This window comes from Amycolatopsis sp. NPDC054798 (assembly GCF_053611505.1).
In genome coordinates, this window is the sequence record NZ_JBSHAM010000057.1 from 1 (window position 1) to 57,671 (window position 57,671).

Genomic DNA, 57,671 nt, shown 5'->3' on the forward strand with positions numbered 1-57,671 from the left:
TGTCAAGGCATCTTTCCCGCCTTGACAAGCACCCTCCTCCCGTCATCACAATCGGCTTCGGGGTGCCCCCACGAGAGCCCGGCGCAATGTCGCCGCCAGGCGACGAGCCGCCCCCTCACAACCCCCTCAAGGCCTCCACCGCTCGCTGTAATCCGGATGATCCGCGTAAGGCAACGCCAGCAACCGCAACGTCAAACACCAATTCGACCCAGCCTCATCCGCAGGCACATGGCACGTCTCGCACCAATACTCGCTCCCGTACAACGGAAACCCCGGCACCTTCTCCGACACCGTCGTCCGATGCGCAAGCATGATCCGCCGGGTCGCCTCGATCTCGTTGATCATCTGGTTGACCACGTCGAGCTCGAGATCGCCGAGCGAACGGACCCGCTCCTCCAGCCCGACCTTGGCCTCGCCGCGGCTGAGCGGTTCTCCGGCCTTGCCCTTCTGCACCGCCTGCATGATCAGCGCCTGCCGCTGTCCGACGCGCGCGGCGAGGAACGCGATCAGGTCGTCCACGACGTCTCCCTCCTCCGGTCCCGGCTCCCCTCCGGCCCGGCAATAGTCGCACCTCGACCCCGTCGCGTTACCGCCTAGCGGCACACCTCATGGTAATCGGCCTCGGAAAACTCACTGCGACCTGCGGAAACATTCGTAAAATTCCCCGCGATGTTGATCACCGAGAGTGATCACACCTGGCGATCGGACGATCACGCCTGGTCCGATCGGGCCTTGCTCGGCTGCACCCGCTTCGGTTCGCCAGGCATTTTCGGGTAGTCCGGCGGGTACGGCAGTTCCGCACCGCCGAGGTCGCGGTCGTCGCGCTCGTACCACTCCAGCAGCGTCTCCAGGCCGAACGTCTTTTCGTCCATCGGCGCGTGCAGGTCGCCGTGCTCGGCGAGGAAGCCGGGGACAGTCAGCACGTCGAAGTCGTCCGGGTCGACGTCCGCGAGCAAATCCCAGGTCAGCGGCGTCGACACGGTCGCGCGCGGGGTGCCGCGCACCGACCACGACGACGCGACCGTCCGGTCCCGCGCCGCCTGGTTGTAGTCGAGGAAGACGCGGCCGCCGCGTTCCTCCTTCCACCAGGAGACCGTGGCCTTGTCCGGGATCCGCCGTTCGACCTCGCGGCCGAGCGCGATCACCGCGTGCCGCACCGCGATGAAGTCCCATTCCGGGCGGATCCGCACGAGGACGTGCACGCCGCGGCCGCCGGAGGTCTTCGGGTAGCCGGTGAGCCCGGCGTCAGCGAGCACCTCGCGGACCACGCCGGCGACCTCGACCGCGTCGGCGAATCCGGCGCGTTCCGGCGGGTCGACGTCGATCCGCAGTTCGTCCGGGTGGTCCACGTCGGAACGGCGCACCGGCCACGGGTGGAAGTCGAAGGTGCCGAGGTTGGCCGCCCAGGCGAACACCGCGGGTTCGGTCGGGCAGACCTCGTCGGCGGTGCGGCCGGACGGGAACGTGATCCGCGCGGTTTCGACCCAGTCCGGCGCGCCCTTGGGCACGCGCTTGGCGTAGAACCACTCCCCGGCGACGCCGTCGACGTAACGCTTCAGCGTGGTCGGCCGCTCGCCGATCGCCCGCAGGAGCGGGGCGGCCACGGCGAGGTAGTACTCGACTACTTGCCGCTTCGTGATGCCGCGCTCGGGGAAATAGACCTTGTCCGGGCTCGTCACCCGGACAGTGCGCTCCCCCACCTGGTACTCGACCGGATCGCCGTTTTTGGCCATGCGGCCACCGTAGCCGCGAGTGCCGTACCGTGGCGGGGTGTCCGGGAGAACCAAGCTGATCGTCGCTTTGGCCGTGCTGGCTCTTCTCGGGGCCGCCGCGCTGTGGCTGCCGATCCCGGGACCGGCGCAGCTGCGCACCTGGGCCGCGGCGACCGGATCGATGACTCCGCTGGTACTCCTGGTGGCCTACTCGTTGCTCACCGTCGCGCCGATTCCGCGCACGGTGTTCAATCTGGCCGCCGGGTTGCTCGTCGGCAGCGTCGCGGGGGTGTTCATCGCCTTGACGGCCACCACGATCGCCGCCGGGCTGGCGTACGGGCTGGCGCGGCTGCTCGGCCGGGACCTGATCCTGCGGCACCTGCACCGCGCGCCGGTGCGGGCCGTCAACGACCGGCTCGCCGACGGCGGAGTGCTCGCCATCACGTCGCTGCGGCTGATCCCGGTCGTCCCGTTTTCGGTGATGAACTACCTGTGCGGCGTTTCGTCCGTGAAACTCGTTCCGTACCTTGCCGGAACGGCGCTCGGGAGCATCCCCGGAACCATCGCGGTGGTAGTTTTCGCGGACGCGCTGACCGGCGACACGCCGCCCGCTTTGCTGGCTTGCTACGCGGTCTTCGCGGCGCTCGGGGCGGCAGGATTGGTGCGAGTGCTGAGGAAGCGCGTCCCCGCCGCCGAACCGGAGGCTCCTGTGCCGTCGGCACCGGCTGGCTGACGGCGGGCAGGTACTTCCGACCGCTACACTCGTTCGGGTGCGCGAGGGGCATCCGTGCTGCGCACGACCACGATCACGGGACTTTCGTCAGGAGCGGGCGTCATCGACACCGGGCAGCTGATCGCGGGGCATTACCGCCTCGTCGAGCACATTGGTAGCGGTGCCATGGGCGTGGTGTGGCGTGCCGTGGACGTGCGCCTGGAGCGGTCCGTGGCGATCAAGCAGATCCTGCCGCAGCCGGGCGTCTCCGAGGCCGAACGCGACAACATGCGCCAGCGCGCCATGCGCGAGGCGAAGAACGCCGCCCGCTTCCAGCACCCCAACGCGATCGTCGTGTTCGACGTCGCCGAGCACGGCGGCGACCCGTGCCTGGTGATGGAGTACCTCAACGGCCCGAGCCTGTCCGCGGTGCTGGCCGAACAGGGCACGCTGCCGGTCGGCCAGGTCGCGCGGATCGGCGAGCAGGTCGCCGCGGCGCTCGTGGCCGCGCACCGCGCCGGGATCGTGCACCGGGACGTCAAGCCCGGCAACATCCTCATCGACGAAACCGGCACCGCGAAGATCACCGACTTCGGCATCTCGCGCGCGGCCGGCGACATGACGCTCACCCAGACCGGCCTCATCGGCGGCACCCCGGCCTACCTCGCACCCGAACTGGCCCGCGGCGCCGACCCGGTCCCCAGCTCGGACGTCTTCGCCCTCGGCGCGACGCTGTACCAGGCGATCGAGGGACAGACGCCGTACGGCAACACCACCAACCAGCTCGCGCTGCTGTACGCGGCGGCGAACGGGCAGGTCAACCCGCCGACGCAGGCCGGTCCGGCCACCGCGTTGCTGATGAGTCTGCTGCGCAGCGAGGCTTCCGAGCGGCCGAGCATGGCCGAGGCACGGGAGCGGCTGGCTCAGCTGGCGACCGGGGAACCCGCTGCGCCGCAGCAGTTGCTGTCGGGCAATCGCGGTCCGGGGAGCAACGGGTCTCGCCCGCCGTGGGCGCGCGCAGGTGCTCCGGCGGCGGCTGCCGCGGCTGCACCGAAGGCTCCGTCGAACCCGCCGCGGACGCCTACTGCGGCGTTCATGCCGATGGGGGCGCCTTCGCGTCCTGCTCCTCCGCCGAACACTCCGCCGCGTCCGCAGCCTGCGGTGCGGCCGACGCCTACTGCTGCTGCGCCGAACTACTCCGGCTCCGGGACCGGAGAGCGGGTTTCGCCCGCGGCGGCGCGGAAGAAGAAGATGGCGTTCCTCGCTGGCGGGGCCGTGGCGGTTGTCGCGGTGGCGTTGGTGGTGTTCCTGGTGTTGAGCAGCAGCCGGGACAAGGGCGGAGCTACGAATGCGCAGCCGCCTGCCCAGCCGTCCAACAGCGTGTCCCAATCAGCGTCCCCGCCAAGCAGCTCGCAAAACGCGGTTCCAGGGCTAGGCCAGACCAAGACCGACGGCAAGATCGAGTTCACCCCAGCCGGTCTGCAGGTGGTCAATTTCTACAGCTTCCCCCAGGGTGCGGCTGCGTCATGGGGCATGCTCACCCCGGCCGCGCAAAGCACTTACGGCAGCCAGTCTGACTTTAATCAGTACTGGTCCCAGTTCACGTCTGTCAGCGCCAAGAACGCGCGAGGTGCGTACAACGCGGACGGCTCCGTCACGATCACGGCTACGGTCGTGTTCCCGGATCACACTGAGGTGCGGACTTTTCGTGTCATCAGCTCGTCAGGCCAGTTGCTGATCGATTCAGCGACCAAGAGCGACCAGAACTCCCAGTAATCGTCGCGAAGCGGACTGCCGACCAGACGACCGTCCGGTCGGCAGTCCGTTCCCAACAAGATCATCGACGGAAAGCGTTTGGTTCGCAGTGTGCACCCGGCACCCCGCGATTCAGGGACAAGTCCCCCCGACGTGCAACATCACCAACCAGCGTGCACAGCTCTGCGCCTCAGATCCACGAGCAGAATAACTTCCCTCGCGATCGAACTCGGCCACTCTGCTCCTGGCGCGCCGCTGCGCAGTGAAGCTGCCGGGCGGCCAGGGTCATGAAAACTACAACGTCGACCCGCCGTAAGCGCCGGTGAGATATGAACGAAGAAAATGCACTAGACGCACTAGCCCCAGCGCTCACCCATTAACACAGGTGCCGATACCAGAAATCAACACGTGCCTATGAAATCGGATCGTATCCACACGCTCGCCCTCCCGCCCCATAGATCACCCTGATCCCAGAGGTACCCGTCGGGAGCCCGAATCGCCTGCTCGAAATTGAACCCTTGTCCCCGATTCACTGTTCCAAGCCATTGGAAGTTCACACCAGGACCACTCCGATAGTTAACATTATCGGCGATTACACAAGTGTAACTTGCCACGCGATCCGGTGCCGCATTAGCCGTTTGAACCCCTAGAAAACCGACAAAAGCAGCCGAAGTCACTACAGCTGCAATCATTCTTTGTGAAAATAAATTCATGCCACCCCTAAGTTACAACATCTTGAATCCAAGAAAATGTTACCGCCAGAAACTCTCCAAGACCAAGAAGGCATTCGAAGACCACCCGATTGCCGCATACGTGCGTTTCGTTGGTCGCGTCAAGTCAACCTGACAGGCCCGTCGCACGTTGCTCCTCAACAGCGACCCCCCTCTCGCAAGCGGTACTCCCGCCCAGTGACACTCGCCGCAGAGGTGGGTCCCCCGGGGCGAATAGCCTACCGTTGAGGCATGGCCGAGAACGGAGCTCTGCCGCCGGGCTGGAATCCTCGGTTCCACGAGGATCTGGTCGGGCTGGATCCGTACGACCCGGAGGCCCGTGCGTTCGCCGCCCATCTCGACCGGATGGAGCGCACCGGGCCGACCTTCACCGTCGAGGCGTGCCTGGACCAGGTCGCCGACTTCGCCGATTCCAGCACCCGCACCGGCGGGCTCCGCTACTGGGTGTCCGCGCTGGTCGTGGTGTTGATCGTGCTCGGGCTGCTGGTCACCGCCTGGGACATCGCGCTGCACACGGTCGCTTTTTTGTCCAGGTAGCCTGGGAAGGGTGAAAGGTATGAAACCCGTCGTCGGCACCACTCCCCGCGTGGTGAAGTCCGACCAGGAATGGCGGGAGCAACTGTCTTCCGAGGAGTACGCGGTGCTCCGGCAGGCGGGCACCGAGCGGCCGTTCACCGGCGAGTACACCGACACCAAGACCACCGGTGTGTACGAATGCCGGGCCTGCGGCGCGGAGCTGTTCCGCAGCGACACGAAGTTCGAAAGCCACTGCGGCTGGCCGTCGTTCTACGACCCGGCGGACTCCGACGCGGTGCTGCTGCGCGAGGACCGCACCATGGGCATGCGGCGCATCGAGGTGCTGTGCGCCTCGTGCCACAGCCACCTCGGGCACGTGTTCGAGGGCGAGGGCTACGCGACCCCCACGGACCAGCGGTACTGCATCAACTCGATTTCCCTGAAGCTCGTCGAGGAACCCCGCGACTGACGCCCGGGTCCCTCGAAACCGCCCTTCCCGCCCTGGGGAGGGCGGTTTTTTCATCCGGCGGCAACCCCGGCCGAGCAGGTAGCGTGGAGTCTTCATCCGGAGGGGGACCGTGATGGAGTGGACGATCGAACGCGCGCTGCCGGCCGCGCTGATCCTGGTGCTGGCGCTGGTCTGCTGGTGGCTCGGGCGGCGGACAGCCGTCCGGTTGCACCGTGGCAGGCATCCCGAAACCCGGCTGACGTCCGCGGCGCAGGTCGCGTTGCTGACGAACGGCCCGATCCGCGTCGCCGAAACGACAGTCGCCTCGATGCTGGAGCGGGAGCAGCTGCGGGCGGACTCCGTGGGCCGGCTGTACCGCACGCCGACCGAACCGTCCGACGAGCTGGGCCGGGAAGCCGCCGAGCTGGCCGGTACCGGGATCGGCATCGCGACGGTGCTGCGCGGTCTCGTCTGGGGCGACACCGTCCGCGAGATGGTCGACGACCTGACCAAGCGCGGCCTGCTCGTCGACAGCCAGGCGCTGCGGCGGGCGTGGAAGTGGACCGCGATCGGAGAAGCGGTGCTGGTGGCGGCTGGAGTAGCGGCGTTCGTCGGCGGGCTCAACGGTTTTGTGCTGATTTCGCTCCTGCTGCCGGGGTGGTTCGTGTTCAGCGCGCTGTCCCGTAACCGGGCCGCCCGGCGGATCCGGCCGACTGACGCCGGACGTGCGGCGGCCGAAGCCGCGTGGCCGGACCAGAGCCTGATCAGCGGCATGGCGGGCAGTGTCGCGGTAGGCGGGCTTTCGAATCATCCGGATCGAGAGCTGCGGGTCGCGCTGCTCCGCGGGCTCCCGGCGACCCGGCAGGCGCGGGCCGCGATCGCGGGCACCGGCGTCGCGGGCGGGTTCGCCGGAGCGGCGGGTTACTGGGGCTCCGGGGCGGGCTGCGGGTCTGGCTGCGGCGGCGGAGCGGGCTGCGGATCCGGCTGCGGCGGGTCGGGATGCGGCTCCGGATGCGGCAGCGGGTGCGGAGGCGGCGGCTGTGGCGGCGGGAACAGCTGAGCCGGGAACGAATCGGACATCCGCTGCGTCAGTTGTGCCGTCAACCTCCGGCGACCGGGCCGGTTAAGGTTCCGGCAACGCGGAAAAGAGGGGGAAACCGTGGGCGAACCGTGGGGCATTTCCGGCCCGCAATTCCTGCTGGTCTACGGGCTGGCGCTGGCCCTCGTGCTGCTGGTGCAGCTGAGCTGGCCGTCGATCGCGCGGTCCCGGCGGCGGGACGCGCCGGTCACCGTCGAGCCGTCGCTGCGGCCGGACGTCTACCAGCTCGCCTACCTCGCCGGAGGCCGGGATCGCGCGGTCGACACCGCGATCGCGACGCTGCTGGAGCAGGAACTGCTGCGGGTGAGCAGCAAGGGCAAGCTGAGCGCGATCGGCAAGCGACCGTCTCGCAAGAGGCTCGAACGCGCTGTGCACGACGCCGCACAGGGCGGCACGGCGACCGTGGCCAAGGTACGCGTGTCGCCCATGGTCCAGCCGGAAGTGGCCAAGATCCGCGAGGACCTCGAACGGCGCGGCCTGATCACCGTCGACGAAACTCTGGACAACTTCCGCACCGGCATCGTGACCGCGTACGCGGCGCTGCTGCTGATCGGCATCGTCCGCGCGGTCAACGGAGCGCAACTGGACCGGCCGATCGGCGGGCTGGTCGCGCTGCTCGTCCTGACCGGGATCCTGACCTTGATCGCGTTCGCGTCCCGGAAGCGCCCGAAGACGTCCCGGACGTCCGACGCGGGCCACGCGGTCGTCGCGCGGGCCCGTGAAGAAGCGAAAGCTGCACAGGAACGTCCTGAGGAGTTCGCCGGCACGAGCCGGAACGGCAACGGAGCGTTGTACGTCGGGGCCGCGGCGGTGGTCGCGCTCGGCGGGATCGCGTTGTACCCGGACGACGAGATGAGCGCGGCCCTGCTCAGCGGCGGAGGCAGTACCTGGGCCGGGGGCGGCGGTTCGAGCGGCGGATCGTCGTGCAGCAGCGGTGGTTCCTCGTGCAGCAGCGGGTCTTCGTGCGGCGGGGGCAGCAGTTGCGGCGGCGGGGGCGGCTGCGGCGGATAGCCGGTCGGGTTCGCGCAGCATCCGGACTGTGCGACAAGCTTGGTGCGGAAGAACGTCGTCCGGCGGCGGATACGGAGGTGAGTTCGGTGGCTGACCGGCTGGGAATCGGCATCGGCTGGCGACCCGAACTGGACCTGTCGATCGCTCGGCTGCCGGGCGTCGACTGGGTCGAGGTGGTCGCGGAGAATCTGCACGCCCCGCACCTGCCGGAAAGCCTGCTGGCGCTGAAGGACCGCGGGATGCCGGTGCTGCCGCACGCGGTGTCGCTGTCGCTGGGCGGGGCCGAACCGCTGGACACCGCGCGAGTGGAGCATCTGGCCGAACTGGCGAGGGTCCTCGACGCGCCGCTGGCCAGCGACCACGTGTGCTTCGTCCGCGCGGGCGGGCTCGACTCCGGGCACCTGATGCCGCTGCCGCGCACGCGCGAGGCGCTGGACGTGCTGGTGGTCAACGTCCGGCTCGCTCAGTCCATTGTGGACGTACCGCTCGCGCTGGAGAACATCGCCGCGCTGCTGGAGTGGCCGGAAAGCGAGCTGACCGAGGAACAGTTCCTCACCGAGCTGACCGAACGGACCGGCTGCCTGCTGATCGTCGACGTCGCGAATCTGTACGCGAACGCGCGCAACGTCGGCACCGATCCGGTGGCGTTCCTGGACGGGATTCCGTGGGAACGCCTGGCGTACGTGCACATGGCGGGCGGCGTGGAACGCGATGGGGTTTATCACGACACACACGCGCATCCGGTGCTGCCCGAGGTGCTCGATCTGCTGGCAGAACTGCGCCGGCGCACGGATCCGCCAGGCGTCCTCCTGGAGCGCGACGACGACTACCCCACCGATTCCGAACTCGCGGCCGAGCTGGTCGCATTGCGGACCGCGGTGACGCTGTGAGCCGCGAAGAGCTGGCTGCTCGGCAGGCTGCGCTGCTGGACAGCTTGCTGACCGGTGCCGAGGCTCCGTCCGGCTTCGACGCCTCTCGGTTGCGCATCGAGGCTGACGTGCTGCTCGCCAAGCGGCGCCGGCTGGTCGCGTACCTGCGGCCGGACCTTCCCGAGACGCTGGGCTCGCGGTACCGCCCGCTGTTCGACACCTACGCTGCCGAACGTCCTAAGACGACTTCGATTCGGGCGCGGGAGTATGCCGACGCGTTCGCGGAGTGGCTCGTCGCCCGCGGTGACCTGCCCAAACCCCGGCGCAGGTGGTTCCGGCGCTGAGCCTGTTCCGGTTTTGTCGGTGGTGCTGGCTACGCTGACGACATGTCTGGTTACGGCGGTGTTATCCGATCTCTGCCGGGCCGGGAGGGAGGAAACCTGTCGTGAGCGGATTCTGGGCTGCATTGAGCCCGATCTTTCTCGTCTACGTGGCCACGGCCGCGGGCGTGGTGAGCATTTTGGCCACTGGCAAGGACAAGCTGGCCAAGCAGGCGTCCGCGCCGGAGTCGGCCGCTGTGCCGCGCGATGTCTACGACGTCGCGTACTTGGCGGGCGGACGGCCTCGGGCGGTCGAGACCGCGATCGCGGCGTTGCTCGCGCGCGGTCAGTTGCAAGTCGGGCAACGGGGCGAGGTCGTCTCGACCGGTCCGCCGCCCGCGTCGCCGCCGATTGAGCAAGCGGTGCATCAGGCGGCCGGTCGCGGTCTGCTCGCGTCTTGGGTCGCGCGTTCGCCGGTGCTCAAGCCCGCGCTGCGGACACTCGAAACTGATCTGGTTCAGCGGCAGCTGGTCAGCCGGCGCAGGCCGTTGACGGGCCTCGGATACACGTTGGTCGCGGTGGGTGTGGTCGTGCTGGCGCTTGGGGTGGCTCGGCTGGTGTATGACGTCGGCCGGTCTCACCTGAACGTCATGGTGCTGCTTGTCTTCGTCGAGATCGGGCTGACGCTCTGGCTCTGCCTCGTCGGGAGCCAGCGGATCACCAAGAAGTTCGGCGAACGGAAGGTCGATTCGCTGCCGCCGACGACTGCGGGGACGACAGTGCTCGCGCAGGCCGGACAGCAGGCCGCCGGGGATCGTGGCGTGGGACCGGCCGAACTCGTCTCGCTGGGCGGGTTGGCGGCTTATCCGGACAAGCGGATCACGGGAGGGCTTATGCCGATCTAGCCGCTGCGTCGCGAGTGGCGCTTACGAGGCTGAGTGGGGTTCACGCGACCGGCGCGGCACTGCGGCATCCGTGGGGCCGGCGGAGCTTCCGGGCCCGGCACGGGCGCGGGTGAACTGGCTGTGCTCACAGGCTCGGTGGCACACGCGAAACCGACGCGGGACTTGCGGGGCTGGCGGTGCCCACGAGACCGGCTCAGGACAGCGACCTCCGCGCGACCGATGCAGGACTCGCGAGGCGGGCGGTGCCGACGAGGTCCGGACGGGGCCGTGGCATCCGCGCGGCTCGGCGCGGCACCCGCAGGACTGGCCACGCTCACGACCGGCACGGCACCTGCAGGACTAGCCACACTCGCAAAACCCGCAGCACTGCAGCACTCACACGACCCCGGCAAGGTGCCCGCGGGACTGGCGGCGCTTACGAGACTGGCTGGGGCACGACCGGCGACCACACCGCGGTGTCCGAGCCGGGCTGGTGCGACGGGTGGTCCCAGTGCGGCGGCGCGCCCGGCAGTTCTCCGGCCATCCGCACGCGGGTCATCCGGCCGAAGTCGCTGTCGACCGTCTCCGTCACGTCCGTGTAGTCCACTTCGGACGGTTCGGGATCCTTGCGGCCCAAGGAATCCAGCCACCGTCCGGTGCCGGCGAGGGAAAGCCGCGCGTGCCAGGTGCCGCCGTCGGTGACGGTGCGGCGGATCGCCGTCATGATCGCGGCGGCGGTCAGCCAGCCGGTGGCGTGGTCCAGCGCTTGCGCGGGCAGCGGAGCCGGAGCGTCGGTGGCGTACTCCTCGGCGATGCCGGACGACATCTGCACGAGGCTGTCGAAGCCGCGGCGGCGGGCCCACGGGCCGGTCCAGCCGTACGCCGACACGTCGGCCACCACGAGGCCCGGCCGCAGCTCGGCGAGCTGTTCCGGGCCGAAGCCGATCCGGGCGAGCGCGCCGGGGCGGAACGACTGGACCAGGACGTCCGCGCGGGCGATGAGCTTCTTCAGCTTCGCGCGGCCGCCTTCGGTGTCGAGCGCGACGAAGGCGGAGCGTTTGCCTTGGCCGGTATCCATGGTCAGCACCGGAATCCGGGGCAGGTGCGCGGCGCCGACGTGTAGCACGTTCGCGCCGTGCGCGGCCAGTACGCGGCCCGCGACGGGTCCGGCGAGCACGTGCGTCAGTTCCAGCACGCGGACGCCGCCCATCGGACGGTCCGAGTCGAACAGGGTGCGCTTCGGCGCGTCCCCGATCCGGTTCAGCTCCACGAGCGGCAGTTCCGCGACGGCCTGGCCTTGCGGATGCGCCAGCCAGTCCTCGCGCGAGCGCATCAACGCCGCCGCGCCGCCCGCGGTCACCACAGCGGATTCGACCTCTGCCACGGATTTCCCGGCCACGGTCTTGGTCACCGCTTCGCGGGTCGCCGGGACGCCGAGCGCCCAGCAGACCGCCGCCTCGTGCCGCGGGGTGTTGCAGTGCAGCTTGATCCAGCCGTCGGCGGCGCGGTAGTCGCCCGCGATGGGGCCCCAGGGGCTCGGCCCGGGCTCGCCGTCGATGCGCAGCAGGTGCTCGCTGCGGAACGCGGCAGCAGCGTGCCGGGTGTCGACCGACACCGTTCCGGGATCGATGCCGCGCAGCCGCAGCAGTTCGCCGGCCGACAGCGTGGCCGCGGCGATGCTGGCGGTCGCCATGGCGGGGACCCGGAAGTGCCCGGGCAGCACGGATTCGTCGCCGGTCAAGGACACGGCGGGCAACGGTTCCCCGGCGAGCGACTGCCAGGCCCCGGCGAGTACGTCCTGCACCGGCGGTTACGGCAGAGCCGCGACGAGTTCGGCGGGCGGCACCTTCGTGCCGGTGTAGAACGGGATCTCGACGCGCACGTGGCGACGGGCCTCGGTGTTGCGCAGGTGGCGCATCAGGTCGACGATCCGGTGCAGTTCGTCGGCCTCGAAGGCGAGGATCCACTCGTAGTCGCCAAGCGCGAACGACGCGACGGTGTTGGCGCGCACGTCCGGGTAGTCCCGCGCTTCCTTGCCGTGGTCGGCCAGCATCTTGCGGCGTTCCTCGTCGGGCAGCAGGTACCAGTCGTAGGACCGGACGAACGGGTACACGCAGACGTACTTGCGTGCCTCCTCGCCGGCCAGGAACGCGGGCACATGGCTCTTGTTGAACTCGGCGGGCCGGTGCAGCGCGGTCTGGCTCCAGACCGGCGTGGACGCGCGGCCGAGCGGCGTGCTCCGGAACCCGGTGTAGGCGGCCTGGACCTGTTCGATCTCCTCGGCGTGCCACCAGATCATGTAGTCCGCGTCGGCGCGGAGGCCAGACACGTCGTACACGCCCCGAACGACGACGCCCTTGGCTTCGAGCCCGTCGAGGTACTCGGCCGTCTCTCGGCCCGCGGCACCGCGGTCCTCCCCCAACTTCCCCGGTTCGATCCGGAAGACCGACCACATCGTGTAGCGGATCGTGTCGTTGAGTTCGTTGTAATTCAGCCGCGCCATGACTCCATCCTGGCACTCCTCGCGCGGCGATCGCCACGGGGCTCCGTCACACGAAGAGCTGCTCCGCGATCCGGCGAGCCGCGGCGTCTGCCGTGGCCACGCAGGCGGGCAGGCCGACTCCGTGCAGCGTGGCGCCCGCCACGGCCAAGCGCGGGACGTCCGCCACGGCCGTCTCGATCCGCGCCACCCGCTCCAGGTGCCCGGGGCCGTATTGCGGGAGGCCGCCGCCCCAGCGCGTCACCAGGGTGTCGATCGGCGTCGCGGTGACGCCGGCGAGCCGGGCCAGATCCGTGCGGACCGCGGCGACCAGCGAATCGTCGTCGCCGTTCAACGCGCCGGGCTCGCCGAACCGGCCGACCGAACCGCGCACGAGCACCGGTCCGGCCTCGCCCAGGTGCGCCCATTTGTTTGACGAAAACGTGAACGCCTTGGACGCGTACGGCACGCCTTCCTCGTCCTGCTCCCCCGCGCCGATGAGGATTCCGGACGCGTCGGGCAGCTCCGTGCCCGGCGGGAACGCGAAGGCGACCACCGCCATCGACGCCAGTTCGACCTCGCCGAACGCGGTCGACGCCACCGGGGCCACGCCGTCGAGCAGTTTCCGCGCCGCCGGGGCGGGCACCGCGAGCAGCACTGCATCCGCGTCTACTGGACTGTCGGCAGGCGCGTGCGATGGCGCGGCCGCACCGAATTCGAGACGCCAGCCGGACGGCGTCCGCGTCAGCGCGCGGACCGTCGACGAAGTGCGCAGCTCAGCACCGGACAGCTCCAGCAAGCGGTCGAGCAATCCCCGCAAGCCGCCGATGAGACTGCCGAAAACCGGTGCGGTGCCCGGCGTTTTCGGCAGAAGCGAGGAGGCGGCCTCGGTGAGCGAAGCCGCTCCGCCCTCGATCGCGTTGGCCAAGCCGGGCATCGTCGCGCGGAGGCCCAGACCGTCGGCACCGCCCGCGTACACGCCGCCCAGCAGCGGGTCGACCAGGCGGTCCACCAGCTCGTCCCCGAACCGCGTGCGCAGCAGCGGGCCGAGCGGCACGTCGCCGGAGCCCAGCTCGACCGGGCCGAGCGAAGTTTCTTTCTCGACCGCGCGCCGTCCGTCCTCGGACAGCACGCCCGCGACCGAGTCCGCCGACGCCGGCACTCCCATCACGGTGCCGGGCGGCAAGCTCTGCACCGAACCGCCAGCATGGATTTTCGCGCGCGCCTTCGTCGGATGCACCAGGCGATCGGCGAGGCCGACCTCCTCGACCAGCGAGACCAGCTCGGGCCGCCGAGCTAGGAACGCTTCGGCTCCGACGTCGTAGCTGACTCCGCCGACCTCTGCCGTGCGCAGCTTCCCGCCGATCGCCGCCGTGCTCTCGAAAACGGTGATCGTCACCCGGTCGCCGAGCAGCCGGCGCAGCCGGTACGCCGCGGCCAGCCCGGAGATCCCGCCGCCGACGACCGCGACGTGTTTCACAGCGAGTGCACCAGGTCGACGACGCGCTTGAGCACCTCCGGGTCCACGCCCGGCAGCACGCCGTGGCCGAGGTTGAACACGTGCCCGCGGGCGGCGCGGCCCTCCTCGACGATCCGGCGCACCTCGGCCTCCAGGACCGGCCACGACGCGTACAGCAGCGCCGGGTCGAGGTTGCCCTGCACCGACACCTTGCCGCCGAGCCGGCGGACCGCGACGTCGAGCGGAATCCGCCAATCGACGCCGACCACGTCCGCGCCCGCCTCGCGCATCGCGCCGAGCAGCTCGCCGGTCCCGACGCCGAAGTGGATCCGCGGCACGCCGTACTCCCCGGCCGCGGCCAGCACGCGAGCCGAATGCGGCAGCACGAACTCGCGGTAGTCGCGCTCGGACAGCGCTCCGGCCCACGAGTCGAACAGCTGCACCGCGTCGACGCCCGCGTCGAGCTGGGCGCGCAGGAACGTGGCAGCGATGTCGGCGAGGCGCGCGGCGAGGTCGTGCCAGACCTCGGGCTGCGAGTGCATCAGGGCTTTGGTGTGCTCGTGGTTGCGGCTCGGGCCGCCCTCGATCAGGTAGCTGGCCAGCGTGAACGGCGCGCCCGCGAACCCGATCAGCGGCGTTTCGCCGAGCCGCTCCACCAGCAGCCGGACCCCCTCGGCGACCTTCCCGACCTGTTCCGGTTCGAGCTTCGGCAGCGCGCGCACCGCGTCCGCGTCGCGCACCGGCGAGGCGACGACCGGGCCGGTGCCGGGGACGATGTCGATGTCGACGCCGGCCGCCTTGAGCGGGACGACGATGTCGCTGAACAGGATCGCCGCGTCGACGCCGTGCCTGCGGACCGGCTGCAGCGTGATCTCGGCGAGCATCTCCGGGTCGAAGCACGCGTCGAGCATCGGCACGCCCTCGCGCAGCGCGCGGTACTCCGGCAGCGAACGGCCGGCCTGGCGCATGAACCACACCGGGACGTGCGCGGGCCGCTCCCCGCGCGCGGCGGCGAGGAAAGCCGAGCCGGGCAGGGCGCGACGGGGCGAGACGGACGGGGCGCCGACGGGCGCGGACGAAACCTGAGGCACGAACCCCATGGTCCCACGCGGGTCCGACAGTCTCGGGCCGCCCCGTGCCCAACTGGCCCGGCACCGCCTTTCGCGGCGGTTGCGCTTGCGGCGGGGTCCCGCCCCATCGAGCCTGGTCCCTGCGGCCGCGGTGGCATTCCGCACCCGACGCGCCTGGCCTCGCAGCCGCAGCGGCATCCCGCGCCCATCGAACCCAGTCTCCCGCAGTCGCGGCGGCATTCCGCTCCGAATTCGGGATCTCGCGCTCAGTTCTACTGTCGGTTTCGCTGCGCACGACGCCCTCAGCCGCGCGAGATGCACCCAGCACCTGATCCGGCGCGGCCCCGAGGACATCGCCAGCCCGGCATCACGGCCCGCCAAGACCGGCACGGAACCCCCGCACCCGAGGGCGGCCGGAGCGTTCCCCGGGTCGCGGCTGGGTCTCGCTCGGCGCGCCTGCGTCCGCAACGGGGCGTCGCCGCCCTACAGTCGGTGCGTGACCGCGATGACGCCAGTGCCCGATCTTTTCCGCGAAGCCGTCGCGGCGCTGCAAGCCGTCCGGCCGCGCCCGGAGATCCGCCTGGAGACGATGCGCGCGCCGCAGCGGCTCGCGCCGTGGTCCTACGCGTTGAGCTGCGAGGTCTCCGGACCCGCCGACGTGCTGGCGTCCGGCAGGCTGGTGCTGCTGCACGACCCGGACGGCCAGGAGGGCTGGGACGGCGTGCTGCGGCTGGTCATGTACGTGCGCGCCGAACTCGACCGCGAACTGGCCACGGACCCGTTCCTGCCCGCGGTCGGCTGGTCCTGGCTGACCGACGCGCTGGAAGCCTCCGGGGCGTCGTGGAAGGCGCTCGGCGGCACGGTCACCGAAACGTCCTCGGCCCGGTTCGGCGACATCTCCGGCCCGGCCCGCACCGACGACCTCGAACTGCGGGCGTCCTGGACCCCGACCGACGCCGCGCTCGGCCCGCACGGGCTCGCGTTCTGCCAGGTGATGGCGAGCGTCGTGGGGCTGCCGCCGGTCGGCGTCACGCTGTTCGAGCAGCGGCAGAGCTCCTGATTTCCTAAGTTCACCCGGTCGGGCAGCGCCTTGGCGGCGTTTGCACGCGCACGAACGCGCCTTCGCGGGCGGCTTCGCGCCCCCGGACCGCTCCGCGGCGATCTTCGGCGGGGCTTCCGCACGACTCCGGCCGACCATCCATTGTGGACCGCAGAGGGCACTGCTCCGGATGCCGCACGTTCGTGGCCGGGCGTGATCACAGCCAGTGAACCCCCGGTCACCAGCCTCGACGCGGTTCCGGAGCCCAATTCAACGCCTCCGCCGCCGCATCGACGGACAGGCGGAGTGCGCGGCGAAACGTGAAAGAAAATGATCTTGCCCCGGCGGGGGCGCATTTCCGGCTCCGGACCGCCGGGGCGGCGGCCCCGCTCCGGCAGCACCCGCAGGTGCACGGGTCATCTGCACGCCCGTTTCAATGCCGGTAACTCAGGTGCATCGCGGCCCGGTCGCCAGTCGTTAACAAGACTCCGAGCGTTAGTCCGATCGTGTTACAACGACCTCGCTGAGTGACGAACTGTTTCGGATAGATACCCATTCGATCCCCCCGCAACGGCGTCGGGGCGGCTACAGTGCCTGGGACGACACCACTTTCGGTCTAAAGCTGGCGCGGCTGAACGGCCGAAGGTCCCGGTGCCGGTCGGGGGGCACGACCGACTCCAGGGAGGTAGTGACGTGGCTACCGTCGGCTTATCTCAGGCCGTCCGATCCACGCCAGCCGGTGCTTTGCCGGCGAGCATGGTTCCGCACCCGCGGGAAGAGCTTTTTTCCGTGTTGGTGGTCGATGACCACCCGCTGTTGAGGGAGGCAATCGCAGCACGACTCGCACAGATGGGTGCGGGCACCGTCCACGAAGCCGCCACGGTGGCCGAGGCGAGGGCGCGAGCACAGGCCACCGGCCCGTGCGACCTGGCGATCCTCGATCTCGGACTGCCGGACGGCAGCGGCATCGAACTGGTTACGGAACTCCGTAGCCACGGCTGGCCGCGCGTGGTGGTCCTGGCATCCTCCGACGACCCGTACGCGGTGCGCTCCGCGTTCCAGGCCGGAGCTCAGGCGTACCTGCTGAAGTCAGCGTCGCCGGTGGTGGTCACCGACGGCGTGCGCCGGGTTCTCGAAGGCGGCGTCTACGCCGACCCGAGCGTGGCCCCGGTCCTGGCGACCGGCACGCGAGTGGCGGGCACCGACAACACCCCGCGCGAGCTGTCGGCTCGCGAGGTGGAGGTGCTCCAGCTCGTCGCGGACGGGCAGTCGAACAAGGAGATCGGGGAGGAGCTTTCCCTCTCCGCGCTCACCGTCAAGTCCCACCTGTCCCGCATCGGGCGCAAGCTCGGCACGGGCGACCGGGCGCAGATGGTCGCGCTGGCGATGCGAGCCGGCGTGATCCGCTGACGACGACGAACCACGTCCCTGCGGGGCGGGCGGACCAGGCGCGGTCCACCCGTCCCGTAGGGTCGTCGGACATGGGAACTGCACAGGCGGACGGAGCCCGGACCGGAGACGAGACCACCGAGAACTCCGGAACGCCGGTGCTGCTCCGCGAACCCGCCGAAGGCACCCCGCCGGTGGTGGCCGATCCGACCGCGCTCGCGCAGGCGTGCGCGCGGCTCGCCGCGGGCACGGGCGCTGTCGCCGTCGACACCGAACGGGCGTCGGGCTACCGGTACTGGCCCAAGGCCTATCTCGTCCAGCTGCGCCGCGAAGGTTCCGGCACGGTGCTGATCGATCCGATCGCGCTCGCCGACGACCTCGCCCCGCTGCGGGACGTCCTCAACGACACCGAGTGGGTGCTGCACGCCGCTTCCCAGGATCTGCCGTGCCTGGCGGAACTGGACCTGCGCCCGCGGTCGCTGTTCGACACCGAACTGGCCGGACGGCTGGCCGGGTACGAACGCGTCGCGCTGGGCACGCTCGTGGAGCTGCTGCTCGGGTACACGCTCGAAAAGGGGCACAGCGCCGCGGACTGGTCGAAGCGGCCGCTGCCGGTCGACTGGCTCAACTACGCCGCTCTCGACGTCGAGCTGCTCAACGAACTGCGCGCGAAGCTCGAAGCCGAGCTGGCGGCGCAGGGCAAGCTGGAGTGGGCGCAGCAGGAGTTCGAGGCTGTTCGCACCGCTCCCCCGCCCGCGCCGCGCGCGGAGCCGTGGCGCCGGACGTCCGGCGTGCACAAGATCCGCAGCCCGCGCGGCCTCGCCGCGGTGCGGGAGATGTGGCAGGCACGCGACGAACTGGCCCGCAAGCGCGACCGCGCGCCGAGCCGCATCCTGCCCGACAGCGCGATCGTCAACGCGGTGACCTCGGACCCGAAGACGGTCGAGGAGCTGCAGGCGCTGCCGGTGTTCAGCGGACGGGTGCAGCGCAAGTACACGGCGAGCTGGCTGCGGCATCTGCAGGCGGCGAAAGCGCTGCCCGCGAGCGAACTGCCGAGCCCGAGCCAGCCCTCCGACGGTCCGCCTCCGGTGAACCGGTGGGCCGACAAGGACCCCGACGCCGCCGCCCGGCTCGCCGCCGCGCGGGCCGCACTGGCCACGATCGCGGAGGACCGCAAGCTGCCGGTCGAGAACCTTCTGCTGCCGGACCTGGTCCGGCGCACCTGCTGGCGGCCGCCGGCCGACCTCTCGGAGGATTCGGTCGCGGAGACGCTGCGGGCAGGCGGAGCGCGGCCGTGGCAGGTGGAGCTGACCGCGGCGGCGCTGAGCAAGGCGTTGCACAGCACGGCTTCCTGACGCGCCGCCGGGTGGTTCAGACCTCTAGTTGAGGTTTAGACCTTCGCACGCGCGTCCTGAGGTTCGCACCTCAGGAGCGGCGACGCGTCGGCCGGCGATACCCGAGCGACCGCGCCACGCCGGTCGCCGTCGTGACCACCGCGGGCACCAGATGCGCCACCGACGTGGTTTCCCGGCGGCCCACGACCGCGACGGCGGCGGTGACCCGGGCGGAAGCGTCCCGGATCGGGGCGGCGACCGCGACCGCGTCGTCGGCGAGCTGGCGGTCGGCGACGCAGTAGCCGGTGCGGGCGATGTCGGCGAGCTCGGCGCGCAGGGTGCCCGGATCGGTCGTGGTGTGCTGGGTTTCCGCCGCGATCGGGCTGGTCAGCGCGGATTCGCGGGTCTCGGCGGCGGCGTGCGCGAGCAGCACCCGGCCGGTGGCGGTGGTGGTCGCGGGCAGGCGGCTGCCGGTCGTGGTCAGGATGCCGACCGAGCGGTGCCCGGCCAGCCGGGCCAGGAACACGACATCGGTTCCGTCCAGTACGGCCAGGTGCACGTTTTCGCCGGTCGCGTCGAACAAATCGCCCAGGTACGGCAGGGCGATCTCGCGCATCGACGCCCGGGCCAGCGACAGCGAGCCCAGCTCCCACAGTTTCAGGCCGAGGTGGTAGCCGCCGTCCTCGTCGCGGGTCAGCGCTCCCCATTCGGCCAGCTCGCCGACCAGCCGGTGCGCCGTGCTCAACGGCAGGCCCGCGGCTTGGGCGATCTCGGTCAGGGAAAGCACCGGTGTCTGAGCGCTGAAGCAGTCCAGCACCGACAGCAGCCGCGCCGCCGCGGTGGGTCTGGCTTCCATGTGGCGGAAGTCTGATTGAGGCCGGGCCGCGACGCAAGCGACACTGCGGGCGTGGGTCGGCCAAGCGAGAAACACAGCGAGTCGGTTTTGATCACGGGGGCGGGATCGGGTCTCGGGCTGGGAGCGGGACTGACGCTCGCGGCGCGCGGGCACCGGGTGTTCGCCACTGTCGAACGGGACGACCAGGTGGAGCCGACGCGGGCGGCGTTCGCCGAGCGCGGGCTCGCCGCGGAAGTCTCCCGGCTTGACCTGCTCGACCCGGCTGATCGCGAAGCGGCCGCAGCGATCGACGCGTCGGTTTTGCTCAACAACGCCGGATTCGGCGCGGAAGGTCCGCTGCTGCGCACGGATTCCGCAGTGGTCCGGAAAACGTTCGAGGTCAACGTCTTCGGCACGCTCGAGCTGACCCGGCTGGTCGCCGACCGGCTCGTCGCGGCCGGGCGCGGCGGGCGGATCGTGTTCGTGACGTCGGTGGCCGGGCTGTTCGTCGCGCCCGGCGCGGGTGCGTACGGGGCCAGCAAGTTCGCCCTCGAAGCCATGGCACAGGCGGTCCGCCAGGAACTGCGGCCGCACGGAATCGAAGTCCGGGTTGTCGAACCCGGACCGTTTTCCACTGGGTTCAACGAAAAACTCGTGGAGAACGCGCCCGCGTCCGACCACGACTTTTCGGATTTCCTCGCCATGCAGCGCGATCCGGCTTCGGCGATCGAGACGATCGCGAGGGTGGCGGTCGAATCCGGGCCGTACCGGACGATCGTGCCGGCGGAGTTCGGGGCGATCGTGCGCGAGCAGCAAGATCGGCTTTGGGAGCAGACCGACCTGGTCGGCCCGTGAGAAGGTGCGACAGCACACCAGCACGAGACAGGAGCACATGAAAGTGAAGATCGCGGTTCTCGGGGGCGGACACGGTTCCTGGGCCACGGTGGCGGAACTCGCCGAGCACGGCCACGAAGTGCGCTGGTGGCGGCGGAACGCCGAGGCGCTGGAAGCGGTTCGCACGGCCGGGGCGGTGGACGTCCGGGACTACCGAGGTTCCCGATCGGTGCCGGTGGGCGACGGCGCCGGGGAGATCAACCCGGTGGCCGACCTCGCCGAAGCGGTGCGCGACACGGCGCTGATCGTGATCCCGCTGCCCTCGACCACGCACGACGACCTGGCTCCCCAGCTCGCTCCGCTGCTGAGCGAAGGCCAGGTGGTGTTCCTGCCGCCGGGCACGTTCGGTTCGATGGTGTTCGCCAAGGCCGTCGCCGCGGCGGGCGGGAGCCCGGAGATCGCGTTCGCCGAAGCCGGGACGCTGCCGTACCTCGCGCGTCGGCACGGCGACGCCGAAGTGGTGATCAGCGGGTACGCGACCCGTCTGCCGACCGGGGTTTTCCCGCTGCGGCTGACCGAAAGCGCGTTCAAGACGCTGCGCGAGGCCTACCCGAGCGTCGAGGACGCGGGCGACGGGCTCAGCGGAGCGCTGATGAACGCGGGCCCGATCATCCACCCGCCGTTGATCACGATGAACGCCGGTCCGCTGGAGCATTTCGCCGCCTGGGACATCCACAACGAGGGCACCCAGCCGTCGATCCGCCGGGTCACCGACGCGCTCGACGCCGAACGGGTCGCCCTGCGCGAAGCGTTCGGCTACGGCGCACCGCATTTCCCGCTGGCCGACCACTACGCCACCGACGGCGAGGAGTGGATGTACGGCCGCGCGGCGCACGAGAGGCTGACCGACAGCGGCGACTGGCGCGAGAAGATCGACCTCCACGCGCACCGGTACATGGTGGAAGACACCCGGCTCGGGCTGTCGCTCCTGGTGTCCGCGGGCCGCTGGGCCGGGGTGCCGACGCCGGTCGCGGAAGGCCTGCTGGCTCTGGGTTCCGCGATCACCGGCCGCGACTTCTACGCCGAGGGCCGGACGTTCGAGAACCTCGGCCTTGCCGGTCTCGACCGCGCCGGTCTGACCAAGCTGCTCCAGAACGGAGTCCAGTCGTGATCGCCATCGTCGGCGCCGGGCGGATGGGCGAGGGCATCGCGCTGGCCTTCCTCGCGGCGGGACATCCGGTGCTGCTCGCGGACGTCAAAGACCGCACGGAGGAAGAACGTCAGCTCCGGCGCGACGAGGTCCGCAAGCGCCTCGCCGACCGGCTGCGCGCGATGTTCGGCCACGCGGACGCGCTGGAAAGCCTGACGCTGGGCGACCGTTCGGCGAAGGAACTCGCCGACGCGACCGTGGTGTTCGAGGCCGTGCCGGAGGTCATGGACGTCAAGCGCGAGGTGTTCGGCTGGCTCGGCTCGCAGGTGCCCGAGTCGGCGGTGCTGGCTTCGACGACGTCGACCTTCCTGGTCACGCAGATCGCGGAACTCGCCGACCGGCCGGAGCGGGTCGTCAACGCGCACTGGCTCAACCCGGCCGAACTGATGCCGCTGGTCGAGGTCAGCCGGAGCGACGACACCGATCCGGCGGCGGTCGACCGGCTCGTGGAGCTGCTGCGCGAAATCGGCAAGGTGCCGGTGGTGTGCGGGCCCGCCGCCGGGTACATCGTGCCGAGGCTGCAGGCGCTGCTGATGAACGAGGCGGCGCGGATGGTCGAGGAAGGCGTGGCCGGCGCCGCCGAGATCGACCTCGCGGTCCGCGCCGGGCTCGGGCCGCGGTTTTCCGTGCTGGGACCGCTGGAATTCATCGACTGGGGCGGCGGCGACATCCTGTACTACGCCTCGCGCTACCTGACCGGAGAACTCGGCGAACGGTTCCAGGCGCCCGCGATCGTCGAGGAGAACATGACCGGCCAGCGGCGAGGTCTCCAGGACGGGGCCGGGTTCTACCGCTTCGACCCGGCCGGGGTGCCGGAGTACCGGGCGGCGCGGATGCGGGAGTTCGAGGAGATTTTCCGGCTGCGCGAACCGCATTTGCGGGACGGGACGCCGGTTCCGGTGCGTCCGGAAGACGATTCGGCGGAGTGAGCTTCGACGGCCGCGGGTTCAGGCCCGCGGCCGTCGGCACTCTGCCAGCCATCCGGTCGCCTCGGCAGCTTGCTCGCGCAACGGAGCGATCGCCTTCGCTAGGTCCCGCCAGCTCTGCGCTGTCTGGCCACACGCCAGATGCACTCACGCGGCAAGGATATTCGGCCCGCGCGGACCGAAGGAATCCGTCAGTGCGGGCACGAGACCCGCGTAGTGCCTCTCCGCAGCTGACCAGTCCGCCCGCCCCGCGGCTCAGTCCTTCTTCAACCACCCGGAAACTTCGACGACATCCGGATGCTTCGGACCAAAGGCCTCCGTCAACCCCGCCGCGACCGCCGCCAGCTCACGATCCGCCTCCTCGTCCCGGCCGCGTTCCCGGGCGACCCGGGCCAAAGTCGCCCGGGCACCGAGCTTCAGCGGATGCTCGTCCGGCAGCCCGTCAGCCGACACGAGTTCTCCAGCCAACGTCTCCGCCGCGTCGAGCTGGCCGCTTTCCAGGTACGCGCGCGCCAGCTCGCCCGCCGCGCCCCACTGTTGCGCCGCCGGTTGCGCGGACAGCACGGCGCGGTACAGCTCAGCCGCTTCCGCGGGCTCCCCCGCCCGCAACAGCACTGCCGCGAGCACCTCCACGAACTCCGGCGTGCGGTACTGCTCGGCGAGTTCCCTTGCCTTGTACTTGACCATCTCCGCCTCGCCGCGTTCCGCTCGGATCAGCAGGCCGACCGCAGCGGCCTGGTCGCGTTCGCGGTCGTCTCGCGGCTTGCGGGACAGGCCGGAGTTCAGACCGGCTGCCTCGTCGTAGCGGCCCAGCGTCCGCAGCACGCTCACCTTCCGGCGGGCAGCCGCGATGGTCAGCTCGTGGTACTCCCCGAACTTGTCCACGCACGCGTTCAGGTGCCTGCTGAGCACGTCCAGCGCCTCGTCGTACTCCCCGGACAGCGAGTACATCTCCGCCAGCACCAGCTGGGCCTGCATGGTGGCGGGGTCGTCGAGTCCGATGGCCGCCTCGTAGATGTCCACTGTGGACTCCATGAGGTGCACCGCGTCCTCGACCTGGCCCAGCGCGGCTTTGGCCATGGCCAGGTTGAGCCACGCGCCGAGCGTGCCCGGATGCTGCTCGCCGTCGACCCGCACCTGAGCGTCGGCGAGTTCGGCGTAGTGCTCCTCCGCCGCGGGCCAGTCTCCGGTTTCCACCAGCAGCACGCCGAGCCGGTGGCGCATCGCGAGGATGTCCGGGAGCTCCGGATCCGCGGCCTTCGCCAGTTTCTTGCGCAGCCGCGCGATTTCGTTCGCCGGGTTCGCCCGGAAAAGCGCCATCGCCGTCCCCCGTCCGGTTGGTGCGTTCGCCCCAGTGTGCCCGAGGCCACTGTTTCCCCGAGAGTGTGCCGTCCCCCACTCGACCGGGCCACTCCCCTGGTTACCCACGGGTAACAAGGGCTAGGGTGCGGGGCAGGAACACTTTCGACCTCAGGAGCATTCGTGGCCGCACCAGCTACGCCGCCGCTCGCGCCCACCGCGCGAGGGGTGCGCAACGTCGTCTTCGTCGAAGGGGTACGCACGCCCTTCGGCAAGGCGGGCGACAAGGGCATGTACGCCGGGACCCGGGCGGACGACCTCGTCGTCAACGCCATCCGCGAGCTGCTGCGGCGGCATCCGGAGCTGCCGCCCGAGCGCGTGGACGAGGTGGCGATCGCCGCGACGACGCAGATCGGCGACCAGGGCCTGACCATCGGCCGCACCGCCGCGCTGCTCGCCGGGCTGCCGAAGTCCGTGCCGGGCTTCGCGATCGACCGGATGTGCGCGGGCGCGATGACCGCCGTCACCACCACCGCGAGCGGCATCGGCTTCGGCGCGTACGACATCGCCATCGCCGGCGGCGTCGAGCACATGGGCCGCCACCCGATGGGCGAGGGCGTCGACCCGAACCCGCGCATCATCGCGGACAAGCTGGTCGACCCGACCGCGCTCGTGATGGGCCAGACCGCGGAGAACCTGCACGACCGGTTCCCGGAGATCACCAAGGAGCGCACGGACGCGTTCGCCGCGCGCAGCCAGGAAAAGTACGCCGAGGCGGTCAAGACCGGGAAGATCGGCCCGGAACTGGTGCCGGTCGCCACGCGCAGCAAGGAACTCGGCTGGGGCCTCGCGACCGAGGACGAGCCGCCGCGCCCGGGCACGACCGTCGAGCAGCTGGCCAAGCTGAAGACGCCGTTCCGTCCGCACGGCCGGATCACCGCGGGCAACGCGGCCGGCCTCAACGACGGCGCGACCGCGGCGATCCTCGCCGACGAGGACACCGCGCGCGAGCTGGGCCTGCCGATCGGGATGCGGCTGGTCGGCTACTCCTTCGCGGGCGTCGAGCCCGAGGTGATGGGCATCGGCCCGGTGCCGGCCACCGAGAAGCTGTTCAAGCGCACCGGTCTGTCCATTGAGGACATCGGGCTGTTCGAGATCAACGAGGCGTTCGCGGTGCAGGTGCTCGCGTTCCTCGACCACTTCGGCATCGCCGACGACGACCCGCGAGTCAACCAGTGGGGCGGCGCGATCGCCTGCGGACACCCGCTGGCCTCCTCCGGCGTGCGGCTGATGACGCAGCTCGCGCGCCAGTTCGCCGAGCGCCCCGACGTGCGCTACGGCCTCACCACGATGTGCATCGGCATCGGCATGGGCGGCACCGTGATCTGGGAAAACCCGGCCTACAACGGCTCTGAGGGGGCGAAGTAATGACTTTCACCGCTGAAGAGGCGAAGGCCGCGTTCCCGGACGAGGTCGTGACGAACGCGGTCACCAACCTGGTCAAGGTTCCCGGGCTGGACAAGCCGGTCGCACTGATCACTTTGGACAACGGCCACGACCACACCCGGCCGAACACCTTCGGCCCGCAGGGTCTCGTGGCGCTGAACTCCGCGCTGGACGAGGCGTTCGCCGCCGAGCCCGCCGCGATCGCGGTGACCGGCAAGCCGTTCATTTTCGCCGTCGGCGCGGACCTTTCCGGCGTCGAGGCGGTGTCGGACCCGAAGCTGGCGCGCGAGATCGCGCAGACCGGGCACGACGTGTTCCGCAGGCTCACCGAGTCGAAGATCCCGACGTTCGGGTTCGTCAACGGCGCGGTCATGGGCGGCGGGCTCGAACTCGCGCTGTCGTGTCACTACCGGACGCTGTCGGAGAACACCGCGGCGATCGCGTTCCCCGAGGTGTTCCTCGGCCTGTTCCCGGGCTGGGGCGGCACGCAGCTGCTGCCGAACCTGATCGGCCCGGACGCCGCCGTCACCGTGATCATCGAGAACGCGCTGGCGCAGAACAAGATGCTGAACGTGCGCAAGGCCGCCGAACTCGGCATCGTCGACGAGGTCTTCGGTTCCGCGGACTACCTGGAGCAGTCCCTGCTGTGGCTGGCGAAGGTCGTCAACGGCGAGATCACCCCTGCTCGCCGGGAAATCGACCGCGGCGCGGAGTGGGACGCGGCGATCGCGCGTGCCAAGTCCATCGTGGACGGTCGCACGCACGGTGCTTCGCCGGGCGCGACCAAGGCTGTCGAGCTGCTGGAGCTGGCGCGGGAGAACGATCTCGACCGCGGCTACGCGGCGGAGACCGACGGGCTCGCCGAGCTGCTGATGTCGGACGTGCTGCGCGCCGGGCTGTACTCGTTCAACCTGGTCAACAAGCGGGCGAAGCGTCCGGCCGGCGCGCCGGACAAGTCGTTGGCGCGCAAGGTGAACAAGGTTGGCATTGTCGGCGCTGGCCTGATGGCCAGCCAGCTGGCGCTGCTGTTCGTGCGCCGCCTGAAGGTGCCGGTGGTGCTCACCGACGTCGACCAGGCCCGGATCGACAAGGGCGTGGGCTACGTCCACGAAGAGATCGACAAGCTGCTGGCCAAGAAGCGGGTGTCCCCGGACGGCGCGAACCGGCTGAAGGCTTTGGTGACCGGATCGCTCGACAAGGCCGCGTTCGCCGACGCGGACTTCGTGATCGAGGCCGTTTTCGAAGAGCTGGGCGTGAAGCAGCAGGTGTTCGCCGAACTGGAGCAGCACGTCTCCCCCGAGGCGATCCTGGCCACGAACACCTCGTCGCTGTCGATCACCGCGATGGCCTCGAAACTCCAGCACCCGGAGCGCGTGGTCGGCTTCCACTTCTTCAACCCGGTGGCCGTGCTGCCGCTGCTGGAGATCGTGCGCGGCGAGAAGACCGACGACGCGGCGCTGGCGACCGCGTTCTCGGTCGGCAAGCAGCTGAAGAAGTCGAGCGTGCTGGTGAAGGACGCGACGGCGTTCGTCGTGAACCGGCTGCTGCTGCGCTTCCTCGGCGAGGTGCTGGTGGCGGTGGACGAGGGCACGCCGTTCGAGGTGGCCGACTCCGCGCTGGAGCCGCTGGGCCTGCCGATGTCGCCGCTGAACCTGATGCAGCTCGTCGGTCCGGCGATCGCGCTGCACGTCGGCGAGACGCTGCACGGCTCGTTCCCGGATCGCTTCACCGTGAGCGAGAACCTGGACCGGTTCGTGAAGGCGGGCAAGAAGGGCGTCTGGACCTGGGACGCGACCGGCAAGCCGTCGGTCGACCCGGAGGTCGCCGAACTGTGGAAACAGGGCGACAAGCCCTCGACTGCCGAGCAGGTCCGCGACCGCGCGCTGAACGCGATCGCGGAGGAGGTCCGGATCATGCTCGACGAGGGTGTGGTCGCGGAAGCCCAGGACATCGACCTGTGCCTGATCCTCGGCGCGGGCTGGCCGTTCTGGCTGGGCGGCATCACGCCGTACCTCGACCGGGCGGGCGTGTCGGAGCGGGTCAACGGCAAGCCGTTCCTCTCTCAGGGAGTCGCTTCGGTTCCGGCGTAACGCACTGACGAAGCCGCCCCGTGCTCTGCGCGGGGCGGCTTCGTCGTGAACCGGCCCACACCGAGCGCTTCGTTACCTTCTGAGCACCAGCCGTTCATCGCCGCCCCATAGCGTCCTGCCGAATCATCGGAGCAGGTCAGGAGCAGGATGAACAGCACGAACCCGGACGGCGTCGGCCGTCGCGGATTCTTGAAGCGCGCGGGGCTGGCCGGTGCTGTCGCGGCCGGGGCCCCGGTGCTGGCCTCGGGCCAGGCCGACGCGACAGGCCTCGATCTCGGCGTCGATCTCGACTGGTTGTTCGGCCGCCGCTACCAGTGGGTCGTCGGCGACCATCACACGCACAGCCAGTACTCGTACGACGCGATGTACACCATCGACCGGATCGCCGCCGGAGCGCGCGAGCACGGCGCGAAGTGGATCGTCTTCACCGATCACGGGCACGCGACGCACGAGAAGTCGTCGGTCGAGCCGACCAGCCGCGACGTGCTCGCCGCGCAGCGGAGGCACCCGGATCTGCTGCTGTGGCAAGGCATGGAGTGGAACGTGCCAGGCGCGGAGCACGCCACGCTGTTCTTCCAGGCCGGCCGCGACCAGGCCGCCGTGCTGCGCGAATTCGAGCGCGGTTTCGACTGGCGGCTGACGGGTTCCGAATCCTCCAGCCCGGAGCACGAAGAGCTGGCGCTCAAGGGTTTGCGGTGGCTCGCCGAGCAGGAACGCAGACGCCGGATCCACGCGCCGGTCGTGCTGATCAACCACCCGCTGCGCAACGGCCGCGTGGCGCCGCACGAACTGCGCAACTACCGCGACACCGCACCCGGGATCGTCATCGGCATGGAAGGCGCGCCCGGCGCGCAGGCCGACGGTTTCCCGAAGCCGCAAGGCAACGGCGGCGCACGGGGCGGCTACGGCAACAACGCCGGCGCGAACTCGTGGCCCGGCTTCCCGGCCGAGGCGTACCGGACGTTCGGCGGCTGGGACTGGACGACCGCGAAGGTCGGCGGGTTGTGGGATTCCCTGCTTGCCGAAGGAAAACCGTGGTGGATCACCACGAACTCCGATTCGCACTACAACCGCGGCGACAAGCTGGTGCGGCCGTCGGTGCCGGACGGCTGGTACGAACAGACCGGCAAGTACCCCGACCCGGTCGACAGCGGAGTCCCGCAATTGTCCGCGCCGTACGCGGATTTCTACCCCGGCGAGTTCAGCCGCACCGTGGTCGGCGTGCGCCGGCCGGGCTTCGAGGGCGTGCTGGAGGGGCTGCGCGCGGGCCGGATTTGGCTGTCCCACGGCGGTTTGGTGCAGCAACTGGAGGTCGGCGTGCACGGCGGAGGCGACTGCGCGACGTTCGGCGGACGGCTGCGCGTGCGCCGCGGCTCGACCGTGACAGTCGTCGTTTCAGCGGTGACCGCCTACCGGCCGAATGGGTCGGGTTCGGTGCCGCGGCTCGGTCGGCTGGACCTGATCTCGGGACCGGTCACCGGCCCGGCGGCGGATCGCGACACGATGACCGCGCCGGGTACGCGGGTGGTGGAGTCGTTCACGCCTTCGCGTGGCTATGCGGGACGGCGGGTGACGTTCAAGCACACGTTCCGCAATGTGCGCGAGCCGTTTTACGTCCGGGTGCGCGGGACGGACGGGAAGCGGCACGCGGAGGGCGGGATCGAGCCGGCGATGGACGTGATCGGGCAGGCGGATCCGTACGAAGACCTTTGGCTGTACGGGAATCCGACGTTCGTGGACGTCTGCTGAGGACAGTCGGCAGGCGCGGGCCGGTCCGCGCCTGCCGGTTCAGATCTCGACGACGGTGAGCAGCCGGTCCAGCCCCGCGAAGTCCTTCAGGTTCCTGGTCAGCAGCGGGATCTGGTGCGCCGCCGCTGTCGCCGCGATCTGCAGGTCCATCCGGCGGGGACGCGGATCCCGCCCGAACCGCCGGACCAGTCCCGCGCCCGTGCCGTACATCTTGGCCTCGTCAACGCCGAACGGCAGCACCACGAACTGGTCGAGAACACGGCGGTACCGCTCGACCCGTTCCGCGAGCCGCACGGGATCGTCGGTGACGAGGCCATAGGCCAGTTCCGCGACGGTCACCGAACTGACCGCGGGCACCGAGGACGCGTACGGGCCCAGATCGAGCCGTTCGAGATCGATGACCACCGAGGTGTCGAGCAGCACCCGGGACGGAGCGGTCACTTGTCCTCGCCGGGCTCGCCGAGGCGGTCCGGCCCGAAGACAGCGTCGTCGGCTTCCCGCTCACGACGCCATTCGGCGCTGTCCATCGGCGGCAGCCCGCGGAAAGCTTCCTGGATCTCGCCGAGCGTCCGGTCTCGCCGCGGCTCCTCCGGGGCGCGGTGCGGCACCAGGTCGGCTATCGGCTTTCCGTTGCGGGTCACCACGAACGACTCGCCCGCCGCCACGCGTCGCATGATCTCCGCGTTGTCGTTGCGCAGCTCTCTCTGGCCGATTGCGTACCCCATAGTCAGTATTGTAGCGCTTTTTCCCGAAAGTGCTACACATGTGCTACGCGGCAGGCAACCGCACCGTCACCGCCAGCCCGCCCCCGACCACCGGCTCCGCCGACACCGTCCCGCCGTGCGCCTGCACCGCCGCCCGCACGATCGACAGCCCCAGCCCGGCCCCCGACCGCGCCGTCCGGGCCACCCCGGCGCGGCGGAACGGCTGGAACAGCTCCGGGACCGCCGCCGGATCCAGCAGACCGCCCGACGAGCGCACCCGCAGCGTCGACCACTGCGCGCCCGGCTCCGTCGTCACCTCGATCCACCCGCCGTCGACGTTGTGCCGCACCGCGTTTTCGACCAGGTTCCCGGCGATCCGTTCCAGCAAAGCCGAATCCCCGATCGCGGGCGACGGCTGCATCGCGAAATCCGTGCGCAGGCCCCGTTGTTCAGCCTCGCCCCGCACCGCGGACCACGCGCGTTCCACGAGCACCGTCAGGTCCACCAGTTCCCGCGTCACCAGACCGGCTCCATCGGTGCGAGCCAGCAGCAGCAGCGAGTTCACCAGCTGTCCCGCCCGGTTCGTCGCGTCCAGCACGACCCCGGCCATCCGGCGGAACTCGGCCTCGTCGGCGTGCTCGTCGGACAGCGTCACGTCCAGCTCGGTCCGGATCACCGACAGCGGGGTGCGCAATTCGTGGCTCGCGTTGGCCACGAAATGGCGTTGCGAATCGAACGCGTCCTGCAGCCGGTCGAGCATGTCGTCGAACGTCCGGGCCAGTTCGGCCAGTTCGTCGCGCGAGCGGATCTCGCCGATGCGCTCCCCCATCGACTCGATCGACAGCCGCTGCGCCGTCCCGGTGATCTCGCGCAGCGGCCGCAGGACGCGGGAGGTGAACGTCCAGGCCAGGATCGCCGCCGCGGCCACCACGAAGAAGAACGCCAGCGAACCGAAGATCAGCACCCGGGTGACGGCGTGGACGCGCAGATGCTGCGCGAGCGTGGACGCGTCCACGTCGACGCCGTCGACCCGGACGATGGTGCCCGGCGGCATGTGCGGCACGGCGTCGACCGCGTCGCCGACGAGCGTCCACGCCAGCCACAGCAGCAACAGCCCCGCCGCGGCGACCAGGACGGTCGACAGGACGGTGACGCGCACCCGCAAGCTGCGGGCGCCGGGAAGCTTCACTCGGAACCGGCGACCGACACCCGGTAGCCCGAGCCGACCACGGTCTCGATGATGCCCGGTTCGCCGAGCTTCTTGCGCAAGGTCATCACGGTGACCCGGACCGTCGTGGTGAACGGGTCGGCGTTCTCGTCCCACACCCGTTCGAGCAGTTCCTCGCTGCTGACCACGGATCCGCCCGCGGACAGCAGCACCTCGAGCACGCCGAACTCCTTGCGGGTCAGCTCGACCGGTCCGCTCGCGCGCCGGACGGTGCGCTTCGCCGGATCAAGCTCGACGTCGCCCGCGGTGAGCAGCGGCGGCGCGGCGGGCGTCGCGCGGCGGCCCAGCGCCCGCACGCGCGCGACCAGCTCCGGGAAGGCGAACGGCTTGGCGAGGTAGTCGTCCGCGCCGAGGGACAGCCCGTCCACCCGGTCGGACACCGAACTGCTCGCGGTCAGCATCAACACGCGCGTCAGCTCGCCGGACGTCACGATCTCGCGGCACAGGTCGTCGCCGGACATCCCGGGCAGGTCGCGGTCGAGCAGCACCACGTCGTACCGCGTGACGGACGACTTCTCGTGCCCGTCGTCGCCCGTGAGCGCGATGTCGACGGCCATGCCCTCCCGCCGCAGCCCGCGGGCGATCGCATCGGCCAACGGCTCTTCGTCTTCGACTACCAGAACTCGCACCAGACCACAATCCCATAGTTTCCTGAGAGCACCTGAGAGAGTCATGCGACGCGCGGATGAGCGTTTGCTTCCGCCGCTGGAGGCCGGTCGAGGCAGTGCCGTCTGAGCTGGGAACGTCTCGGGATCGCGCGGACGCTGCCGAGGTCGGCGTGGACGGTTTTTTCCGCAGAGCCGGCGCCGGAAGGCGTCCTGGATTCGGCGGTTGCCAGGGGAGTTGCCGAGTTTTATTCCGTTGCGCTGCAATGCCTCCGCCCGGCCTTCCATAACCTCGTTCACGCCTAGCGGTTCCGCGCCAATTGGCGCAGTTCCTTCCAAGCACCTCGATTTTCCGGCCTTGAGCCGATCCCACGCGGTTCGGCATGCGACCGAGTCCCAGTGAGGACGCTCCGGCAGCGCAAGACCTGAATGGACACTCGCGTTCACGCCCACCGCAACGCGAACCACAGCCGCATCCGGGTTTCCGGATCGGCCAGCCGGACGTCCAGCGCCCGTTCCACCTGCCCGATCCGGTGCCGCACGCTGTTGCGGTGCACCCCGAGTTCGGTCGCGGTGCGGTCCCAGCTTCCGTGGTGCGCCAGCCAGGTCCGCAGGGTCGGCACCAGCTCGCGGCCGTGCGCGCGGTCCAGTTCCCGCAGCGGAGCCAGCAGACGCTCGGCGAAGGCACCGGCCGCGGCGGGCGGGATCAATGCGTCGAAACCGAGCGGGTCGGCGCTGGCCGCCAGCGGACGGGCCAGTGCGCGGGCGCGGGCGAGCAGCAGTTCCGTTTCCGCGACGGCACCGGGCAGGTCGGCGGCGGCGTGCGGCGGGCTGGCCACCGCCAGCCAGCCGTGTTCGAGGAGACCGTCCAGGCTGCCAAGTTCGCCGGTGATGGCGTAGAAGCGAGGGCCGGGCAGGACCTGGACCAGCGGAGTGTCGAGCCGGGCGCGCAGCCAGTCCGGCCGCCGGGCGAGCGCGTCCGGGCCACGCCGATGGGCGACCCCGGCGACGAGCCGGGCCTGATCGCTGCCGACGACTCCGGCGAGTGCGTCCGCGCCGGGACCGCCGAGCAGCAACGCAGTGGCCGCGGCGCCGAGTTCCGCGCTGTCCGATCCGGCACGGCCGACGAGCCCCAGCAGTGCCGCGCCGACCGCCAGGATCGCCCGGTCCCCGCTGTCGAACCGTTGCGCCCGGCCGACCACCACCAGGTGCGCGGCGGTCGCCTGCGGGTAGACCGGCTGCGCGACGACATGCGTGCCGTCCGGCAATTCGGTGGAGGCGATGCGGATTCCGCTCCGAGAACGCAAAGTCGCGAGCAGTTCCTTCACCGGCGACGGCAACGGTTGCGGCGCGTCGTAGCCCGCCGCCAGCACGTCTCCGGAACCGACCATCGCGACCCACCCGCGCAAACGTCCGGCAAGCGCGGCGACCAACTCGCCCAGACCGCCGCCCGCAGCTCGCGTCAGCGCTTCGCGGCTCTCCGCCAGCCGCCGTTCTTCGTGCCGCCCGGCCTCGGCGAGGGCGACCGCGACGGCGCGGTTGATCGCTAGAAACGGCGTCGCGGGCGGAACAACCAGCAACGGCAGACCATGCTCCGCGCAGGCGTCGCGCAACGAGGACGGCAGGGTTTCCGAGACGGTCGGAGTGAGGCCGAAGCCGAGCGCTGTGACGCCCGCGTCGCACAGCCCGCGGACGTAGCGGTCGGCGTCTTCCGGCAGGTTCACGCCCGCGGTCAGCACGAGTTCGGCGCCCACCAGGTACGGCGCGGGGTCGGCCAGTTCGCTCACGTGCGCCCACCGCACCGGCTGGTCCAGCGCGCCCGGGCGCAGCGTTTCGGGCACGACGTCGAGCGCCAGCTCCGGGTTGCCCGCGACGGTGCGTAGTGGAACTGTCACCTCCGCGGGCAACAGCACGTCGTGGTGGGTCATTTCAACCAATCTTCCGCGAAGTTCTGGATACATCGTCCCATGCCACCGCGAGGCCGGCCGACCCTACGGTGTCCCGCAAGAACCCACCCCGTTTCAAGGAGGACCCGTGGGCGGCGACTATGCGGTGATCGCGCTGTACATCGCGGGCATGATCGGGGTCGGCTGGATCGGCCTCCGGCTGGCCAAGACCAAATCCGACTATCTGGTCGCCGGACGGCGGCTCGGCTGGTTCATGTACTCCGGCACGATGTCGGCCGTCGTGCTCGGCGGCGCCTCGACCGTCGGCGGCGTGAAACTCGGCTACACCTACGGCATCTCCGGCGCGTGGCTGGTGATCGCCATCGGCGTCGGGATCCTCGTGCTGCACGCGCTTTTCGCGCGCCGGCTGGTGAAACTGCGCGTCTACACCGTCGGCGAGATGCTCGACCTGCGCTACGGCGGCCGCGCGAGCGCGGTGTCCGGCATGGTGATGTGGGGCTACACGCTGATGCTCACGGTCACCTCGACGCTGGCGTTCGCGTCGATCTTCAAGGTGCTGTTCTCGATCCCGAGCTGGGCCGGGATCGCGATCGGCGGGTCGATCGTGGTGCTGTACTCGGTGCTCGGCGGCATGTGGTCGATCACGCTGACCGACATCGCGCAGTTCGTGATCAAGACGATCGGCATCCTGTTCGTGCTGCTGCCGGTCGCGCTCGTCTCGGCGGGCGGGTTCAGCGGGATGGCCGAGAAACTGGACGCGTCGTACTTCGAGTTCACCTCGATCGGCGGCGAGACGATCCTGACCTACTTCCTGATCTACACCTTCGGGTTGCTGATCGGGCAGGACATCTGGCAGCGCGTGTTCACCGCGCGCACTCCGCGCGTCGCGACCGGCGGCGGCGTCATCTCCGGCGTGTACTGCCTGGTCTACGGCATCGCGGGCGCGCTGATCGGTACGGCGGCGAAGGTGCTGTACCCGGATCTCGGCAGCGCGCAGGACGCCTTCGCCACCATCGCCGAACGGCTGCTGCCCACCGGCGTACGCGGTCTCGTGCTCGCTGCGGCGCTGTCCGCGCTGATGTCGACCTCCAGCGGCGCGCTGATCGCGTGCGCCACCACGACGACTTCGGACTTGTTGCGCAAGGTGGGCCTTAAGAGTGGCGAGGTCTTGCGTAACCGAGTGACGACACTTGTGCTTGGCGTCGTGGCCATCGGTATCGCAATGCTCGTGGACGACGTCGTCAACGCGCTCACGATCGCGTACGACATCCTCGTCGGCGGTCTGCTCGTCACGATCGTTGGCGCACTGCTCTGGAAGCGCGGTACTCGCGAAGGCGCGTACGCGTCGATGGTGGCTGGCACGGTGTCGGTCATCGCCTTCATGATCATCGACGGCGTCGCGGCCAACAGCCCGATTTATTGGGGTCTCGGCGTCAGCCTGGTCGTCTACGTCGGCGTCAGCCTCGCGACACCGCGTACGCCGGACAGCATTCTTTCCGTGTGGACACAACGTCTGCACGGGTCCGAGGACCACACAGCCGCTGAAGATCTCAGCGCATCCGAAACCCGACAGGAGTTGACCCAGTGAGTGAACAGCGTCCGGTCGGCCCGCTCGACTCGTCGCAGATCCCGCGTTTCGCCGGCTTCGCGACCTTCGCGCGGCTGCCGCGGATCGACGAAGTGCCGAGCGCCGACGTAGCCGTGGTCGGCGTGCCGTTCGACTCTGGCGTCTCGTACCGCCCTGGCGCGCGGTTCGGTCCTTCGGCGCTTCGCGAGGCGAGCCGGCTGCTGCGGCCGTATCACCCGGGTCTGGACGTTTCGCCGTTCGCGGAGAAGCAGGTCGTGGACGCCGGGGATATCGCGGTCAACCCGTTCCACATCGGCGAAGCGATCGAGAAGCTGCAGCAGGAAGCCGAAGCGCTCACTGCGGGCGAGACGAAGCTGGTGACTGTCGGCGGTGACCACACCATCGCGCTTCCGTTGTTGCGCGCGGCGGCGAAGAAGCACGGTCCCGTTGCACTGCTTCACTTCGACGCCCACCTCGACACATGGGACACCTACTTCGGCGAGCCGTACACCCACGGCACGCCGTTCCGTCGCGCTGTCGAAGAAGGCATCCTCGACACCAGTGCCGTCTCGCACGTGGGCACGCGCGGCCCGCTGTACGGCAAGCGCGACCTCGAAGAGGACCGTCGCCTTGGCTTCGGCATCGTGACGTCCGGCGACGTACTGCGCCGCGGCATCGACGAGACCGTGGACGCGCTCCGGCAGCGCATCGGCGACCGTCCGCTGTACGTGTCCGTGGACATCGACGTGCTCGACCCCGCGCACGCGCCCGGCACCGGCACCCCCGAAGCGGGCGGCATGACCAGCCGCGAACTGCTGGAGATCCTGCGCGGTCTGCGCGGGCTCAACCTGGTCGGCGCGGACGTCGTGGAGCTGGCCCCGGCCTACGACCACGCCGAGATCACCGCGGTCGCCGCCTCGCACGTCGCCTACGACCTGGTCAGCCTGCTGGCGCTGGGACGCGGCGCATGACCCGGATCGGCGGCGACGTTGTCGTAGAGACGCTGCGCGCGCTCGGCGCGGACACCGTGTTCGGCCTGCCCGGACAGCACGCGCTCGGCCTTTTCGAAGCGCTGCGCCGGGCTGAGGACCTGCGCGTGGTCAGCTCGCGGGTGGAGAACAATCTCGCCTTCGCCGCGGACGGCCACGCGCGCGCCCGGCTCGCCGCCGATCCGCACGGCCCGGTGCCGGTCACGCCGATGATCGTGTCGACCGGTCCCGGCGCGCTGCTCACGCTGGCGTCGCTGCAGGAATCGCGCGCGGCGTCAGTGCCGGTGCTCGGGATCTCCAGCCAGGTCCCGGTCACCGGGCTCGGCGGCGGACGGCACGGCTACCTGCACGAATTGCCGGACCAGCAGGCCAGCTTCCGCGACGTCGTGAAGTCGGTGCACGTGGTCCGTTCGATCGGCCAGATCCCGACCGCGCTGCGCGAGGCGTGGGAATCCGCCGCGACCGCGCCGTACGGACCGGTGTGGGTGGAAATCCCGCAGGACGTACTGCTGGCCGAGACGACCCTGCCGCAGCTGACCACCGTGACCGCGGCTCCGGCACCGCTCGAACCGTTGCCGGAGCTAGTTGCCGAAGCCGCGAAACTCCTTGACACGGCGAAGAATCCGGTCATCCTCGCCGGTGGCGGCGCGCTGCGTTCCGGGGCGCACGACGAGCTGCGCCAGCTCGCCGAAACCCTGCGCGCGCCGGTGGTGACGACGTTCGGCGGCAAGGGCGTTTTCGCCTGGGACCACGAACTGTCCGCGCAATCGTGGATGGAAGACTGGCACACCACGGAATTCCTCTCCGCCGCCGACGTTCTGCTGGTGCTCGGCTCCGGGCTGGGCGAGCTGTCCAGCAACTACCGCGAGTTCGCACCGCGCGGCCGGATGGTGCAGGTGGAAGCGGATCTCGGGAAGCTGGAGTCGAACTACCCCGCGCTCGCGCTGCACGCCGACGTCCGGCACACCCTCCGCGCGCTGCTGGACCAGCTCACGCCGCGCATCCCGGACGGGCGTGCCGAGACAGCGGTGAAGGATCTGCTCGCGCGTGTCGCGTCCAGATTGGACAGTCAGCCGCTCGCTGTGGAGCGGAAGCTGATCGAGGACATCCGCGCCGCGCTCCCCGACGGCACGCAAACCTTCTGGGACATGACGATCGCGGCCTACTGGGCGTGGTCGACGTGGAATCCCGACGGCGCTCCGATCCACACCGCGCAGGGCGCGGGCGGCCTCGGCTACGGCCTTCCCGGCGCGCTCGGCTCCGCCGCGGCGGGCGTGCGGTCGCTGGCGGTGTCCGGCGACGGCGGCGCGATGTACAGCCTGGCCGAGCTGGCCACCGCCGTACAGCACCAGCTCGACGTGACCTGGCTGATCGTCGACGACGGCGGCTACGGCATCCTGCGCGAATACCTCACCGGCGCGTTCGGCCAGACCACCGCGACCGAACTGCCGCGACCGGATTTCGCCGCGCTGGCCGAGTCGTTCGGCGTCCCCGCCCGGAAGACCACTGTGGACAGCGTCCGCGCCGATCTCGCCGACGCGCTGCGCACCCCCGGCCCGTCCGTCGTCGTGCTTCCCGCGTTGCTGAAGATGTTCGCCCCGACTCACCTGGAGCACTCGTGACCCACATCCGCAACTTCATCGGCGGCGCTTTGGTCGACGCCCCCGACACCGAGGCGACTCTCGAACTGACCGACCCGGCCACCGGCAAGGTGTTCGGCGCCAGTGTCCTTTCCGGACGGAACGAAATCGATCTCGCGATGGAGTCGGCGGCGCGCGCGTTCCAGTCGTGGCGGCGCAGCACGCCCGCGCAGCGTCAGGAAGCCTTGCTCAAGATCGCCGACGCGCTGGAAGCCCGTGCGGAAGAGTTCGCCGACGCCGAGGTCCGCGAGACCGGCAAGGTCCGCTCTGTCATGTTGGACGAGGAAATCCCGGAGTGCGTGGGCACGCTGCGGTTCTTCGCCGGTGCCGCCCGGCAGCTCGAAGGCACCGGCGCGGGCGAGTACCTGGCCGGGCACACGTCGGTGATCCGCCGCGAGCCGATCGGCGTGTGCGCGCAGATCGCGCCGTGGAACTACCCGCTGATGATGGCCGTGTGGAAGATCGGCCCGGCGCTCGCCGCGGGCAACACCGTGGTGCTCAAGCCGGCGGAAACCACCCCGTCCACCGCGGTGCTGCTGGCCGAAACCGCGGCGGAATTCCTGCCGCCGGGCGTGTTCAACGTCGTGTGCGGGGACCGGGAAACCGGCCGCGCGCTGGTCCGGCATCCCAATACCGACCTGGTGTCCATCACCGGCTCGACGCGCGCGGGCATCGACGTGGCCACCGTCGCCGCGGCCGATCTCAAGCGCACCCACCTGGAGCTGGGAGGCAACGCTCCCCTGCTGGTCTTCCCGGATACCGACCTCGCCGACACCGCCGAGCGGATCGCCGACGCCGCGTTCTACAACGCCGGACAGGACTGCACCGCGGGCAGCCGCGTGCTGGTGCACGAGAGCGTCCACGACGACTTCGTCGCCGCGCTGACGAAGACCGCCGCCACCCGCCGTCCGGACGTCGACTACGGCCCGCTCAACAGCCGCGCCCAGCTCGACCGGGTGCTCGGGCTGCTGGAGCGGCTGCCGTCGCACGCCCGCGTCGAAACCGGCGGCACCGCGACCGGACCGGGCTTCCAGCTCGCGCCGACCGTCGTGTCCGGCCTGCGCCAGGACGACGAACTGGTCCAGGAGGAAATCTTCGCGCCGGTGATCACCGTCCAGTCGTTCGCCGACGAAGCGGAGGCGCTGGAACTGGCCAACGGCGTCCCGTACGGCCTGGCTTCGTCGGTCTGGACGAACGACGTCGCCCGTGTCGCCCGGGTGTCGCGCGACCTCGATTTCGGTTGTGTGTGGGTGAACACGCACGGCCCGCTGACCGCCGAGATGCCGCACGGCGGGTTCGGCCATTCCGGGCACGGCAAGGATCTGTCGGCGTACTCGTTCGCCGAGTACACCCGCGTCAAGCACGTGATGACGAGGTTCGAGTGATGAGCGCCAAAGTCACCGAGGTCGAACAGCACGGCATCGCGCCGATCCCGCCCGCCGAACAGACGTCCCGGCCGCGCGACCTGTTCCGGCTCGCGTTCGGCGGGGCCAACACGTTCGCCACGATCATCCTCGGCACCCTGCCGATCGCGTACGGGCTGAGCTTCTGGGCGGCGCTCGCGGCGACCGTCGTGGGCGTGGTGCTCGGCGCGCTCGTGCTGTCCCCGATGGCTCTGTTCGGCCCGGTCACCAGGACCAACAACGCCGTTTCGTCCGGCGCGCACTTCGGCGTGGTCGGCCGGTGCGTCGGCTCGTTCCTGTCGCTGCTCACCGCGATCACCTTCTTCGCGATCTCGGTGTGGGTGAGCGGCGACGCGGTAGCCGGTGCGGCACAACGGCTTTTCGGCATCGACGGCGGTCCGGCCCTGCGCGCGGTCGCTTACGGCGTGATCGCGATCGCGGTCCTCGTCGTGTGCATCTACGGCTACCGATTCATGCTGCTGGTCAACCGCGTCGCCGTCACACTGGGCACGCTCATCATGCTGGTGGGCGTGTTCGCCTACGGCGGTTCGTTCGACCCGTCGTTCACCGGCAGCGGCAACTTCGCACTCGGCACCTTCTGGCCGACGTGGATCCTCGCCGTGCTGACCGTGATGGCGAACCCGATCTCGTTCGGCGCGTTCCTCGGCGACTGGTCGCGCTACATCCCCGCCACCCACTCGCGGCGCTCGCTGCTGGCCGCGCCGTTCCTCGCCCAGCTGGCGACGCTGCTGCCGTTCGGCTTCGGCATCGCGACCGCGACCCTGGTCGCCGACCCGGCCGACTACGTCACCGGACTGACCGCGATTTCCCCGCTCTGGTACGCGATTCCGCTGATCGTGGTGGCGCTGATCGGCGGGTTGTCCACCGGCACCACCGCGCTGTACGGCACCGGATTGGATTTCAGCTCGATCTTCCCGAAGCTGTCCCGGGTGCGGGCCACGCTGCTGATCGGGACGCTGAGCGTGCTGTTCATCTTCGTCGGCAATTTCGTGCTCGACATGGTGTCCAGCATCAACGCGTTCGCCACGCTGATCGTGCTGTGCACGTCGCCGTGGATGGTGATCATGATGATCGGCTACGTGCAACGCCGCGGCTACTACGATCCGGCCGACCTGCAGGTGTTCAACGAGGGCCGCACCGGCGGCCGGTACTGGTTCCACCGCGGGGTCAACTGGCGCGCGATGGCGGCTTGGATCCCCGCTACCGCGCTGGGTCTGCTGTGCGCGAATACGCCGATGATCACCGGTCCGCTGGCGGGTATCGCGGGCGGGGTGGACATCAGCCTGGTGGTGACGCTGTGCACGGCCGCGGTGGCGTATCCGGTGCTGGTGAAGGTGTTTCCGGAGCCGCGGGAAGTGTTCGGGCCTTCGGCTACGCCAGCGGAAGCGGTGGCTGCCGAAGCGTGAGGCCAGATTGGGTGGGTTCCCGGGCGCGGGAACCCACCCAATCTCATTCACAAATCAGCTGTCGAACGAGCTGTTTCCAACGCATGAAGCGATACATACCGCTGCTTCTGCACGAACGCCGAGCCCCGTCCGCTACCGCTGTGCGGCAGTGGCGCACTCAGTTGGCGATGCGCCTGATCGCCCGGCTTCGTCAGGAGGAACACCTGGTATCGCCCGTGGCGCCAAGTACCGGCGGAAGCTTCGATCACCGCGGCGATCTTGCGGTCGAACCGATCGTCCGATGCTCGCAGCCGACTGGCCGACTCAGGTGTCCACTCCACGTCGTCCCGCCGGTGGACGACTGCCGGGACATCCTGCTTGATTTCCCGGTCTGAGTAGAAAGCGACCCGCTGAACTGGGCGGAACGCGCGGCCGGACTGGCATACGTAGGCGCGCACGTCCGCATAGAGCGGCCACGCGTGTTTCGCGGGAACAACCACGGTGTCTTCAGCCGTGACTGGACGCTCGGCATAAACAGCCATCGCGGGGCTGCATCGCTCCAGCCATCGTGCCGCGTCACCGTCGATGTACGACGCCAGTTCGAGAAGCTTCCGGATCTCGAAGGGGATATCCACGTTGATAGTCGAGTCGTGATGCGCCAGCCGGTTCCGGAACTTGCGGACCCGTTCGGCCGCGACGACAACCTGCTTACGAGTGCCATTGGAATGCGGGAAGGCATGTCGCAGGCACTCCCGCCAAAGCTGTTCGTACTTCGGCCCCAGCAAACCCGTCCAGAAGCCAAAGCTCAATCCTGCGACGATCTGGTGTCGCGTTTCCTGGTGCAAGGCACGAAGCCGCTGACGGACAGCGGACACCGCCTGCTCGACGTAGTCGCCGCCAGGCACCTGAAGCAAGAACCACGGAATACCGCAATCGTCCTCGCGGAAATGCTCACGCAAACACCGATCGAGAGCGTTGCGCAGCAACACCTCTAAATGACCGACTGTCAGGAAGGCAGCCGACGACATGCGCGCGCTCCACGCATAAAGGTCAAGCGCGAGGTCGCGATCTCCTCCCGATTCAGCCAGGTAAGGTGCCATCCTCGGTTCGGACAGCATGTTCCAGACCACGGTTCGGTCTACGTCGACAGACGACACCGTTTGATGCTATCGTCTTCTTCGAACGCCCCAGGGTCGCCTCTGCTCGCAAGCGCCTGGGGCTCCTTATTTTCCCGATCGCCGACGGCATCGGCATCGAACGTGGTCAAAGACCTTCTCGCAACCACAGGCAGTACCCGGTCCGGACGGCTCCACTGAGCGGACAGGATCGTGTCCGCCAGCGCCGCCGCCGAACCCCGTGCCGTTCCCCGGTGGCTCAGCACGAAGGTCACCGATCCCGGATCGGGCAGCCCGGTGAGCGGGACCAGCCCGTCCGGGACCACGGACGCCGCGAACAGGCCGACCCCAAGCCCGGCCTCGAGCGCGACCCGCAGGCCGTTGAGCCGCTCGCTGACGCAGCCGATCCGCCACTGGACGCCGTTCCGGCGCAACGCGGTCAGCGCGCGGGCGCGGGTGACGCTCGGCTCCGGGTAGAGGACCAGCGGAACCGGTTCGCCCGGGACCAGTTCCAGCCCGGGCGCGCCGACCCACACGAGCGGGTCCCGCCGCACGCCCTGGCCGGAATCGCGCTTGGCCAGCACCAGGTCGAGGTCGCCGTCGGCGAGCCGGGAATGCAGCACCTCGCTCAGCTCCACCGACAGTTCGAGGTCGACCCCCGGATGCGCGCCGCGGAACCGGCCGAGGACGTCCGCGGCGTGGCCGAGCAGGAAGTCCTCGCACACCCCGAACCGGACCCGCCCGCGCGGGCCCGGCCGGGAGAAGTACCGCAGGGCGCGATCCTGCTGGTCGAGGATGCCGCGGGCGAATCCGGTCATCGTCTCGCCGTCGCCGGTGAGGCGCACGCTGTGCGTGTCGCGCTCGAACAGCACGCAGCCGATCGCCGTTTCGAGGCGGCGGACGTGCTGGCTCACCGTCGACTGCCCGAGATCCAGCCGGCGGGCGGCTTCGGAAAACCCGCCTGCCTCGGCCACAGCGAGAAAAGTGCGCAGCAGCACCGGATCTATCACTACTCCGGAGTACCACTCTCAGTGCGCGGCCGTGTACCAGGTGTGGGCACTGCCACTACCGGCGCCGGGTGATCACCACCGGCTTGAGGTCCTTCGGGACCGCGGCGAACGCCGACACCGGGACCCCGAACGAGGCGGCGAGAATCTCCCGGGGCAGCGAGTTCAGCGTCCCGACGATGCCGATGTCGTCGTTCGGCTCCCCGGTGCTGGTGTTGAACATGACGAGCACGTCCAAACCTTCGGTGTTGCTGGAATTCGCGAAATAATGGAAGAATCCCTGCGGCGCGAAAACGAGTTCCCCAGCCCCCGCGGTGAAAACCTGATTGTGGTAGCTGCCGTCCTCGTGCGTGCCGAGAATGCTCCAGTCCGCCTTGCCGGAAATGATGTAGTTCAGCTCCCACGCGGACGGGTGCCAGTGCGGTTCGCGCACGCCGCCGGGGTCGAGGTGCACCAGGTACACCGAACCCTGCTGACCGGCCAGTACCGGGAAGTTCTTCTCGTGGGCCCCGCGCAGCGTCCCGCCGTCGTGGACGGCCGGCGCGGAGGCGGCGAGCGGGAAAACAAACGGCAGCTTGGTCGTTTTGGCCGGTTCCGCAGTGCTCGCCCCCGCCGTCCCCGCTGCCCCGAGCGCGGTCGCCGCGGCGATTCCGGCACCCGCGCCGAGCGCGCCCCGCCTGCTGATTTCCGCCATTCTTTCCGCCTTTCCGAAATGAGGATTCCCTGCTGCCCTCTATTCTTCCGGGATCGCGGAAAACGGAAAGAGCCCGACCCGGATCACTGCTATCGCACGGCGCGATGAGCAGGACCGCGCACCGGCTGTGGGAGGATCTCGCTCCGCGGAAACCGTGCACCGGAGGCGATTCGTGACGTTCGCAGTCAGCATCTTCGACCTGTTCAGCTTCGCCGTCCCCGGAGCGGTGCACCTGGCGCTGGCGGTCTACGTGCTCGACCGGCTGGGCGTGCTGCACGTCGCCGCGCTGACCGGCGCACCGGGCGTGCTGCTGGTGGCCGGCGCCGTGGTGGTCAGTTATCTGCTCGGGCATCTTTTCCACCCGCTGGCCGCGCAACTGGACCGGCTGCGCCCCCGGCGGGACGCGGAGGAGGCTCGGCAGGACTTCGTCGCCCGCGTTCCGCAGGCACGCGGCCGCGCCTACGTCCAGGCCGACCCGGCGCTGCTCGTCGCCGCGGCCGAACTGCACGACAAGGACATCGCCGGGGAAGTCGTCCGGATGCGCGCGCAGTCGGTGATGCTGCGCAATATCGCCTTCTCGTTCACGCTGGCCGCGATCGTCGCGCTCGTGCAGACCGCGACCGGGCCGCATCGGATCGTCGCGGCCGGTGCGGCTGCTCTCTCGCTCCTCGGCGCGGCGGGAGCGCTGGGCAGCAGCCGGAAGGTCTGGCACATGTCCAGAATGAAGACGCTGGACATCTGTTACTGGATCCCGGACATCGACCAGGCTTTCGCCGCCGAAGCCCCCGCCGCCGGAAAATAAGCACGGCGGGTCCCGTTTCCGGGAACCCGCCGTTCCTGCGCTCAGGCGCGGGGCTTCTCCCCCGCGGTCTCCTCTACATCGGAGCCCAGCCGTCCCGAAGCCCACTCGGTGATCCGCCGCGCCACGTCCTGGGCGGTCAGGCCGATCCGGTCCAGCACCTCGGCCCGGGTCCCGTGGTCGTGGAACGCCTGCGGCACCGCGAGGTCGCGCAGCGGGACGTCGCATTCGGCGTCCCGCAGCACCGCCGCCAGCGCCGAGCCGAAACCGCCGTGCCGTCCGCTGTCCTCGACGGTCACCACGAGTTTGTGCTGCTCCGCCAGCGCGACCAGCTCCGCGGGCACCGGCACGACCCAGCGCGGGTCGGCGACCGTCACGCCGATGCCCTGGTCCGCCAGGCGGTCCGCGGCCTCCAGCGCCAGCTGCGCGAACGGGCCCACCGCGACCAGCAGGACGTCCGTCGAGCCCGAAGGACGGCGCAGCAGGTCGACCGTGCCGATCCGCTCCACCGCGGGCACGTCCGGGCCGACGCTGCCCTTCGAGAACCGCAGCGCGGTCGGGCCGTCCTGCACCGCGACCGCCTCGCGCAGTTCCTCGCGCAGGGTTCCCGGGTCGCGCGGGGCGGCCACCCGCATGCCCGGCACCATGCCCAGCAGCGACAGGTCCCACATGCCGTGATGGCTCGGGCCGTCCGGGCCGGTGATGCCCGCGCGGTCCAGCACGAACGTCACCGGCTGGCGGTGCAGCGCGACGTCCATCAGCACCTGGTCGAACGCGCGGTTCAGGAACGTCGAGTACAGCGCGACCACCGGGTGGCAGCCGCCCATCGCGAGCCCGGCCGCGGACGTCACCGCGTGCTGTTCGGCGATGCCGACGTCGAACCAGCGGTCCGGGAAGCGCTCGGAGAACTTCTCCAGCCCGGTCGAGCGCAGCATCGCGGCGGTGATCGCCACGACGTCCTCGCGCTCCTCGCCGATCTTCGCCAGCTCGTCGCCGAACACGCCGGTCCAGCTGGGACCCTTCACCGGCGGCAGTCCGGTCTCCGGGTCGATCGGGTCGGTCTGGTGCATCTGGTCGGCCTGGTGGTTCACCGCGGGCGCGTAGCCGTGGCCCTTCTCGGTGACCACGTGCACGATCACCGAGCCGCCGAACGCCCGCGCGCTCTGGAACGCCTTCTCCAGGGCGACCAGATCGTGGCCGTCGACCGGGCCGAGGTACTTCAGGCCGAGGTCGGAGAACATCACCTGCGGGCTCAGTGCGTCCTTGATGCCCGCCTTCGCCGCGTGCAGCGCGGCGTAGATCGGCTTGCCCACCACCGGGGTGCTGCGCAGCAGTTCGCGCCCGCCGTCCAGCAGCCGCTCGTAGCCCGGCTGCAGCCGCAGCGACGCCAGGTGGTCGGCCATCCCGCCGATGGTCGGCGAGTACGACCGGCCGTTGTCGTTGACCACGATCACGACCGGGCGGTCCTTGCGCCCGGCGATGTTGTTGAGCGCCTCCCAGCACATGCCGCCGGTGAGCGCGCCGTCGCCGACCACCGCGATCGCGTGCCTGCGCGGGCCGCCGGACAGCTCGAACGCCTTCGCTATTCCGTCCACATAGGACAGCGCAGCGGAGGCGTGGCTGTTCTCCACGAGGTCGTGCTCGCTCTCGCCGCGGCACGGGTACCCGGTGGGCCCACCCTGCTGGCGCAGCTTGTCGAAGTCGGCGTGCCGCCCCGTGACGATCTTGTGCACGTACGCCTGGTGCCCGACGTCCCACACGATCGCGTCGCGCGGCGAATCGAACACCCGGTGCAGCGCCAGGGTCAGCTCGACGACTCCCAGGTTGGGGCCAAGGTGCCCGCCGCTGCGGCGGACCTTGTCCACGAGGAAGTCCCTGATCTCGGCCGCCAGCTCGCCGAGGTCCTCGACGCTCATGCGCTTCAGATCCGCCGGTTCGTGCACCGAGTCCAGCATGGTCACCGCTCCACCCCGTCCGTCTTTTCCTCCGCCGGTTCCGGCCAGTCTACGGACGGCCGCCACCTGGGTCCGGCCGCCCGCGTCCCGGATCACAGCTCCGGGCGGAACGCAACTCCACGAGCGGGGAAGATCACGAGGCCGGTCAGTCAAGTCGCGGTCACCCCGAGTGGCCGTGATAATCCCGGACGGACCCCGAGCTCGAGAGGACCCCATGGCGGACTTGTACATCGGCGGCGAATGGGTGGACGCGCGCGCAGGAGGGCGACGCGAGATCCGGTGTCCCGCGGACGGCAGCCTGGTCGCCGAGGTCGCCGAAGCGACCGCGGAAGACACCGAGGCCGCCATCGCCGCGGCGCGCCGGGCGTTCGACACCGGCCCGTGGCCGGGAACCCCGGCCGGCGAACGCGGCAACCTGCTGCTGCGCGCGGCCGACCTGCTCGACCGCGACGCCGAGACCTTCGCCCGCGCCGAATCGCTGGACACCGGCAAACGCCTGGTCGAAAGCCGTTACGACATGAGCGACATCGCGGCCTGCCTGCGCTATTTCGGCAAGCTCGCGGGCAACGACGCGGGCCGGGTCGTGGACACCGGCAGCGCCGATTCGTTCAGCCGGATCGTGCACGAACCGGTCGGCGTCTGCGGGCTCATCACCCCGTGGAACTACCCGCTGTTGCAGACGGTGTGGAAGATCGCCCCGGCGCTGGCCGCGGGCAACACGTTCGTGCTCAAACCGAGCGAGCTGACGCCGCACACCTCGATCCTGTTCATGCGGCTGCTCGCCGAGGCCGGGCTGCCCGGCGGCGTCGCGAACCTGGTGCTCGGCGCGGGACCAGCGGCCGGTGCGCCGCTGTCGGAGCACCCGGACGTCGACCTCGTGTCGTTCACCGGCGGACTGGCCACCGGACGGGTGATCGCGGCGAACGCGGCGGCGACGGTGAAGAAGGTCGCGCTCGAACTCGGCGGCAAGAACCCGAACGTGGTGTTCGCCGACGCGGACTTCGAAACCGCCGTCGACTACGCGCTCACCGCGGTGTTCCTGCACTCCGGACAGGTCTGCTCGGCCGGCGCGCGGCTGATCGTCCAACGGGAATGGCACGACGAGTTCGTGGACGAACTGGTGCGCCGCGCGGAGCGAATCCGCCTCGGCGGGCCGTTCGACGAGAACGCCGAGACCGGACCGCTCATCTCCGCCGCGCACCGCGAGAAAGTGGAACGCTACGTCGCGACCGCCATCGAGGAGGGCGCGGTGCTGCGGACCGGCGGCAAGCGTCCGGACGACCCGGCGCTGCAGGACGGCTTCTACTACCTGCCGACCATTCTCGACAACGTCCAGCAGGGCAGCACCGCGGTCGTCGAGGAATCCTTCGGACCGGTGCTGACCGTGGAGACGTTCACCGACGAGGACGACGCGGTCCGCATCGCCAACGACACCCACTACGGCCTGGCCGGCGGCGTGTTCACCCAGGACGCCGCCCGCGCCCAGCGCGTCGCGAACCGGCTCCGGCACGGCACGGTGTGGATCAACGACTACCACCCGTACCTGCCGCAGGCCGAATGGGGCGGCTACAAGCAGTCCGGCTTCGGCCGCGAGCTCGGCCCGACCGGGCTGGCGGAATACACCGAGGTCAAGCACATCCACCAGAACCTGAAGCCCGGCCCGCAGCACTGGTTCTCCGGCTGATCCCCCTTCCCCCACCGAAAGGACCGTGCCCTTGAGCGACACCGGCGATCGCGAACTCGGCGAATTCGGCTACACCAACCAGCTCAAGAGAACGCTCGGCAGTTTCCACACCTTCGCTGCCGGCATCAGCTACATCTCGGTGCTCACCGGCGTGTTCCAGCTGTCCTACCTCGGCCTGTCCGAGGGCGGGCCCGCCTACTGGTGGTCCTGGCCGGCGGTGTTCATCGGACAGCTGATGGTGGCGCTCTGCTTCGCCGAACTGGCCGCGCAGTACCCGGTCGCCGGGTCGGTCTACAACTGGGCGAAGAAGCTCAGCAACCCGCACATCGCGTGGATGGCCGGCTGGATGATGCTGCTGGCCTCGATCGTCTCGATCTCCGCGACCGCGCTCGCCTACCAGCGGACGCTTCCGCAGATCACGTCGTTCTTCCAGTTCATCGGCGACGGCACGGGCACCAGCGACGCGGCCAACGGCGTCCTGCTGGCGACCGTGCTGATCGTGTTCACGACGCTGGTCAACGCGTTCGGCGTGAAGCTGATGGCGCGGATCAACAGCGCGGGCGTGTTCGTGGAACTGCTGTTCGCGGTGCTGCTGGTGGTGTTCCTGGCGTTCCACTTCGTGCGCGGCCCGTCGGTGGTCACCCAGACGAACGGCACCGAAGCCGGGCATTCGTCCGGCTACCTCGGCGCGTTCCTGATCGCAGGCATCGCCTCCTCGTATGTGATGTATGGCTTCGACACCGCCGCCTCGCTCGGCGAGGAATCGCTGAACCCGCACCGCAACGCGCCGAAGGCGATCCTGCGCGCGCTGGTCGCCTCCTTCGTGCTGGGCGGGCTGATCATCCTGTTCGCGCTCATGGCAGTGGGCAACATCAACGCACCGGAGCTCGGCACGGTCGGCCTGCAGTACGTGCTGACCGACGCGCTCGGCCCGGCGATCGGGCGCGTGTTCCTGTTCGTCGTGTTCATCGCGATCACCGTGTGCGTGCTGGCGGTGCACACCGCGGCGATCCGGATCGCGTTCGCGATGGCACGGGACAACGCGCTGCCCGGCGGCCGGAAACTGGCTCGGGTCAACAAAAAGACCGGTACGCCGGTGCTGCCCGCGATCGTGATCGGCGTGCTCGCGATCGCGCTGCTGGTGCTGAACATCAACTCCACGCAGATCTTCTCGGCGGTCACCAGCCTCGCGATCATCCTGATCTACCTGTCCTACCTCCTCGTGACCGTGCCGATGCTGATCCGCCGGCTGCGCGGGCGCTGGCCGCGCGAGGGCACCCCGGCGGGCCGGTTCTCCCTCGGCCGGTGGGGTCTTCCGGTGAACGTGCTCGCGGTGCTGTGGGGCGGCGCGATGACGATCAACCTGGCCTGGCCCCGCAACGAGATCTACAACGCGTCCCCGCCCTTCCACTGGTATCTGAAGTGGATTTCGGTGCTGTTCGTCGGCGTCTTCGCGGCCGGCGGCTTCGCCTATTACTGGTTCGTGCAACGGCACAAGGTCGGGGTGCTGGCGGACCACGCCGCCGCCCCCGCGCCCGATGAGGAGGTTTCCCGGTGAGCGCAAGCGAGTTCGACTACGTGGTGGTCGGCGGCGGCACGGCCGGATCGGTGGTGGCCGCCCGGCTGTCGGAGGATCCGGACGTGACCGTCTGCCTCCTCGAAGCCGGGCCGTCCGACACGAACGTGCCGGAGGTGCTGGAGCTGACCCGCTGGATGGGCCTGCTGGAATCCGGGTACGACTGGGACTACCTGGTGGAACCGCAGGAAGCGGGCAACTCCTACCTGCGCCAGGCCCGCGCGAGGGTGCTCGGCGGCTGCTCCTCGCACAACTCGTGCATCGCGTTCTGGGCCCCCGCCGAGGACCTCGACGAATGGGCCTCGATGGGCCTGCCCGGCTGGTCCGCAGCGGACGTTTTCCCGCTGTATAAGCGGTTGGAGACCAACGACGGCCCCGGCGACCACCACGGCCGCTCCGGACCGGTCACCATCCGGTCGGTCCCGCCGAAGGACCCGGCGGGCGTGGCGCTGCTGGCCGCGTGCGACCAGGCGGGCATCCCGACGACGGAGTTCAACTCCGGCAAGACCGTCACCCACGGCGCGAACTGGTTCCAGATCAACGCCCGCGAGGACGGCACCCGGTCTTCGGCGTCGGTGTCCTATCTGCACCCGATCATGGGCAAGCGCCCGAACCTGGAGATCCGCACCGGCCTCCGGGCGAGCCGGCTGCTGTTCGACGGCCGCCGCTGCACCGGCGTCGAGGTGCTGGAGCCGGACCTGATCCACCACAGCGAAATCACCGCGCGCCGCGAGGTCGTGGTCAGCTCCGGCGCGATCGACACGCCGAAACTGCTGATGCTGTCCGGGATCGGGCCCGCCGAGCACCTGCGCGAGGTCGGCGTCGAGGTGCTCGTGGACTCGCCGGGCGTCGGCTCGAACCTCGAGGACCACCCCGAGGGCCTGGTGATGTGGGACGCCCTGCAGCCGATGGTCACCGAATCCACGCAGTGGTGGGAAATCGGCATCTTCACCATGACCGAGGACGGCCTGGACCGCCCGGACCTGATGTTCCACTACGGATCGGTGCCGTTCGACCTGAACACCGTCCGGCACGGCTACCCGACGACGGAGAACGGCTTCTGCCTCACTCCGAACGTGACGCGCAGCCGTTCCCGCGGCACGGTGCGGCTGCGCACCCGCGACTTCCGCGACAAGCCCCGCGTGGACCCGCGCTACTTCACCGACGAGTACGACATGCGCGTGATGACCTACGGCGTGAAGCTCGCCCGCGAGATCGCCGCCCAGCCCGCCCTCGACGAATGGGCGGGCGTGGAACTCGCGCCGGGCCGCGACTGCAAGACCGACGACGAGATCGCCGACTACCTCCGCAAAACGCACAACACCGTGTACCACCCGGCGTGCACGGCGCGGATGGGCGCGGACGGCGACCCGGAGGCGGTGCTGGACGCCCGCCTGCGCGTCCGCGGCGTCGACGGCCTGCGCGTGGCCGACGCTTCGGTGATGCCGTTCCTCGTCACGGTGAACCCGTGCATCACGACGATGGCGATCGGCGAGAAGTGCGCGGACATGCTCAAGGAAGACCGCCGCTGATCTTCGGGCGGGTGGTTGTGTTCCTGCGGGCACAACCACCCGTCCGTCTCGGGCGGCGAGACCGGTCAGCCCGCCGGGTCTCAGCGCCAGCGACAGCATTTCGCGCAGAATCATGTCCACCCCTCGCTTCGTCTTCCAGCCGTTGCCGGAGCACCGCGCGTACTCCGCGATGCACACCCGGTCAGTCGCCAGGGAACGCGCTGAGGTTCTCGCGTTACCGAATCGTGATCGAAGCTGCCGTCGGCCGCTCAGGCAAGAGCTGCGGCAAAGCCGTGCTCCAGGGGTGGATTTCGTTGCGAGACAAGCAAAATCACTGCAGCAGCGCGACGCACTCCACGTGATGCGTCATCGGGAACGCGTCGAAAGCCCGCAGATCCGTCAGCGAATACCCGTGCTCGGCGAAGAACTGCACGTCCCGCGCCAGCGCCGCCGGATCGCAAGCCACATAAACGATCCGGTCCGGCTCGCCAGCCGCGATCGCGTTGACGACCTCTCGGCCGGCACCCTTGCGCGGCGGGTCGAGCACCACGACGTCGACCGGCGTCGGAGCGTCCCCGATGAGGTGCTCCACTCGTCCGGAACGCCAGCTCACCTGCGGCAGATCGGCGAGATTGCGCTCGCCGTCGGACACCGCGCGCCGGCCGGATTCGATCGCCAGCACCCGGCCGTCCGCGCCGACCTGCTCGGCCAGCACCGAAGCGAACAGCCCGACCCCGGCGTACAGGTCCCAGGCGACCCCGCCGCGCGGCGCGGCCGCCCATTCCCGCACGAGTTCCGCCAGCGTGTCCGCCGCGTGCGGGTGGACCTGCCAGAACCCGTGCGCGTCGAGCCGCCAGTCCCGGCCCGCCGCGTGCTGGATCGCCATGCCGCCGGACAGCTGCTTGCCCTGGGTACGCCCGCGCACCGTGGCGAGTTCGCGCAGGTGGAGGTGGTTTTCGCCGTCGCTGGTCACTTCCAGTTCGGTGCCCGGCCGCCAGCGCTTGCTCAGCGCGGTGTCGAGCGATCCCGGTACCGCGATCGGGCAGTCGTCGATCGGGACGACCCGGTGGCTGTGGTGCGCCCGCAGCCCGGCTTGCCCGTCACGACCGGCGACGAGCCGCACCCGGCTGCGCCAGCCGAGCGGACCGCCGTCGAGCGGTTCCACGACCACCTCGCGCGTGATCCCAGCGAGCCGCTGCAGCTGTTCGGCCACCACCGCGGCCTTCAGTTCACGCTGGTAAGCCGGTTCGGCGTGCTGCCAGTCGCAACCGCCGCAGCCGCCGGGGGCGGCCAGCGGGCACGGCGGCGTCACCCGATGTTCGGACCCGCTCAGCACCTCGATCGCGTCGGCCCGGCAGAACGAACCGCCTTTGTCTTCGGTCACTTCGGCCCGCACACGTTCGCCCGGCAGCGCGTGCCGCACGAACAGCACTCGTCCGTCCACACGCGACACACAGTGCCCGCCGTGCGCGACCGGACCTACTTCCAGTTCCAGTACGCGGCCTAGCCAGCTGTCGCTCATTCAGATGATTCCTTTGTTACAGGGGCTGGCTTCTTGGCGTCCGAGGGACGGGGACCGCCGGGGGTGAACCCGCGCCGGACATCGCCGGCGGACGGGCGGGCCTTGCGCATCCGGGCGGCCGCCTTCTGCGACGACTCCAGCTGCCACGGCACGCTCGCCACGACGACCCCTGGCTGGAACAGCAGCCTTCCCTTGAGCCGCAACGCACTCTGATTGTGCAGCACCTGTTCCCACCAGTGCCCCACGACGTACTCCGGGATGAACACGGTGACCACATCGCGCGGGTTGGCGCTGCGGACCCGCTTCACGTAGTCGAGCACCGGTTTCGTGATTTCCCGGTACGGCGATTCGACGACCTTCAGCGGCACCTTGAATTTGTGCGCTTCCCATTCGTGGGTCAGCACCCGGGTGTCGGCGTCGTCCACATTGACCGTGACCGCCTCGAGCACGTCTGGGCGCATCGCCTTGGCGTAGGCCAGCGCGCGCAGCGTCGGCCGGTGCAGTTTGGACACCAGCACGATCGCGTGGTTGCGCGAGGGCAGCACGGTCGGCGCGTCGCCGATGTCCTTCAGTTCCTCCGACACCCGGTCGTAGTGCTTCCGGATCGCCGTCATGAGCGCGAAAATCGCCACCATCGCGGCGATGGCGATCCACGCGCCGAGGAGGAACTTGGTGATCAGCACGATCACCAGCACGACGCCGGTCATGGTGAGGCCGACCGCGTTCACCGTCTGCGAACGGCGCATCCGCCGCCGCGCCGCCGGGTCGGTCTCCTTGGCCAGCAACCGGTTCCAGTGCCGGATCATGCCCGCCTGGCTCACCGTGAACGACACGAACACGCCCACGATGTACAGCTGGATCAGCCGGGTGACCTCCGCGTCGAACGCGATGATCAGCACCAGCGCGAAAATCGCGAGGAACAGGATGCCGTTGGAGAACGCCAGCCGGTCGCCGCGGGTGTGCAGCTGCCGCGGCAGGTACCGGTCCTGGGCGAGGATCGAGCCGAGCACCGGGAAGCCGTTGAACGCGGTGTTCGCGGCCAGCAGCAGGATGATGCCGGTGGAGAACGAGATGTAGTAGAACGCGGGCGGGAAGTTCTCGAACACCGCGTGCGCGATCTGCGCGACGATCGTCTTCTGCTCGTAGCCCGCGGGCGCGCCGGACAGCTGCCGCGCCGGGTCCTCGGCGAAGTTCACCTTCGTGACGACCGCGAGCGTGATGATGCCGATGAGCATGGTCACCGCGAGCACGCCCATGAGCAGCAGCGTGGTGGCCGCGTTCTTCGACTTCGGCTTGCGGAACGCGGGCACGCCGTTGCTGATCGCCTCGACCCCGGTCAGCGCCGCCGCGCCGGACGAGAACGACCGCAGGATCAGGAACACGAACGCGATGCCCGCCCAGCTGCCTTCCTCGTGCAGCGTGAAGTTCGCGCTCTCGGCCCGCATCTCGGTGCCGGTGACGGTCTGGAACAGTCCCCAGACGACCATGATCAGGATGCCGGCGATGAAACCGTAGGTGGGGATCGCGAACGCCTTGCCCGATTCACGCACCCCGCGGAGGTTGAGCGCGGTCAGCACGGCGACGATCGCCACCGCGGCGATCACCTTGTGGTTGGCCACCCACGGGATCGCCGAGCCGATGTTGGCGACACCGGACGAAGTGGACACAGCGACGGTCAGCACGTAATCGACCAGCAGCGCGCTCGCCACTGTCAGACCGAACTTCCCGCCGAGGTTCGTGGTCGCGACCTCGTAGTCGCCGCCGCCGCTCGGATACGCGTGCACGTTCTGCCGGTACGACGCCACGACGACGAGCATGACCAGCGCGACCGCGATGCCGATCCACGGCGCGAAGGCGTACGCGGACAGGCCGGCCACGCTCAGTGTCAGGAAGATTTCCTCCGGCGCGTAGGCCACGCTGGACAGCGCGTCGGAGGCGAAAATGGGCAGCGCGATGCGCTTGGGCAACAAGGTGTGGGAGAGACGGTCGCTGCGGAACGGGCGTCCTAGGACCAGTCGCTTCAGCACTGTCGGGAACTTCGACACCACGAGAGCCTAACTGGCAGGGGGCAAGGTAGGTTCGGCGCTGGTGTCCGAGGGTACCCACGAACGGGTCATCCGCACCCTGCGAGGAGGCTAAGCGTGCACGTGGTGATCATGGGATGCGGCCGCGTCGGCGCGTCTCTGGCCGCGGCGCTCGAGCGGCTCGGCCACGACGTGGCCGTCATCGACAAGAACCAGCAGGCGTTCCGCAGGCTGGGCAGCGACTTCCACGGCCAGCAGGTCGTCGGGACCGGTTTCGACCGCCGGGTGCTCGTCGAGGCCGGGATCGAGCGCGCGGGCGCCTTCGCCGCCGTGTCGAGCGGCGACAATTCCAACATCATCTCCGCGCGGGTCGCGCGCGAGAACTTCGGCATCGAGCACGTGGTCGCGCGCATCTACGACCACAAGCGGGCCGCGGTGTACGAACGGCTGGGCATCCCGACCGTCGCGACCGTGCCGTGGACGACCGACCGGTTCCTGCGCACCCTGCTGCCCGACGGCGTCGCCTCCGCGTGGCGCGATCCGTCCGGCAACGTCGCGCTGCTGCAGCTGCCGCTGCACGAGGGCTGGGTCGGCCGCAGCGTCCGCGAGCTGCAGGAGACGACCGGCGCGCGGGTGGCGTTCATGATGCGGTTCGGCACCCCGGTGCTGCCGGACGCGAAAACCGTCGTGCAGGCCGACGACGACGTGTGGGTGGCGGCGCGCTCGGGCACCGTCGGAGACGTGACGAGCCTGGCCGCTCGCGCCCCCGAGGAGGAGAACTGATGCGGGTCGCGATCGCGGGCGCGGGAGCCGTCGGGCAGTCCATCGCCGCCGAGCTCATCGACGGGCGCCACCAGGTGATGCTGATCGAGCGCGACGCCGACCAGTTCGAGCCGGAATCCGTTCCGCAGGCCGACTGGGTGCTCGGCGACGCGTGCGAGGTGTCGATCCTCGAGGAGTCCGGCATCGAACGCTGCGACGTCGTGATCGCGGCGAGCGGCGACGACAAGGCGAACCTCGTGGTGTCGCTGCTGGCGAAGACGGAGTTCGCGGTGCGCCGCGTGGTGGCGCGGGTGAACAACCCGGCCAACGAATGGCTGTTCACCGACGCCTGGGGAGTCGACGTGGCCGTGTCGACCCCGCGGATGCTCGCCGCGATGGTCGAGGAGGCGGTGAGCGTCGGCGATCTGGTGCGGCTCATGACGTTCCGGCAGGGGCAGGCGAACCTGGTGGAGCTGACCCTGCCGGAGGAGACGCCGCTGGCGGGCAAGCCGGTGAGCGAACTGGCGCTGCCGCGCGACGCGGCGCTGGTGACGATCCTGCGCGGCGACCGGGTGATCGTGCCGCAGCCGGAGGATCCGCTGGAGGCGGGCGACGAGCTGCTGTTCGTCGCGACCTCGGACGTCGAACCGGAGATCCGCACGGCGCTCGGCTACTGAGCCGCTGCTGAGACGCGAAGAAGGGGCGGGCCCGCAGTGGGCCCGCCCCTTCTTCGTGCGTCGGATCAGGTCTCGGTGGTCGGAGTCTGCGCGTATTTCTGCCGCAGCCGCGCCTCGACCTGCGCGTCGGTTTCCGGTTCCGGTTCTTCCTCGGCGAGCGCCTTCAGCCGCTTGTCGGAGCGGCGCACCGCCCAGACGACCACCAGCAGCCCGATCGCGTACAGCGGGTAGCCCATCGCGATCTTGGCGAACGCGAGCCAGCCGGTCTGGTCGCCGTCGTACAGCCAGCGCTGCACCACGAACCGGGCGGCGAAGATGACCGCCATCGCGAGCGTCGCGACGTCGTAGCCGTAGCGCGACGGCTTGTCCTTGCGCCAGGCGGTGCCGTTGCCGTTGAGCGCGTTCCACACGACGCCCGCCAGCGGCCAGCGCACGAGCACCGACACCACGAACACGCCGCAGTACACGAGGCTCGCCCAGATGCCGAAGAGGAAGAACCCCTTCGCGGACCCGGTGCGGAACGCGATGAACGCCGCGATCGCGACGCCGAAGAAACCCGAGATGGCCGGCTGCAGCGGCTCCTTGCGCACGACGCGCAGGACGGTGATCGCCACCGCGCTGCCGATCGAGCCCCAGATCGCCACGGTGAGCCCGAAGATGGCGTTCAGGAGGACGAACACGATGACCGGCACCGAGGAATAGAACAGGCCGGAAACCCCGCCCATCTGCTCCATCAGCGTCGGCTGCCGCTGATCGTCGTCCCCGCTTCCGGGCACGTCCTTCTCGTCGCGAGGAGCGGGTTCAGTCACGAGAGTTGATCACCCTACCGGGCTCTGGAGTTCGTAGTACGGGTTGTAGAGCACCTTGTGCCCGTCCCGTTCGGCCATCCGGCCGCGCACCTTGACGGTGCGGCCGGGCTCGATGCCGGGAATCCGGCGCCTGCCCAGCCAGATTAGCGTCACGCCCTGCGTGCCGTCGAACAGCTCCGCCTGCAGCGAGGCGGGCCCGTCGGTGGGAGACAGCTCGACGCTGCGCAACCGGCCGAGCACGGTCACCTCTTCGCCGGACCGGCAGTCACAGGCGCGCTGCGCGCCTTCGGCACCCGACCTCTCGGACATCTCGTCGGCGTCGAGGTCCTCGACGTCGCTGGTCAGCTTGCGAACCAACCGGCTGAAGTAGCCGCCGTCCTTGGCGGACATGGTGTGCTCCTGTGCTCCGGGGCCCCCGACTTCGTTCGGCCCGTGCGTGTTCCAGCGTAGCTGCGGTCCCAGCCAGGGAAACGGGTTTGCGGCAAGATCGCAACGTGACGTCCGCAATCCGGCTCCCGGCCGCCGTCCTGCTGCCCGGGACTGGCTCTGACGAGGTGTTCGTACGCTCGGTGTTCGCCGGGCCGCTCGCCGAGCTGGGGGTGCCGCTGATCACGCCCGCGCCGGCTGCCGGGGCGGCGGTCGCGGAGGAGTTTCTGGCCGGGCTGGACCGTCTCGCTGACCGGCACGGGACGTTGCTGGTGGGCGGGATTTCGTTCGGGGCGCATCTCGCGGCGGAGTGGGCGGTGGCGAATCCCGGGCGTTGCGGGGGGCTGCTTGCGGCGCTCCCGGCTTGGAACGGCGAATCCGGCCGAGCACCCGCGGCGCTGGCCGCGACGGTCACAGCGGATCTGGTGGCCGCTGAAGGGGTCGA

At 69.9% G+C, this 57,671-nt stretch carries 51 protein-coding genes (1 of these 51 running past the window's edge); 30 read left to right on the forward strand and 21 right to left on the reverse strand.

What is annotated here, in order from left to right; translation table 11 throughout:
* Positions 1-126 precede the first annotated feature (126 nt).
* Together ACWGIC_RS29635 and ACWGIC_RS29640 are read right to left on the reverse strand one after the other, a co-directional pair.
* Complete coding sequence (locus ACWGIC_RS29635) at positions 127-519, reverse strand: DUF6221 family protein (RefSeq protein WP_067579378.1); 393 nt, start codon at positions 517-519, stop codon at positions 127-129.
* A gap of 191 nt (positions 520-710) precedes the next feature.
* Positions 711-1,733: a DNA polymerase domain-containing protein gene (locus ACWGIC_RS29640; protein WP_452079208.1), complete on the reverse strand. Its 1,023-nt coding sequence runs from the start codon at positions 1,731-1,733 to the stop codon at positions 711-713.
* A 37-nt stretch (positions 1,734-1,770) separates the two neighbouring features.
* Here ACWGIC_RS29640 and ACWGIC_RS29645 point away from each other — a divergent pair, with 37 nt between their 5' ends.
* The 9 genes from ACWGIC_RS29645 to ACWGIC_RS29685 all read left to right on the forward strand — a co-directional run bounded on the left by ACWGIC_RS29645 (position 1,771) and on the right by ACWGIC_RS29685 (position 10,078).
* Entirely contained in the window at positions 1,771-2,445 is a 675-nt protein-coding gene (locus ACWGIC_RS29645; RefSeq protein WP_452079209.1) for a TVP38/TMEM64 family protein, read from the forward strand.
* Between the two features lie 165 nt (positions 2,446-2,610).
* Positions 2,611-4,200, forward strand: coding sequence for a serine/threonine-protein kinase (locus ACWGIC_RS29650; RefSeq protein WP_452079255.1), 1,590 nt, complete (start codon positions 2,611-2,613; stop codon positions 4,198-4,200).
* A 941-nt stretch (positions 4,201-5,141) separates the two neighbouring features.
* The gene (locus ACWGIC_RS29655; RefSeq protein WP_116206679.1) at positions 5,142-5,447 is read left to right on the forward strand and encodes a hypothetical protein; all 306 of its coding nucleotides are present in this window, start codon (positions 5,142-5,144) and stop codon (positions 5,445-5,447) included.
* A gap of 19 nt (positions 5,448-5,466) precedes the next feature.
* A complete protein-coding gene (gene msrB / locus ACWGIC_RS29660; protein ID WP_452079210.1) occupies positions 5,467-5,895 on the forward strand; it encodes a peptide-methionine (R)-S-oxide reductase MsrB in 429 nt (142 codons plus the stop codon).
* 112 nt (positions 5,896-6,007) lie between these two features.
* Positions 6,008-6,934 carry a TIGR04222 domain-containing membrane protein gene (locus ACWGIC_RS29665; RefSeq protein WP_452079211.1) on the forward strand — a complete coding sequence of 309 codons (927 nt, stop codon included), beginning with the start codon at positions 6,008-6,010 and terminating at the stop codon, positions 6,932-6,934.
* A gap of 99 nt (positions 6,935-7,033) precedes the next feature.
* Positions 7,034-7,984: a TIGR04222 domain-containing membrane protein gene (locus ACWGIC_RS29670; protein WP_452079212.1), complete on the forward strand. Its 951-nt coding sequence runs from the start codon at positions 7,034-7,036 to the stop codon at positions 7,982-7,984.
* Between the two features lie 86 nt (positions 7,985-8,070).
* The gene (locus ACWGIC_RS29675; protein ID WP_452079213.1) at positions 8,071-8,874 is read left to right on the forward strand and encodes a DUF692 domain-containing protein; all 804 of its coding nucleotides are present in this window, start codon (positions 8,071-8,073) and stop codon (positions 8,872-8,874) included.
* A complete protein-coding gene (locus ACWGIC_RS29680) occupies positions 8,871-9,197 on the forward strand; it encodes a hypothetical protein (RefSeq protein WP_452079214.1) in 327 nt (108 codons plus the stop codon). Before ACWGIC_RS29675 ends, ACWGIC_RS29680 begins: the two co-directional genes overlap by 4 nt.
* A 101-nt stretch (positions 9,198-9,298) precedes the next feature.
* Positions 9,299-10,078 (forward strand): TIGR04222 domain-containing membrane protein, encoded by a 780-nt coding sequence (locus tag ACWGIC_RS29685; protein WP_452079215.1) that lies wholly within the window; start codon positions 9,299-9,301, stop codon positions 10,076-10,078.
* Positions 10,079-10,493: 415 nt separating this feature from the next.
* On the opposite strand, the gene ACWGIC_RS29690 is transcribed toward ACWGIC_RS29685, so the two are convergent.
* From ACWGIC_RS29690 to hemE, 4 genes are read right to left on the reverse strand one after another with little or no spacing between them, the layout of a single operon-like run.
* Positions 10,494-11,861: a CoA transferase gene (locus tag ACWGIC_RS29690; RefSeq protein ID WP_452079216.1), complete on the reverse strand. Its 1,368-nt coding sequence runs from the start codon at positions 11,859-11,861 to the stop codon at positions 10,494-10,496.
* A gap of 6 nt (positions 11,862-11,867) precedes the next feature.
* Complete coding sequence (hemQ, locus tag ACWGIC_RS29695; RefSeq protein WP_452079217.1) at positions 11,868-12,560, reverse strand: hydrogen peroxide-dependent heme synthase; 693 nt, start codon at positions 12,558-12,560, stop codon at positions 11,868-11,870.
* 46 nt (positions 12,561-12,606) lie between these two features.
* Positions 12,607-14,016 (reverse strand): protoporphyrinogen oxidase, encoded by a 1,410-nt coding sequence (gene hemG, locus ACWGIC_RS29700; RefSeq protein WP_452079218.1) that lies wholly within the window; start codon positions 14,014-14,016, stop codon positions 12,607-12,609.
* The gene (hemE, locus tag ACWGIC_RS29705; protein ID WP_452079219.1) at positions 14,013-15,095 is read right to left on the reverse strand and encodes a uroporphyrinogen decarboxylase; all 1,083 of its coding nucleotides are present in this window, start codon (positions 15,093-15,095) and stop codon (positions 14,013-14,015) included. The genes hemG and hemE overlap by 4 nt, the downstream gene beginning before the upstream one ends.
* Before the next feature lie 466 nt (positions 15,096-15,561).
* Here hemE and ACWGIC_RS29710 point away from each other — a divergent pair, with 466 nt between their 5' ends.
* From ACWGIC_RS29710 to ACWGIC_RS29720, 3 genes are all read left to right on the forward strand, one after another.
* Positions 15,562-16,125, forward strand: coding sequence for a DUF3000 domain-containing protein (locus tag ACWGIC_RS29710; protein WP_452079220.1), 564 nt, complete (start codon positions 15,562-15,564; stop codon positions 16,123-16,125).
* A 672-nt stretch (positions 16,126-16,797) separates the two neighbouring features.
* Positions 16,798-17,514, forward strand: coding sequence for a response regulator transcription factor (locus tag ACWGIC_RS29715; RefSeq protein ID WP_033291604.1), 717 nt, complete (start codon positions 16,798-16,800; stop codon positions 17,512-17,514).
* A gap of 71 nt (positions 17,515-17,585) precedes the next feature.
* Positions 17,586-18,848, forward strand: coding sequence for a ribonuclease D (locus ACWGIC_RS29720; protein ID WP_452079221.1), 1,263 nt, complete (start codon positions 17,586-17,588; stop codon positions 18,846-18,848).
* Between the two features lie 70 nt (positions 18,849-18,918).
* Here the strand turns inward: ACWGIC_RS29720 and ACWGIC_RS29725 are convergent, their stop codons facing one another.
* Positions 18,919-19,683 carry an IclR family transcriptional regulator gene (locus tag ACWGIC_RS29725; RefSeq protein WP_452079222.1) on the reverse strand — a complete coding sequence of 255 codons (765 nt, stop codon included), beginning with the start codon at positions 19,681-19,683 and terminating at the stop codon, positions 18,919-18,921.
* A 51-nt stretch (positions 19,684-19,734) separates the two neighbouring features.
* Between ACWGIC_RS29725 and ACWGIC_RS29730 the strand changes: the two genes are divergently transcribed.
* From ACWGIC_RS29730 to ACWGIC_RS29740, 3 genes are read left to right on the forward strand one after another with little or no spacing between them, the layout of a single operon-like run.
* Complete coding sequence (locus tag ACWGIC_RS29730) at positions 19,735-20,517, forward strand: SDR family NAD(P)-dependent oxidoreductase (protein WP_452079223.1); 783 nt, start codon at positions 19,735-19,737, stop codon at positions 20,515-20,517.
* Between the two features lie 37 nt (positions 20,518-20,554).
* A complete protein-coding gene (locus ACWGIC_RS29735; RefSeq protein WP_452079224.1) occupies positions 20,555-21,667 on the forward strand; it encodes an NAD/NADP octopine/nopaline dehydrogenase family protein in 1,113 nt (370 codons plus the stop codon).
* A complete protein-coding gene (locus tag ACWGIC_RS29740) occupies positions 21,664-22,635 on the forward strand; it encodes a 3-hydroxyacyl-CoA dehydrogenase NAD-binding domain-containing protein (protein WP_452079225.1) in 972 nt (323 codons plus the stop codon). Before ACWGIC_RS29735 ends, ACWGIC_RS29740 begins: the two co-directional genes overlap by 4 nt.
* Positions 22,636-22,887: 252 nt before the next feature.
* Here ACWGIC_RS29740 and ACWGIC_RS29745 read toward each other — a convergent pair whose 3' ends face one another.
* The gene (locus tag ACWGIC_RS29745) at positions 22,888-23,952 is read right to left on the reverse strand and encodes a tetratricopeptide repeat protein (RefSeq protein ID WP_452079226.1); all 1,065 of its coding nucleotides are present in this window, start codon (positions 23,950-23,952) and stop codon (positions 22,888-22,890) included.
* A 207-nt stretch (positions 23,953-24,159) separates the two neighbouring features.
* Between ACWGIC_RS29745 and ACWGIC_RS29750 the strand changes: the two genes are divergently transcribed.
* The 3 genes from ACWGIC_RS29750 (at position 24,160) to ACWGIC_RS29760 (ending at position 29,216) form a co-directional block, all read left to right on the forward strand.
* Positions 24,160-25,359 (forward strand): thiolase family protein, encoded by a 1,200-nt coding sequence (locus tag ACWGIC_RS29750; RefSeq protein WP_452079256.1) that lies wholly within the window; start codon positions 24,160-24,162, stop codon positions 25,357-25,359.
* Entirely contained in the window at positions 25,359-27,467 is a 2,109-nt protein-coding gene (locus tag ACWGIC_RS29755; RefSeq protein WP_452079227.1) for a 3-hydroxyacyl-CoA dehydrogenase NAD-binding domain-containing protein, read from the forward strand. The genes ACWGIC_RS29750 and ACWGIC_RS29755 overlap by 1 nt, the downstream gene beginning before the upstream one ends.
* 147 nt (positions 27,468-27,614) lie before the next feature.
* On the forward strand, positions 27,615-29,216 hold the full coding sequence (locus tag ACWGIC_RS29760; RefSeq protein WP_452079228.1) for a PHP domain-containing protein: 1,602 nt from the start codon (positions 27,615-27,617) through the stop codon (positions 29,214-29,216).
* A gap of 39 nt (positions 29,217-29,255) precedes the next feature.
* Here ACWGIC_RS29760 and ACWGIC_RS29765 read toward each other — a convergent pair whose 3' ends face one another.
* From ACWGIC_RS29765 to ACWGIC_RS29785, 5 genes are all read right to left on the reverse strand, one after another.
* Positions 29,256-29,657, reverse strand: coding sequence for a PIN domain-containing protein (locus ACWGIC_RS29765; RefSeq protein WP_452079229.1), 402 nt, complete (start codon positions 29,655-29,657; stop codon positions 29,256-29,258).
* Positions 29,654-29,941 (reverse strand): type II toxin-antitoxin system Phd/YefM family antitoxin, encoded by a 288-nt coding sequence (locus ACWGIC_RS29770; RefSeq protein WP_452079230.1) that lies wholly within the window; start codon positions 29,939-29,941, stop codon positions 29,654-29,656. Before ACWGIC_RS29770 ends, ACWGIC_RS29765 begins: the two co-directional genes overlap by 4 nt.
* A gap of 43 nt (positions 29,942-29,984) precedes the next feature.
* A complete protein-coding gene (locus ACWGIC_RS29775) occupies positions 29,985-31,109 on the reverse strand; it encodes a sensor histidine kinase (RefSeq protein WP_452079231.1) in 1,125 nt (374 codons plus the stop codon).
* Positions 31,106-31,777: a response regulator transcription factor gene (locus ACWGIC_RS29780; protein WP_009075614.1), complete on the reverse strand. Its 672-nt coding sequence runs from the start codon at positions 31,775-31,777 to the stop codon at positions 31,106-31,108. The genes ACWGIC_RS29775 and ACWGIC_RS29780 overlap by 4 nt, the downstream gene beginning before the upstream one ends.
* A gap of 419 nt (positions 31,778-32,196) precedes the next feature.
* Positions 32,197-33,681 (reverse strand): PucR family transcriptional regulator, encoded by a 1,485-nt coding sequence (locus tag ACWGIC_RS29785; protein ID WP_452079232.1) that lies wholly within the window; start codon positions 33,679-33,681, stop codon positions 32,197-32,199.
* 106 nt (positions 33,682-33,787) lie between these two features.
* Here ACWGIC_RS29785 and ACWGIC_RS29790 point away from each other — a divergent pair, with 106 nt between their 5' ends.
* Genes ACWGIC_RS29790 through ACWGIC_RS29810 form a run of 5 tightly spaced genes read left to right on the forward strand, consistent with a single transcriptional unit; the run spans position 33,788 to position 40,686 of the window.
* Positions 33,788-35,248: a sodium:solute symporter gene (locus ACWGIC_RS29790; protein ID WP_452079233.1), complete on the forward strand. Its 1,461-nt coding sequence runs from the start codon at positions 33,788-33,790 to the stop codon at positions 35,246-35,248.
* Positions 35,245-36,198 (forward strand): agmatinase, encoded by a 954-nt coding sequence (speB, locus tag ACWGIC_RS29795; RefSeq protein WP_037357511.1) that lies wholly within the window; start codon positions 35,245-35,247, stop codon positions 36,196-36,198. Before ACWGIC_RS29790 ends, speB begins: the two co-directional genes overlap by 4 nt.
* Complete coding sequence (locus ACWGIC_RS29800; RefSeq protein WP_452079234.1) at positions 36,195-37,838, forward strand: thiamine pyrophosphate-binding protein; 1,644 nt, start codon at positions 36,195-36,197, stop codon at positions 37,836-37,838. The genes speB and ACWGIC_RS29800 overlap by 4 nt, the downstream gene beginning before the upstream one ends.
* Complete coding sequence (locus ACWGIC_RS29805; protein WP_452079235.1) at positions 37,835-39,241, forward strand: aminobutyraldehyde dehydrogenase; 1,407 nt, start codon at positions 37,835-37,837, stop codon at positions 39,239-39,241. The genes ACWGIC_RS29800 and ACWGIC_RS29805 overlap by 4 nt, the downstream gene beginning before the upstream one ends.
* Positions 39,241-40,686: a purine-cytosine permease family protein gene (locus tag ACWGIC_RS29810; RefSeq protein WP_452079236.1), complete on the forward strand. Its 1,446-nt coding sequence runs from the start codon at positions 39,241-39,243 to the stop codon at positions 40,684-40,686. The genes ACWGIC_RS29805 and ACWGIC_RS29810 overlap by 1 nt, the downstream gene beginning before the upstream one ends.
* A 47-nt stretch (positions 40,687-40,733) precedes the next feature.
* Here ACWGIC_RS29810 and ACWGIC_RS29815 read toward each other — a convergent pair whose 3' ends face one another.
* The 3 genes from ACWGIC_RS29815 to ACWGIC_RS29825 are packed head-to-tail and all read right to left on the reverse strand — an operon-like array spanning position 40,734 to position 43,481.
* Positions 40,734-41,822 (reverse strand): hypothetical protein, encoded by a 1,089-nt coding sequence (locus tag ACWGIC_RS29815; protein WP_452079237.1) that lies wholly within the window; start codon positions 41,820-41,822, stop codon positions 40,734-40,736.
* Positions 41,804-42,790: a LysR family transcriptional regulator gene (locus ACWGIC_RS29820; protein WP_452079238.1), complete on the reverse strand. Its 987-nt coding sequence runs from the start codon at positions 42,788-42,790 to the stop codon at positions 41,804-41,806. The genes ACWGIC_RS29815 and ACWGIC_RS29820 overlap by 19 nt, the downstream gene beginning before the upstream one ends.
* Before the next feature lie 55 nt (positions 42,791-42,845).
* The gene (locus tag ACWGIC_RS29825; RefSeq protein ID WP_452079239.1) at positions 42,846-43,481 is read right to left on the reverse strand and encodes a cupin domain-containing protein; all 636 of its coding nucleotides are present in this window, start codon (positions 43,479-43,481) and stop codon (positions 42,846-42,848) included.
* A gap of 172 nt (positions 43,482-43,653) precedes the next feature.
* Between ACWGIC_RS29825 and ACWGIC_RS29830 the strand changes: the two genes are divergently transcribed.
* Positions 43,654-44,283, forward strand: a complete 630-nt coding sequence (locus tag ACWGIC_RS29830; protein ID WP_452079240.1) for a hypothetical protein — start codon at positions 43,654-43,656, stop codon at positions 44,281-44,283.
* 41 nt (positions 44,284-44,324) lie between these two features.
* Here the strand turns inward: ACWGIC_RS29830 and dxs are convergent, their stop codons facing one another.
* Positions 44,325-46,241, reverse strand: a complete 1,917-nt coding sequence (dxs, locus tag ACWGIC_RS29835; RefSeq protein ID WP_452079241.1) for a 1-deoxy-D-xylulose-5-phosphate synthase — start codon at positions 46,239-46,241, stop codon at positions 44,325-44,327.
* Between the two features lie 208 nt (positions 46,242-46,449).
* Between dxs and ACWGIC_RS29840 the strand changes: the two genes are divergently transcribed.
* From ACWGIC_RS29840 to ACWGIC_RS29850, 3 genes are read left to right on the forward strand one after another with little or no spacing between them, the layout of a single operon-like run.
* A complete protein-coding gene (locus tag ACWGIC_RS29840; RefSeq protein ID WP_452079242.1) occupies positions 46,450-47,919 on the forward strand; it encodes an aldehyde dehydrogenase family protein in 1,470 nt (489 codons plus the stop codon).
* A 31-nt stretch (positions 47,920-47,950) separates the two neighbouring features.
* Entirely contained in the window at positions 47,951-49,477 is a 1,527-nt protein-coding gene (locus ACWGIC_RS29845) for an APC family permease (RefSeq protein WP_452079243.1), read from the forward strand.
* Positions 49,474-51,027 carry a GMC family oxidoreductase gene (locus tag ACWGIC_RS29850; RefSeq protein WP_452079244.1) on the forward strand — a complete coding sequence of 518 codons (1,554 nt, stop codon included), beginning with the start codon at positions 49,474-49,476 and terminating at the stop codon, positions 51,025-51,027. The genes ACWGIC_RS29845 and ACWGIC_RS29850 overlap by 4 nt, the downstream gene beginning before the upstream one ends.
* Before the next feature lie 310 nt (positions 51,028-51,337).
* Here ACWGIC_RS29850 and ACWGIC_RS29855 read toward each other — a convergent pair whose 3' ends face one another.
* A complete protein-coding gene (locus ACWGIC_RS29855) occupies positions 51,338-52,528 on the reverse strand; it encodes a class I SAM-dependent RNA methyltransferase (protein ID WP_452079245.1) in 1,191 nt (396 codons plus the stop codon).
* A complete protein-coding gene (locus ACWGIC_RS29860; RefSeq protein WP_452079246.1) occupies positions 52,525-54,573 on the reverse strand; it encodes an APC family permease in 2,049 nt (682 codons plus the stop codon). The genes ACWGIC_RS29855 and ACWGIC_RS29860 overlap by 4 nt, the downstream gene beginning before the upstream one ends.
* 96 nt (positions 54,574-54,669) lie before the next feature.
* Between ACWGIC_RS29860 and ACWGIC_RS29865 the strand changes: the two genes are divergently transcribed.
* Both ACWGIC_RS29865 and ACWGIC_RS29870 read left to right on the forward strand, forming a co-directional pair.
* Complete coding sequence (locus tag ACWGIC_RS29865; protein WP_452079247.1) at positions 54,670-55,335, forward strand: potassium channel family protein; 666 nt, start codon at positions 54,670-54,672, stop codon at positions 55,333-55,335.
* Positions 55,335-55,991 (forward strand): potassium channel family protein, encoded by a 657-nt coding sequence (locus ACWGIC_RS29870; RefSeq protein WP_452079248.1) that lies wholly within the window; start codon positions 55,335-55,337, stop codon positions 55,989-55,991. Before ACWGIC_RS29865 ends, ACWGIC_RS29870 begins: the two co-directional genes overlap by 1 nt.
* Before the next feature lie 65 nt (positions 55,992-56,056).
* On the opposite strand, the gene ACWGIC_RS29875 is transcribed toward ACWGIC_RS29870, so the two are convergent.
* Complete coding sequence (locus ACWGIC_RS29875; RefSeq protein WP_452079249.1) at positions 56,057-56,800, reverse strand: DUF3159 domain-containing protein; 744 nt, start codon at positions 56,798-56,800, stop codon at positions 56,057-56,059.
* A gap of 9 nt (positions 56,801-56,809) precedes the next feature.
* Positions 56,810-57,190: an OB-fold nucleic acid binding domain-containing protein gene (locus tag ACWGIC_RS29880; RefSeq protein ID WP_452079250.1), complete on the reverse strand. Its 381-nt coding sequence runs from the start codon at positions 57,188-57,190 to the stop codon at positions 56,810-56,812.
* Positions 57,191-57,294: 104 nt separating this feature from the next.
* Here ACWGIC_RS29880 and ACWGIC_RS29885 point away from each other — a divergent pair, with 104 nt between their 5' ends.
* On the forward strand, positions 57,295-57,671 hold the 5' portion of the coding sequence (locus tag ACWGIC_RS29885) for an alpha/beta fold hydrolase (RefSeq protein ID WP_452079251.1). It continues 331 nt past the right edge of the window; only the first 377 of its 708 coding nucleotides appear in the window; it begins with the start codon at positions 57,295-57,297; its stop codon lies beyond the right edge, outside the window.

Excerpts from the sequence above, each read along its gene's own strand:
- ACWGIC_RS29640 (WP_452079208.1), bottom strand. The coding sequence starts at position 1,733 with ATGGCCAAAAACGGCGATCCGGTCGAGTACCAGGTGGGGGAGCGCACT.
- ACWGIC_RS29650 (WP_452079255.1), top strand. The coding sequence starts at position 2,611 with ATGGGCGTGGTGTGGCGTGCCGTGGACGTGCGCCTGGAGCGGTCCGTG.
- ACWGIC_RS29655 (WP_116206679.1), top strand. The coding sequence starts at position 5,142 with ATGGCCGAGAACGGAGCTCTGCCGCCGGGCTGGAATCCTCGGTTCCAC.
- msrB (WP_452079210.1), top strand. The coding sequence starts at position 5,467 with ATGAAACCCGTCGTCGGCACCACTCCCCGCGTGGTGAAGTCCGACCAG.
- ACWGIC_RS29665 (WP_452079211.1), top strand. The coding sequence starts at position 6,008 with ATGGAGTGGACGATCGAACGCGCGCTGCCGGCCGCGCTGATCCTGGTG.
- hemQ (WP_452079217.1), bottom strand. The coding sequence starts at position 12,560 with ATGGCGCGGCTGAATTACAACGAACTCAACGACACGATCCGCTACACG.
- hemE (WP_452079219.1), bottom strand. The coding sequence starts at position 15,095 with ATGGGGTTCGTGCCTCAGGTTTCGTCCGCGCCCGTCGGCGCCCCGTCC.
- ACWGIC_RS29720 (WP_452079221.1), top strand. The coding sequence starts at position 17,586 with ATGGGAACTGCACAGGCGGACGGAGCCCGGACCGGAGACGAGACCACC.
- ACWGIC_RS29725 (WP_452079222.1), bottom strand. The coding sequence starts at position 19,683 with ATGGAAGCCAGACCCACCGCGGCGGCGCGGCTGCTGTCGGTGCTGGAC.
- ACWGIC_RS29735 (WP_452079224.1), top strand. The coding sequence starts at position 20,555 with ATGAAAGTGAAGATCGCGGTTCTCGGGGGCGGACACGGTTCCTGGGCC.
- ACWGIC_RS29745 (WP_452079226.1), bottom strand. The coding sequence starts at position 23,952 with ATGGCGCTTTTCCGGGCGAACCCGGCGAACGAAATCGCGCGGCTGCGC.
- ACWGIC_RS29755 (WP_452079227.1), top strand. The coding sequence starts at position 25,359 with ATGACTTTCACCGCTGAAGAGGCGAAGGCCGCGTTCCCGGACGAGGTC.
- ACWGIC_RS29760 (WP_452079228.1), top strand. The coding sequence starts at position 27,615 with ATGAACAGCACGAACCCGGACGGCGTCGGCCGTCGCGGATTCTTGAAG.
- ACWGIC_RS29770 (WP_452079230.1), bottom strand. The coding sequence starts at position 29,941 with ATGGGGTACGCAATCGGCCAGAGAGAGCTGCGCAACGACAACGCGGAG.
- ACWGIC_RS29785 (WP_452079232.1), bottom strand. The coding sequence starts at position 33,681 with ATGACCCACCACGACGTGCTGTTGCCCGCGGAGGTGACAGTTCCACTA.
- ACWGIC_RS29800 (WP_452079234.1), top strand. The coding sequence starts at position 36,195 with ATGACCCGGATCGGCGGCGACGTTGTCGTAGAGACGCTGCGCGCGCTC.
- ACWGIC_RS29810 (WP_452079236.1), top strand. The coding sequence starts at position 39,241 with ATGAGCGCCAAAGTCACCGAGGTCGAACAGCACGGCATCGCGCCGATC.
- ACWGIC_RS29825 (WP_452079239.1), bottom strand. The coding sequence starts at position 43,481 with ATGGCGGAAATCAGCAGGCGGGGCGCGCTCGGCGCGGGTGCCGGAATC.
- ACWGIC_RS29840 (WP_452079242.1), top strand. The coding sequence starts at position 46,450 with ATGGCGGACTTGTACATCGGCGGCGAATGGGTGGACGCGCGCGCAGGA.
- ACWGIC_RS29855 (WP_452079245.1), bottom strand. The coding sequence starts at position 52,528 with ATGAGCGACAGCTGGCTAGGCCGCGTACTGGAACTGGAAGTAGGTCCG.
- ACWGIC_RS29870 (WP_452079248.1), top strand. The coding sequence starts at position 55,335 with ATGCGGGTCGCGATCGCGGGCGCGGGAGCCGTCGGGCAGTCCATCGCC.
- ACWGIC_RS29880 (WP_452079250.1), bottom strand. The coding sequence starts at position 57,190 with ATGTCCGCCAAGGACGGCGGCTACTTCAGCCGGTTGGTTCGCAAGCTG.